General features: G+C 39.6%; 53 protein-coding genes (2 of these 53 cut by a window edge). 27 read left to right on the top strand and 26 right to left on the bottom strand.

Features of this window, described 5'->3' with window-relative positions:
• From OM33_RS15045 to OM33_RS15055, 3 genes are all read right to left on the bottom strand, one after another.
• A protein-coding gene (locus OM33_RS15045) for an aminotransferase class V-fold PLP-dependent enzyme (RefSeq protein WP_052141075.1) crosses the window boundary here: on the bottom strand, positions 1-11 show its start. The gene continues 1,468 nt to the left of window position 1, outside the view; only the first 11 of its 1,479 coding nucleotides appear in the window; it begins with the start codon at positions 9-11; its stop codon lies off the left edge, out of view.
• 110 nt (positions 12-121) lie between these two features.
• Positions 122-589, bottom strand: a complete 468-nt coding sequence (locus OM33_RS15050) for a hypothetical protein (RefSeq protein ID WP_040134719.1) — start codon at positions 587-589, stop codon at positions 122-124.
• Positions 590-637: 48 nt separating this feature from the next.
• Positions 638-1,315 (bottom strand): hypothetical protein, encoded by a 678-nt coding sequence (locus OM33_RS15055; RefSeq protein WP_199922589.1) that lies wholly within the window; start codon positions 1,313-1,315, stop codon positions 638-640.
• Between the two features lie 191 nt (positions 1,316-1,506).
• On the opposite strand from OM33_RS15055, the gene OM33_RS22110 reads away from it, so the two are divergent.
• Complete coding sequence (locus OM33_RS22110) at positions 1,507-3,642, top strand: ATP-binding protein (protein WP_052141076.1); 2,136 nt, start codon at positions 1,507-1,509, stop codon at positions 3,640-3,642.
• A gap of 60 nt (positions 3,643-3,702) precedes the next feature.
• Here OM33_RS22110 and OM33_RS15065 read toward each other — a convergent pair whose 3' ends face one another.
• The 7 genes from OM33_RS15065 to OM33_RS15095 form a co-directional block, all read right to left on the bottom strand.
• Positions 3,703-4,119: a GFA family protein gene (locus OM33_RS15065; RefSeq protein WP_040134723.1), complete on the bottom strand. Its 417-nt coding sequence runs from the start codon at positions 4,117-4,119 to the stop codon at positions 3,703-3,705.
• A gap of 66 nt (positions 4,120-4,185) precedes the next feature.
• Positions 4,186-5,490 carry an MFS transporter gene (locus OM33_RS15070; RefSeq protein WP_040134725.1) on the bottom strand — a complete coding sequence of 435 codons (1,305 nt, stop codon included), beginning with the start codon at positions 5,488-5,490 and terminating at the stop codon, positions 4,186-4,188.
• A 102-nt stretch (positions 5,491-5,592) separates the two neighbouring features.
• Positions 5,593-6,009 (bottom strand): VOC family protein, encoded by a 417-nt coding sequence (locus OM33_RS15075; RefSeq protein ID WP_040134727.1) that lies wholly within the window; start codon positions 6,007-6,009, stop codon positions 5,593-5,595.
• Positions 6,010-6,138: 129 nt separating this feature from the next.
• Positions 6,139-6,948, bottom strand: coding sequence for an arylamine N-acetyltransferase family protein (locus OM33_RS15080; protein WP_040134728.1), 810 nt, complete (start codon positions 6,946-6,948; stop codon positions 6,139-6,141).
• A 10-nt stretch (positions 6,949-6,958) separates the two neighbouring features.
• Entirely contained in the window at positions 6,959-7,462 is a 504-nt protein-coding gene (locus OM33_RS15085) for a flavodoxin family protein (protein WP_040134729.1), read from the bottom strand.
• Between the two features lie 132 nt (positions 7,463-7,594).
• Positions 7,595-10,075 carry an ABC transporter permease gene (locus tag OM33_RS15090; RefSeq protein ID WP_040134731.1) on the bottom strand — a complete coding sequence of 827 codons (2,481 nt, stop codon included), beginning with the start codon at positions 10,073-10,075 and terminating at the stop codon, positions 7,595-7,597.
• Positions 10,066-10,755, bottom strand: a complete 690-nt coding sequence (locus tag OM33_RS15095; RefSeq protein WP_040134733.1) for an ABC transporter ATP-binding protein — start codon at positions 10,753-10,755, stop codon at positions 10,066-10,068. The genes OM33_RS15090 and OM33_RS15095 overlap by 10 nt, the downstream gene beginning before the upstream one ends.
• A 154-nt stretch (positions 10,756-10,909) precedes the next feature.
• On the opposite strand from OM33_RS15095, the gene OM33_RS15100 reads away from it, so the two are divergent.
• Complete coding sequence (locus tag OM33_RS15100; RefSeq protein WP_040134735.1) at positions 10,910-11,611, top strand: hypothetical protein; 702 nt, start codon at positions 10,910-10,912, stop codon at positions 11,609-11,611.
• 3 nt (positions 11,612-11,614) lie between these two features.
• Here OM33_RS15100 and OM33_RS15105 read toward each other — a convergent pair whose 3' ends face one another.
• Positions 11,615-12,580 carry an AraC family transcriptional regulator gene (locus tag OM33_RS15105; RefSeq protein ID WP_199922590.1) on the bottom strand — a complete coding sequence of 322 codons (966 nt, stop codon included), beginning with the start codon at positions 12,578-12,580 and terminating at the stop codon, positions 11,615-11,617.
• A 99-nt stretch (positions 12,581-12,679) separates the two neighbouring features.
• On the opposite strand from OM33_RS15105, the gene OM33_RS15110 reads away from it, so the two are divergent.
• Both OM33_RS15110 and OM33_RS15115 read left to right on the top strand, forming a co-directional pair.
• Positions 12,680-13,108 carry an SRPBCC family protein gene (locus OM33_RS15110; protein WP_040134737.1) on the top strand — a complete coding sequence of 143 codons (429 nt, stop codon included), beginning with the start codon at positions 12,680-12,682 and terminating at the stop codon, positions 13,106-13,108.
• The gene (locus OM33_RS15115; protein WP_040134739.1) at positions 13,095-13,904 is read left to right on the top strand and encodes a sterol desaturase family protein; all 810 of its coding nucleotides are present in this window, start codon (positions 13,095-13,097) and stop codon (positions 13,902-13,904) included. Before OM33_RS15110 ends, OM33_RS15115 begins: the two co-directional genes overlap by 14 nt.
• A 10-nt stretch (positions 13,905-13,914) precedes the next feature.
• On the opposite strand, the gene OM33_RS15120 is transcribed toward OM33_RS15115, so the two are convergent.
• From OM33_RS15120 to OM33_RS15135, 4 genes are all read right to left on the bottom strand, one after another.
• On the bottom strand, positions 13,915-14,604 hold the full coding sequence (locus OM33_RS15120) for a substrate-binding periplasmic protein (protein WP_052141077.1): 690 nt from the start codon (positions 14,602-14,604) through the stop codon (positions 13,915-13,917).
• A gap of 255 nt (positions 14,605-14,859) precedes the next feature.
• On the bottom strand, positions 14,860-16,209 hold the full coding sequence (locus tag OM33_RS15125) for a class II 3-deoxy-7-phosphoheptulonate synthase (RefSeq protein ID WP_199922591.1): 1,350 nt from the start codon (positions 16,207-16,209) through the stop codon (positions 14,860-14,862).
• Between the two features lie 76 nt (positions 16,210-16,285).
• A complete protein-coding gene (locus tag OM33_RS15130; RefSeq protein WP_040134745.1) occupies positions 16,286-17,065 on the bottom strand; it encodes an ATP-binding cassette domain-containing protein in 780 nt (259 codons plus the stop codon).
• Complete coding sequence (locus OM33_RS15135; protein ID WP_234402765.1) at positions 17,065-18,030, bottom strand: FecCD family ABC transporter permease; 966 nt, start codon at positions 18,028-18,030, stop codon at positions 17,065-17,067. Before OM33_RS15135 ends, OM33_RS15130 begins: the two co-directional genes overlap by 1 nt.
• 210 nt (positions 18,031-18,240) lie before the next feature.
• Here OM33_RS15135 and OM33_RS15140 point away from each other — a divergent pair, with 210 nt between their 5' ends.
• Complete coding sequence (locus OM33_RS15140) at positions 18,241-19,104, top strand: DNA replication terminus site-binding protein (protein WP_040134749.1); 864 nt, start codon at positions 18,241-18,243, stop codon at positions 19,102-19,104.
• A gap of 6 nt (positions 19,105-19,110) precedes the next feature.
• On the opposite strand, the gene OM33_RS15145 is transcribed toward OM33_RS15140, so the two are convergent.
• Positions 19,111-20,328: a hypothetical protein gene (locus tag OM33_RS15145; protein WP_040134751.1), complete on the bottom strand. Its 1,218-nt coding sequence runs from the start codon at positions 20,326-20,328 to the stop codon at positions 19,111-19,113.
• 856 nt (positions 20,329-21,184) lie between these two features.
• Between OM33_RS15145 and OM33_RS15150 the strand changes: the two genes are divergently transcribed.
• The 4 genes from OM33_RS15150 (at position 21,185) to OM33_RS15165 (ending at position 27,763) form a co-directional block, all read left to right on the top strand.
• Complete coding sequence (locus tag OM33_RS15150) at positions 21,185-22,420, top strand: AAA family ATPase (protein ID WP_040134752.1); 1,236 nt, start codon at positions 21,185-21,187, stop codon at positions 22,418-22,420.
• Positions 22,421-22,433: 13 nt separating this feature from the next.
• Positions 22,434-23,402, top strand: a complete 969-nt coding sequence (locus OM33_RS15155) for a ParB N-terminal domain-containing protein (RefSeq protein ID WP_040134753.1) — start codon at positions 22,434-22,436, stop codon at positions 23,400-23,402.
• 183 nt (positions 23,403-23,585) lie between these two features.
• Positions 23,586-26,717: a DEAD/DEAH box helicase gene (locus OM33_RS15160; RefSeq protein WP_040134754.1), complete on the top strand. Its 3,132-nt coding sequence runs from the start codon at positions 23,586-23,588 to the stop codon at positions 26,715-26,717.
• Positions 26,718-26,947: 230 nt separating this feature from the next.
• Positions 26,948-27,763: a WYL domain-containing transcriptional regulator gene (locus tag OM33_RS15165; RefSeq protein WP_040134756.1), complete on the top strand. Its 816-nt coding sequence runs from the start codon at positions 26,948-26,950 to the stop codon at positions 27,761-27,763.
• Positions 27,764-27,773: 10 nt separating this feature from the next.
• On the opposite strand, the gene OM33_RS15170 is transcribed toward OM33_RS15165, so the two are convergent.
• A complete protein-coding gene (locus tag OM33_RS15170; RefSeq protein WP_040134758.1) occupies positions 27,774-28,016 on the bottom strand; it encodes a hypothetical protein in 243 nt (80 codons plus the stop codon).
• 263 nt (positions 28,017-28,279) lie between these two features.
• Here OM33_RS15170 and rmuC point away from each other — a divergent pair, with 263 nt between their 5' ends.
• A complete protein-coding gene (gene rmuC / locus OM33_RS15175) occupies positions 28,280-29,638 on the top strand; it encodes a DNA recombination protein RmuC (protein WP_040134760.1) in 1,359 nt (452 codons plus the stop codon).
• 145 nt (positions 29,639-29,783) lie between these two features.
• Here rmuC and OM33_RS15180 read toward each other — a convergent pair whose 3' ends face one another.
• Positions 29,784-31,928, bottom strand: a complete 2,145-nt coding sequence (locus tag OM33_RS15180; protein WP_040134762.1) for a G8 domain-containing protein — start codon at positions 31,926-31,928, stop codon at positions 29,784-29,786.
• A gap of 450 nt (positions 31,929-32,378) precedes the next feature.
• Positions 32,379-33,140 carry a DUF4097 family beta strand repeat-containing protein gene (locus tag OM33_RS15185; RefSeq protein WP_040134763.1) on the bottom strand — a complete coding sequence of 254 codons (762 nt, stop codon included), beginning with the start codon at positions 33,138-33,140 and terminating at the stop codon, positions 32,379-32,381.
• A gap of 416 nt (positions 33,141-33,556) precedes the next feature.
• Here OM33_RS15185 and maoP point away from each other — a divergent pair, with 416 nt between their 5' ends.
• Positions 33,557-33,895: a DUF413 domain-containing protein gene (gene maoP, locus OM33_RS15190; RefSeq protein ID WP_052141078.1), complete on the top strand. Its 339-nt coding sequence runs from the start codon at positions 33,557-33,559 to the stop codon at positions 33,893-33,895.
• The gene (locus tag OM33_RS22585; protein WP_199922592.1) at positions 33,882-34,028 is read left to right on the top strand and encodes a hypothetical protein; all 147 of its coding nucleotides are present in this window, start codon (positions 33,882-33,884) and stop codon (positions 34,026-34,028) included. Before maoP ends, OM33_RS22585 begins: the two co-directional genes overlap by 14 nt.
• A 152-nt stretch (positions 34,029-34,180) precedes the next feature.
• Here the strand turns inward: OM33_RS22585 and OM33_RS15195 are convergent, their stop codons facing one another.
• Positions 34,181-34,582, bottom strand: coding sequence for an MAPEG family protein (locus OM33_RS15195; protein WP_040134765.1), 402 nt, complete (start codon positions 34,580-34,582; stop codon positions 34,181-34,183).
• Positions 34,583-34,897: 315 nt separating this feature from the next.
• Here OM33_RS15195 and OM33_RS15200 point away from each other — a divergent pair, with 315 nt between their 5' ends.
• Complete coding sequence (locus OM33_RS15200) at positions 34,898-36,058, top strand: capsular polysaccharide export protein, LipB/KpsS family (RefSeq protein WP_040134767.1); 1,161 nt, start codon at positions 34,898-34,900, stop codon at positions 36,056-36,058.
• Between the two features lie 85 nt (positions 36,059-36,143).
• Here OM33_RS15200 and OM33_RS15205 read toward each other — a convergent pair whose 3' ends face one another.
• Both OM33_RS15205 and OM33_RS15210 read right to left on the bottom strand, forming a co-directional pair.
• Positions 36,144-37,280, bottom strand: a complete 1,137-nt coding sequence (locus tag OM33_RS15205; protein WP_040134769.1) for a porin — start codon at positions 37,278-37,280, stop codon at positions 36,144-36,146.
• Positions 37,281-37,291: 11 nt separating this feature from the next.
• On the bottom strand, positions 37,292-37,732 hold the full coding sequence (locus OM33_RS15210) for a type 2 periplasmic-binding domain-containing protein (protein WP_052141079.1): 441 nt from the start codon (positions 37,730-37,732) through the stop codon (positions 37,292-37,294).
• A gap of 412 nt (positions 37,733-38,144) precedes the next feature.
• Here OM33_RS15210 and OM33_RS15215 point away from each other — a divergent pair, with 412 nt between their 5' ends.
• Genes OM33_RS15215 through OM33_RS15245 form a run of 7 tightly spaced genes read left to right on the top strand, consistent with a single transcriptional unit; the run spans position 38,145 to position 43,538 of the window.
• A complete protein-coding gene (locus tag OM33_RS15215) occupies positions 38,145-38,939 on the top strand; it encodes a DUF3450 family protein (protein ID WP_040134771.1) in 795 nt (264 codons plus the stop codon).
• On the top strand, positions 38,939-40,201 hold the full coding sequence (locus OM33_RS15220; protein ID WP_040134773.1) for a MotA/TolQ/ExbB proton channel family protein: 1,263 nt from the start codon (positions 38,939-38,941) through the stop codon (positions 40,199-40,201). The genes OM33_RS15215 and OM33_RS15220 overlap by 1 nt, the downstream gene beginning before the upstream one ends.
• A 3-nt stretch (positions 40,202-40,204) precedes the next feature.
• Positions 40,205-40,609, top strand: a complete 405-nt coding sequence (locus OM33_RS15225) for a MotA/TolQ/ExbB proton channel family protein (protein ID WP_040134774.1) — start codon at positions 40,205-40,207, stop codon at positions 40,607-40,609.
• The gene (locus tag OM33_RS15230; protein ID WP_040134776.1) at positions 40,597-41,004 is read left to right on the top strand and encodes an ExbD/TolR family protein; all 408 of its coding nucleotides are present in this window, start codon (positions 40,597-40,599) and stop codon (positions 41,002-41,004) included. The genes OM33_RS15225 and OM33_RS15230 overlap by 13 nt, the downstream gene beginning before the upstream one ends.
• A 5-nt stretch (positions 41,005-41,009) precedes the next feature.
• Entirely contained in the window at positions 41,010-41,690 is a 681-nt protein-coding gene (locus OM33_RS15235) for a hypothetical protein (protein ID WP_234402766.1), read from the top strand.
• Positions 41,691-41,693: 3 nt separating this feature from the next.
• Positions 41,694-43,076: a tetratricopeptide repeat protein gene (locus tag OM33_RS15240; protein ID WP_052141081.1), complete on the top strand. Its 1,383-nt coding sequence runs from the start codon at positions 41,694-41,696 to the stop codon at positions 43,074-43,076.
• A gap of 9 nt (positions 43,077-43,085) precedes the next feature.
• Positions 43,086-43,538: a DUF2799 domain-containing protein gene (locus OM33_RS15245; RefSeq protein WP_052141082.1), complete on the top strand. Its 453-nt coding sequence runs from the start codon at positions 43,086-43,088 to the stop codon at positions 43,536-43,538.
• 126 nt (positions 43,539-43,664) lie between these two features.
• On the opposite strand, the gene OM33_RS15250 is transcribed toward OM33_RS15245, so the two are convergent.
• Positions 43,665-44,558: a LysR family transcriptional regulator gene (locus OM33_RS15250; RefSeq protein ID WP_040134778.1), complete on the bottom strand. Its 894-nt coding sequence runs from the start codon at positions 44,556-44,558 to the stop codon at positions 43,665-43,667.
• Positions 44,559-44,963: 405 nt separating this feature from the next.
• On the opposite strand from OM33_RS15250, the gene hutH reads away from it, so the two are divergent.
• The 5 genes from hutH (at position 44,964) to OM33_RS15275 (ending at position 50,656) form a co-directional block, all read left to right on the top strand.
• Positions 44,964-46,463 (top strand): histidine ammonia-lyase, encoded by a 1,500-nt coding sequence (gene hutH / locus OM33_RS15255; protein ID WP_040134779.1) that lies wholly within the window; start codon positions 44,964-44,966, stop codon positions 46,461-46,463.
• A gap of 11 nt (positions 46,464-46,474) precedes the next feature.
• Entirely contained in the window at positions 46,475-48,484 is a 2,010-nt protein-coding gene (locus OM33_RS15260; protein WP_040134781.1) for a urocanate hydratase, read from the top strand.
• A 132-nt stretch (positions 48,485-48,616) separates the two neighbouring features.
• Entirely contained in the window at positions 48,617-49,264 is a 648-nt protein-coding gene (locus OM33_RS15265) for a peroxiredoxin-like family protein (protein ID WP_040134783.1), read from the top strand.
• A 213-nt stretch (positions 49,265-49,477) separates the two neighbouring features.
• Positions 49,478-50,389 (top strand): histone deacetylase family protein, encoded by a 912-nt coding sequence (locus OM33_RS15270; RefSeq protein WP_040134785.1) that lies wholly within the window; start codon positions 49,478-49,480, stop codon positions 50,387-50,389.
• Between the two features lie 48 nt (positions 50,390-50,437).
• Positions 50,438-50,656 (top strand): TIGR02450 family Trp-rich protein, encoded by a 219-nt coding sequence (locus tag OM33_RS15275; protein WP_040136817.1) that lies wholly within the window; start codon positions 50,438-50,440, stop codon positions 50,654-50,656.
• Positions 50,657-50,717: 61 nt separating this feature from the next.
• On the opposite strand, the gene OM33_RS15280 is transcribed toward OM33_RS15275, so the two are convergent.
• Together OM33_RS15280 and OM33_RS15285 are read right to left on the bottom strand one after the other, a co-directional pair.
• Positions 50,718-51,755: an OmpA family protein gene (locus OM33_RS15280; RefSeq protein WP_052141083.1), complete on the bottom strand. Its 1,038-nt coding sequence runs from the start codon at positions 51,753-51,755 to the stop codon at positions 50,718-50,720.
• Positions 51,756-51,897: 142 nt separating this feature from the next.
• Positions 51,898-54,060 (bottom strand): exonuclease domain-containing protein, encoded by a 2,163-nt coding sequence (locus tag OM33_RS15285; RefSeq protein WP_040134786.1) that lies wholly within the window; start codon positions 54,058-54,060, stop codon positions 51,898-51,900.
• Positions 54,061-54,215: 155 nt separating this feature from the next.
• Here OM33_RS15285 and OM33_RS15290 point away from each other — a divergent pair, with 155 nt between their 5' ends.
• On the top strand, positions 54,216-55,697 hold the full coding sequence (locus OM33_RS15290) for an FG-GAP repeat domain-containing protein (RefSeq protein WP_052141084.1): 1,482 nt from the start codon (positions 54,216-54,218) through the stop codon (positions 55,695-55,697).
• A gap of 65 nt (positions 55,698-55,762) precedes the next feature.
• Complete coding sequence (locus OM33_RS15295) at positions 55,763-56,485, top strand: substrate-binding periplasmic protein (protein WP_040134788.1); 723 nt, start codon at positions 55,763-55,765, stop codon at positions 56,483-56,485.
• Positions 56,486-56,845: 360 nt separating this feature from the next.
• On the opposite strand, the gene OM33_RS15300 is transcribed toward OM33_RS15295, so the two are convergent.
• Positions 56,846-57,671, bottom strand: partial view of a NupC/NupG family nucleoside CNT transporter gene (locus tag OM33_RS15300; RefSeq protein ID WP_040134790.1) — the 3' portion only. 404 nt of this gene lie beyond the right edge of the window; 826 of the gene's 1,230 nt are visible here — the last part of the coding sequence; its start codon lies beyond the right edge, outside the window; it ends in the stop codon at positions 56,846-56,848.

The following is a 57,671-nucleotide window of genomic DNA, read 5'->3' on the forward strand; positions in this document are numbered from 1 at the left end:
TGTTTTAGCATAGTAAAGCCCTAAGTTTTGCTATTTCAGCAAAGCGCTATACGAAAAGGTATCAATTCAACATCGAGCGAAAAGGCCAATAAGCTATTGGCCATTGACTGAAGCGTCACAGTTAAATATCGAAACCTTTAATCTCGATATTTAATGTTTTGCCATCTTCACCACTGAAAACGATATCGGCTTTACAATTTTCAGAGTTTAAATAGCGTGATTTAACCTTTGAACGGTATTTTGTAGAGTAGTAGCCCATCTCAAAGCTACAGCTGCTCCAATACGAAGAATTTTTCTTTTTCACTGACAATTCGAAGTCACGGGTAAACTCAACATTTGTGCAGTTATTGCCACAGCCTTTTTTTACTTCTTCTTTTAGGCCATTGTATTTAAAGCGCTTAGAATCATTGTTACCAACAGATTTTTCTCTGTCGTCAAAGTGGTTACGTGCAATGTTTACAACGATGCGCTCACCTGCACTGTTTTTTACTTTAAAGTGTTGATCAAACGCTAAATTTGCATCTCCTGCGCTTACATTACCTGCAGCTAACACTGCAAATGCAGCACTTGCGATTGCTTTTAGTTTCATAATATTTCCTCTGTTTAGTTAGAGTTACAACGTGTTAAGCCAAACCGGCTAAAACGCTGATTGGTTGATGGTAGCTAAAACTTGATTGGCTTCTTGGCGGATTGCTTGGTGTTCTATTTGCTCTGAAACACGCACTAATAATTGGCGTACATCACTGCTTTTATCGAGCTCTTTTAGACGAGTAAAAGCATGATAAGCAACCGTATAGTCAGGATGATGCAAATAATGAGTTAGCAGATACGCATTTTCATGGGTCAAACTGCCCTCAATAAAATCCAAAACATATAACTGAACATCAACAGCCATTGTGTGCGCATTTTCGAGCACGTGCTGTAACGCATCATTTGGCAAATCAACTCTATCGATATTTTTAAGCGTATTTAGCAGTTGCGTGATTTCTTGTTCGGTTTGCGCTTGATTGAGCGCAATATGTAAGTGCGTTGCAGCATCATCAAGTTGCGATTCAACCAAAGCAATTTGCGTTTCAAATGTGTCGGTATGTGTATCAGGCGCGTCTGTTTCTTCATCCAATTGGGTTGGACAAATCACGTTTGTTTCATGTTGTTTTGCCACTGCTGCATCAAATAGCACAGCTTGATTAACAACGTGTGCTGAATACGGTGATGTTTTTTCTAAGGCTGCAGATAGCTCATGGGCAAGTGCTCGATTTGCCAAATACAAGTGTAAACATACCCCACCTAAACATATCAAAACTAACACTGTCACTAGACGACTCATCACTGATTGCTCACTCACTAAAACCAATGATGAAAAGTTTGCAGCGCAATTGTGGAGAAAAAATGGAAGAATAATGCAGAAATGTATTTTTTATTTTGTTAGGTTAAAAAATATAAATGCTTGTAACATCCTAATAATTACTTTGCGCAAGCAATCACTCCTTCACCAAGGCTTTATTTATGAACTATTTTTTCAATGTATCTATGAGCGTTTTACTATTCGCTTGTGTTTCCTTCTCAGTACATGCAGATACAACAAAAACACCTCAAGACATTGAAAAAGAGCTCGCGACGGTTAACAACACATCAGAGGCGAGACTGCCTCTTTTAGTTGAAATGGTTAAGCAATGCTGGCGAAAATGCCCAGATAAAGCAGAGTTTTACGGTAATCAAGCACTGTTAGCATTTGAAAGTGAGCCTAATTTTCAACTCGAAGCTGAAATGCTGGTATTTATGCAGCGTATCTATATTGATCGTGGCGATCACGAAACGACAAAATCACTATTAAAGCGAGGCATTGAGGCAGCGACCAAAGCTAAAGACGATACTAACTTATCGTATATTTTGTTTAATCAGGCCATCTATTATTACATCAATGACAAGTTGATTTTAGCACTCGAGACCTATCGTCAATTAGAGCAAACTTATAAACGCACCGAAGACCTACAAGCGCTAGGTAACCTTTATAATAACATTGGTAATGTTTACAAAAAGCTGGGCAATTTAGGCAGTGCATTAGAGCATTACCAATTAGCATTACCGCTTGTAAAAACCCATAGTAAGCAATCCGATTATGCTAATACCTTGATGAATATTGGTGAGGTATATCATCTTTTAGAAGATTACCAACAAGCACTCGATAATACCCTTTCGGGTATGGCACAACTCAAAAAAGAAAGCACACCGCTGCATCAAGTCGAGGGGAATATTCGTTTAGGTCGTATCTACTTAGCGTTGCAACAACCTGATGTCGCATCAACGCATTTTGATAACGCGCTTTCAATCGCCATAAAGCACACATACCAAACGCGTATTCTAACCATTTATTTTGACAAAATTTTGCTGGCACTTGAAACAGGACAGGTCGATGACGCGCAGCAGGCATTAACGGCATCAACTGAATGGCTTTCAGACTCTTTGCCCCAAGTTTACGCATCTGCACATAATTTTTATGCTGCAAAAATCGCGGTATACAACCAAAACTGGCAAGAGGCAGAATTACTGCTACAACCAATTATTGATGCTGGCGATTTTGACCAACGCTTTTACAGTTCAATTGATGCCATTAATGTCATTCTGCAGGTCAAAGAAAAGCTTGGAAAGCTCGAAGAAGCTAACAAACTGGTTAAAACCATTCTTGAACAATATCAAGCAAATGAAGAAGCAAATAGACAAAGCCAAACTCAGCAATTAGCTGAATTATACAAAACAAGTGTAAAAGAACGTGAAATCGCTGAGCTTAAAGAAAAATCAGCCCGCCAAGAGCTGCAAGTATTGATTGAAAAACAAGAAAAGAAACAACTAATTTATATTCAATTATGTGTGGCTGGCGCATTCTTATTACTATTGGTTTTAGGTTATCAACGCCGCAAAGCGCTTAAAAAAGAAGCGCATCTTACAGCGCAGTTAATGGAAGACAAAAAACAATTTTTTGCTGATATTTCCCATGAGCTGCGCACACCTTTAACTGTTTTCAAACTTAAGTTGAATAAATTACAAAGCGGTATGACAACCAACCCTGAGCGTGAATATCAACGACTACATAATCGCCTAGATCAGTTTACTTGTTTGGTGAATGATATTTCGCTTTTAGCACAATCCGACCAAGGCGAGTTGGCTCTGAGCTTTACGGAAGAACCTTTAGCACCCTTACTTGAGGGCTTTGCTGAAGAACTCGCGCTAATTGCCGGTGACCACCAGCTCGAGCATCACATTGAATTCGCCCTACCTGAAAATACATTTATAACCATTGATAAGTTACGCTTTGGGCAAGTGATGCACAATCTATTTAGTAATAGCTGTCGATATACTGATGCACCAGGCAGCATACATTTAAATGCACAGGTGAGTAACAATAAGCTGATTATTAGTATTGAAGACAGTGCACCAGGGCTTAGCCAAGAGGCGTTGACGCAATTATTTGAACGCTTATACCGCGTCGATAAGTCACGCAGTAAAGCACTTGGCGGCAGTGGTTTGGGCTTATCAATTTGCCGTGATCTGGTAAAACATCACCATGGCGAGATTACCGCATCCAACAGTAAGCTTGGTGGCGTAAAAATCATGATATCTCTGCCATTAATGCAAACCACTTAGTTGTTTTAAAAGATAAAGCTAAATATGGTAATTGAACATTGTGCATAAGAGCTGACACCTTTACTTTTTTGTTTGCAAGAATCCGGTGACCTTATCAGCCTTTAAGCCCGTTTTATGCCATTTAGCTTGCTCTTCACAAAAAATATTTGCGTCTACCTCTTTACTTGGTTCTTGATCAAGGCTGCCCGCAGGCACAATCAAAAACTTTTTATTTTGGGTTAAAAATGGCAGCCCTGAGCCACACTCGCTGCAAAATACTCGAGAAAAAGCACGTGTAGGATGGTCAAATCGTTTTGTCAGTTGCTGACCTTTTGTCCAGACAAGGTTGCTTGGAAGTGTAAATAAGTTAGCGGCATGCGCACTGCCTGACAGTTTACGGCACTGCTCACAGTGACAGAAAAAGAATTTTTTAAAGTCATCTTTTACAGTAAAGCCAACAGCGCCACAGCAGCAACCACCTGTTAATTGTTCACTCATTATTTCTCCTATAAGCGCTTTGGAATAGGCACCTAAGTTCTACGCTAAACAATTGAGTCACTTTGTTCAATCCCCTATTTTAGAAACATTGTTAAGCGTAAAGCTCAACAAAAAAGCCAGAAAACTAAACAGAGTGAAACAAGCCATTACAGCCACCAGCGAATACTGAGCAATAACACCTGAAATTAAACCAATAACCAGTAATACGACCCCAATGAAGCTATTACTAACCGAGACATAATCTGTGCGCTGATTGCCTTTTGCCATATCCACGAGGTAGGTTTTGCGTCCTTGTCGGACCCCTTCGTGTACGATCAATAGTGTAAAAAAGAGCATTAAGTAATACACACTGTTACTTTCATTTAGCCAGATAAAAATCGCAGCAAGTCCACAAATCATACTATTTATTAAGGCTGTGAAGGTCATAAGGCGTTTACTGTTTTTATCAGCAAGTTTGCCCCAAATTCGACCACTGATAAAACTCGCTACCCCACCTAGAACAACCAAACTAGCAAGTGAAACAAGGTTAGAAGTTTGATTTGCTTGCGCCTGCAATACGAAATAAGGTGCAGCAAGACCTGAGCTAATCATTAAGCTTCTAACTATCACAAAACGCAAAAACTGCGGATCATCGGTTATCAGCTGCAAATTACGTTTAACAATTGCCTTTGTGTCGGTTTGCTCCTTTTTGCTTTCAGCAAACTCTTTGATGAAACCAAAGCTAAGTGCACTTAATAAGAAGCAACACGCTCCCAATGACAGTAGTATATCTACTCCGCCAAATTTGCTATCACGAAAATATAAAAAAGCACCAAGCGCAATACTGACCGCACCCGCCATACTTGCTGCGGTTCCTGACAAAGTACCACGTTTACTCTTATCAATGGTTTTGCCTAGCACATCTTTGTTGGCGATAGATGAAATCGCGCGGAATAAACTAAATAGTACTGTTAAAGAGACAATGGCGATACCAGCACTGCTACCAGTAAAATTAAGCGCAACATACAACAAAGCAAAAACAACCAAACTTTGTAGCAATGCGCCATAAATTAAAAAGTGTTTACGAGTAGTAAAACCACGAATATACGCGCCAAGAATAATTTGCGGCAACATAGCACCAGATTCGCGTATTGGAACTAAGAGCGAAGTAAGAAAAACAGGCGCACCAGTAGTGGCCATCATCCACGGTAAAACCACTTTTGCACTCGTAAGTGCATCAGCAATTTTGCTAAACATTGAGGCCATTAAAAGCAGCAGATAATTGCCCCGCTGCACATTGCAGGCGCTATCACTTAGTTCACTGCATTCAAGGTGTTTATTTGTGTTGAGTCGAGCATGAAGTTTGTCAGTAAGTTTTGAAGTATTAGGCATAAATCCTTTTTAAGTAGCACGATTTTTGAATCAGAGACAAATTACACTACGCTGTATTTACAGTAAGCGATCAGGCGGCAAAATAAGTGTAAAGCCCCTTTACTACCTATTTGCCATTGGATGATCTGGATTTAGCTGCAACAGATCCCAACGATTACCATATAAATCTTCAAATACTGCTACGGTACCATATGGCTGCTCTTTCGGTTCACGAATAAAGTGAATACCAATTGCTTTCATATGTTCATAGTCACGCCAAAAGTCATCGGTATTTAAAAATAAAAACACCCTACCACCTGCTTGATTACCAATAAATGGCGCTTGCTCTGGTTTAGATGCTTTAGCAAGTAACAAGGCCACACCATGTGAATTTGGCGGAGCCACGACCACCCAGCGTTTATCTTGCTCAGCCTGATAACTGTCTTCTAACAGCTCAAATTTTAATTTATTAACATAAAAATCAATTGCTTCATCATAATCTTTAACGACAAGCGCAACGTGTACAATATTCTGTTTCATAGAAATCCTAAACGATTTTGAAAACTAATATTCTAGATATTAAATACGCTGACTAACAATTTAATCGTTAAAACAACAAAAGCGGCCTAAGCCGCTTTTGAAATATTACAACGCTAAAACCACATGGTTCTATCGCTCTCGATTTATAAATGTGTAAAGTGTTTCAGCATCAGAAAACGCTATATCAAGTAAGCAGTGTTCAACTAATAATGAATGCAATTGCTGTACTGACGTAATGGGATAAACTATTTGTTCCTTTTCAGCATCATCAAAAAAAGTGACTTCGCGATTGCGTATCAGCACCCGTTCGTTTTCCATAACCCGTGATACCACCAGGTTATTAACAAATGCTGCGCCTGCGAATTGTGAGCTATAAAAGTGGCCTATATTGCAATCCATTTCAGTAAATTCAGCTAAATCAAAACGGTACAAGGTAATAGGCTGCGTATTTGCAGACGTATACTCAAGCCGATAGTGGTTATTATCCATTTCTATAACCGTATAGCGCCCGTTGATAGTATCAATATCGCCATTTTTTAGCGGTACAATAAAGCGTGGGTTCATTGCACCAAACCCGACATCAATGAGGTATTGTTCACCTTCAAACGTTAATAAAGTCACTCGGTGTAAACGACCATTATCTTCTTTTCCGTCAAGTAAAACTCGCGCAATTAAGGGTTTTACAGAGAAACCTAAATATTTTAATACCAGATACATCACTTTGTTATGTTCAAAACAGTATCCGCCAGTTCTGTTAAAAACTACGCGCTCAAATAAGGCTTCTGCATCAAGTGATAAGTTAGCATTTAAAATCACATTGCAGCTGCTAAATGGTAAGGTGGCAATATGCTGCGCTTTAATATGGCTGATAAGTGACAGCCCAGTTAGCGTTGTATTGATGTTTAACTGGGTTAAATATTTTTCGACTAGTTGTTCCATCACTTACCTCCTATTTGTTTAAAGCTTCATTAAATTGCGACAACGCGTTACTTTCAATATTAAATCCTTCTCGGCAATTCGCATGTAAATGTGCCGAATACTGAATATCAAAATAGTTAAACACTTTTTCAAAAAAGCCATTAAAAATAGGGCATAGCTCATCACTTGCCGAGGTTGCCAGTACAAATGCCGGCTTATGTGCAAGAGAACGTGCTTTAGGTTTAAGTCTCTTTACATCGGTGAGTTCAGTAATGCGGTCAATCAAAGCTTTTATTGTTGCTGTTGGTGCGTGCCAATAAACTGGTGAAGCAAAAATAAGCTTATCTGCAGCCAATATTTTCTCAACTAACGGGTAAAAATCATCTGTTGGGTAATTATTTTGATAGTTGTAAGGGGTAATTGTTAGGGCATCAATATCAATCACCTCTAAACTATGATGTTTTGCAACTTCCTCAATTAATTGCGCGGTATTACCTTGCTTATTTGCACTTGAAAATAAAACTAACTTTGTCATGTTTGGCAGTCCTTTTTAAAATTTCCATGCACTTTAAAAGCTCAACCATGGTTGAGGTAAAGGATTATTTTAAAAAAATTTAAAGGCACTCTATTTATCTAAGAGTGCCTAATGAACTCTTACAAACACATGTTACTCAGCAAGCAGTGAGCGAATTGAGCTATTTAAGTGCTTTCTACTGACAAAAACACCGATCCCAGTGATAACCATTAAGATACAAATTAACGTGATGCCGAGCCAAGTAAAATTAGGTACATAGTTAAGTGAAAATTGCGACTTATAAATAAGTTGTCCCGCTAAATAAGTGCCGATAATCGCACCTGCCGCCGTGATAAATGCGGTGACTAACCACTCAATTATGTTTAACTGCAAACAGGTTTTTCGGGTAAAGCCAAAGCTTAAAATAATGCTATTTTTCTTCTGCTCTTTTGGCTCAACGGCTTTAATAGAAGCAATAATCACCACCAAGGCTAAGAGTGCAATCATAACAGCAAAACCTGTAATAACTTGCGTTACCATTACCAGCGTTTTATCAAAACGTGCGGTAATTTCTTTTAAACTCACCATGCGTAACGTAGGAAACTGCTGCCACAGCGGGGCAAGTAACTGCCATTGGTTTTCAGCAAGTTCAATGCTGGCCATAGTGTAATGCGGGGCATCAATAAACTGGGTTGCCAAAGGTGGCATTTGTACCCAAAAGGTAATAGAGCCTGCTCCTGGTTTAAATGCATGACTTGCTGTGATCGTAAAGGGATACGCTTGCTGATTAATATAAAATGTCAGTGTATCACCAAGCTTAAGCCCTAAATCTGTCATCACTTCTTGCTCAATGGATACTTGTTGCCAGTTCTTCGTATTAGCTTGCCACCATTCGCCACTTTCTAAGTGATTATTACTAGGTATTGCTTCACTCCAGTGAAGGCGAATAGCACGGCTAAACGTTGCTAAACTATCACTGGGTTTATCGGTAAATTCATCGAGCGATAATCCATTTATATGGGTGAGTTTTGCATTTAGATAGGGCTTAACTTGGCGTACTTTAATGCCTTCTTTAGCTGCCCAGCCTTCAATAAAACTCATTTGCTTGTTACTGGCCTGTGAGATAAATACATTGCCGTCGTGCTGGCGTTGATACATCGACATTGTTTGACCAAGGTCGCGTAATAACATCAGGGTAAAGAGTAATAAAAATGCACACAGGCCAACGCCTAATATTTGGGTACTTTTACTTACCAGGCGTTGTTTCATCATAAATAACGAAAAGGGTATTAAGCCCGAAAACTGAGAGGTGGCTTTTTCACCCAAAGTTAAACCTGACCAACTCATTAATAACATTATACAAACGGTAGAAAGCACTGCTATTAGCATCATGGTGGTCAGTAATACATTATCCGAATAGATATAAGCCACACTAAACAGTACTAAAGCACTTGCTACTTTACTGAGCCCTGTATTTACGTCATTACTATGTCCTATAAACTGCTCTGCCACACTATTTTTAAACAGTGCAAACCACACGGGCGCTTGAAATATAGCAAAGATAATCATCACAGCAGACGCTGATTTAAATGCTGGTAGAAATTGCCACTGCCAAGTTAAGTTACTGAATGTGTCATTTAAAAACTGAACTAAACAATAATGACCAACCATCGCCAATATCATCACAACAGGCAATAATACACCAACACCTATACACCATTTAAACAGCGAAATCTGAATACAGCTTGCTTTACTTGCGCCTAAACTCATACAAAGCGCACTAAAGTAACGCTCTTTTCGGGTTTGCACTTGCGCTAACTGTTCTATCGCGATTGCCGCCATAAAAAATAAGATAATCGAGGCAAGGCCCATAAAATTTTCAGTACGTTGCCAAAAACGTGCCAGCGGATGCTTGCCTTGTTTGTGAAAGATCTGAGCCGCGGGTAAGTGTGTTTTATGCCATGTCATTAAAGCATTGCGTTGCTGGGTATTCGCAGCGATTAAATAGCGATACTGTACTAAGTCATCAGCAAAATTAAGCGCGGTTAAATCGTGTTGATTTATCATCGCTCGCATTGCAACAGAATGACCTTCCATTAATCGATCAGGTTCGTGAAGCAACACACGCTCGACCCTAAAAGTATGACTGCCAATTGTCAGCAATTCACCTGGTGAAATCGTCAGACTGGCAAGCAAACGCGCATCAAGCCAAATAGTGCCCGGCTCTGGGCCATTTTCGCTAACTTCACCCTCTGTTTGTAATGATGGTGAGCTGATAAGCTCACCTTGCAGTGGATAATCATTGCCAACCGCTTTTAGTTGAGCTTGTTGATAATGACCATTGTGGGTAAGCGTGGTTGTAATTTGTTGCGTGACGACAACATTTTCTGAAAGTGTATTGATGTCACTAAACTGATCGTGATTGAGCGCTTGTTTTTGTGTTATCACTACATCAGCGCCTAATAAGCCATTTAGATTTTGTTCTAAATAGTTTTGAATGCTATTACTTGTCAGCGTTAAGGTAATAATAAACAACAACAATAAACTGTAGACCCAACGCAATAAACGCTGGTGGTTACTCTTGTAGTCTTGCCAATAAAATTGCCAAGCCAATTTTAAGTTTGTTAGTAACATGCCACAGCCTCCTGCTGTTCTAAAGAGACTTTCGATAATGTGCCGTTTGCTAAATGATACACATGCTCTGCATACCCTGCTAACTCGAGACTGTGGGTTACTATTATTAAGCTTGCATTGTTTTCTTTGCAGCAATTAACTAGGTGTGTCGCAACCTCTTGTGCGCTTTTAGGATCTAAGTTGCCCGTTGGTTCATCGGCAAAAATAAATTTTGGTTCAAATACTAATGCTCGCGCAATTGCAACACGTTGTTGTTCACCACCACTTAACTGACTGGGTTTGTGATCTTTGCGATGACTTAACCCAACTTTTTCAAGCCAATGGGCAGCTTTTCTCATTGCTTGTTTATCGCCTCGTAACTTTAATGGCAAAGCAACATTGTTAAGTGCGGTGAGCTCGGGCAGTAAATGAAATTGCTGAAAGATAAACCCCACCTGCTCTCTGATGGCATCTAATGAGATGCGCTTATCATTCTCAACATACTTCACAGCACCACTAGAGGGGATTTCGAGTCCAGATGCCAACATCAACAAGCTTGACTTACCAGCTCCAGAGGGACCTGTGATAGCGTAAGATCTTCCTTGTTGAATCGTCATATTTAACGATTCAAAAAGCGTGATTTTTTCATCATTTGTTTTAAATGACTGACTTAAATTTTTTAGCTCAATGTAGTTATTCATAATTTGGCTCACAAAAATAGAATGTGAGACCAGCTTAAAGGGGCAGATGTGAAATAGATGTGAAGACGATTTAAAACATAAAAATCCTCTTCACAAAGCTTTCACATGGTGTTTGCTAGCGTATCTGTAAAATCACAAAACTTTGAGACTTGTTATGTTTAGAAAACTACTAATTGCGGTTATTACCTTATCCACTATAAAAGTAAATGCCACGGCACATTCAACAACCGAACGCACTAATTACCAAGTATTAATAAATGACGCGATTACCCAATTTGAACAAACACCGAGAGAACAGTGGTCATATCAAGTAGCGCGCTATGAAAATGAAGAAGGCGATATCACCACCAGCCTCGAGCAATTTAATGCCAATAGCAAAACATGGCATTTGCTGAAAACCAATGAAAAAATACCGAGCGAAGCACAGCAAAAAGCGTTTTTACAAAAGAAAGAAAAGCAAAAAGAAGGCGTTAATATCTCAATACAATTACGCGAATTAATCAACCAAGAGTCGCTTAGTTTTCAAAATGAAGATAACGATTATCTTTATTTAAATTTTGATGTGAATTTAAAAAAGTTAGGTAAAAAAGCAAGTAACCAACTCGTCGGGAAGCTTTCATATAATAAAGGAAGCAAATACATAGAGTTAATTGAAATTGCAAATACAGCCACATTCTCACCGATGTTTAGCGCCAAAATTACCGACTTCAATATTCAACTGGCATTTATTAAACGCGACATAAGCATTTTGCCTAAGCACAACACAATGACGATGAAAGGCACATTTGCCTTTTTTACCAAAATAGACGAACGTTCAAAAGACACTTTTTCTCATTATCAGCAATTACACCCTTAATCTTTAGCGCAACGACTGCTGATGTCTAAGTGGCGTAATACCACGCCACTTTTTAAAGGCATGAGTAAATGAAGATTGTTCTTGAAAGCCTAACTCAAGCGCTGTTTCAGCAATACTATATTGAGTTAGTAAAAAATCGACTCGCGACTGACGCTCTAAGGTTAATAACTCTATAAATGAGGTGCCTTGTTGCTTCAATTTACGCTGAAGTGTTCTTGGACTAATAAAAAGTGCCGCCGCGATCCGAGTTTGATCACATTGGCGTAAACTCGCTTTCGCTTTTAGCAACAAGGTTACTTGCTCTTTAATATTGCTGTGCGCATTGCGTGCTTGTAGCTCGCTCTCTGTTACTTCAATTAATGCCCTAAACATCGCTTTATTTTCGCTTGTAAAGGGGATTGACAGTAACGCTTTTGAAAAAATAATACTGTTCGTTGTTGCGCGGATGATCACGTTACAGCGAAACCAATCACGCAGGATCGTTAACTCATCAGGCGTTAGATCAAATGCAAAAGTGATTTCGTCAGGTTTATATGTTTCACCTAAAATTTTTCGCACCGTTGCAATCCATGCCGTAGTATTTCTCAGCACCATTTGTTTACTGTTGGTGCTTTTGGGAACCCAATCAAGCTTTACTTGATTTTCTAGAGGGTGAACATGTGTTTCGCCAATATCGGCCACCAGTGAGTCAAAGCGGATCAGAGCATCAATCGCTTGTGAGAGGTTTTCACAACTTTCAACAAGATACCCGAGTACCCCATAATCTTTTGCCTGAATACGCTTGCCTAACTCAAAACCAAATAAGCTTAGCGCACTCAACTCAGCACCTAAATTAAGTAAGTTAATGTAGTCTTCCATTGCTATACGCCCGGCATTTTCAACATAACTGGCTGCTGGTGGCGTAGTAATGTCGAGCTCATTTAGATAACTCGAAACACTTTGTAAATATGCAATCGAAACTGAGGCCATATCATTGTCGCAAAATAACAAAAATCATGTCGTATTACCGCAAGATAAAGATGCAAAGTCAAATTAAGCTGCTAAAAGTCGTAAATAAACAGCAATGTTATGATTTCAGTTAATTATCAAAAAACAATAAAGGCAACGCCAGATCAAATTTTTACTAAGTTGATTGATCATCCCAATTTAGATCAATTGTTTAATGCCAAGTTTGAAGTGGTGAAAGAGCAAAACCTTAATGAACCTAAAGGTGGTAAAGGCTGTATCAGGCAAGTATCTATTCTTGGCGTGTCGTTTTTGGAAGAAATTGTTACCGCAAACAATCACGAAATTCGCTATCGCGTATTAAATAATTTTCCGGTAAAGAATCATTTAGGGGTTATATCTTTTCTGGCCCAAAATGACGCCACAACAGTCAATTATACTATTGAATGCCAATCCCCTTGGTATTTACCGCGTTTTCTCTTACGCAAATTACTTTCTAACGACATTCGCAATTGCTTAAATAAATTAGGAGCTATGTATGATCCCCGTTGAGCTAATTCTATTGGGGTTGAGCCCAATTTTTATTATTTGTGTGGCTTTAGAGTTTATCAAGGCACGTAAACATTACGATATAAAAGACAGCATTAACAACACCGCACTTGCGCTTTTGCACCAAGGATCTGATGCAATAATTTTGCTGTTACTCATGCCTATGTTTAACTGGCTTCATCAATTTGCATTGTTTGATATAAAGCTCACAGCAATATCTTTGCTTATAGGCTTTGTTTTACAAGATTTTCTCTATTATTGGTTTCACCGAGCATCACATAATATTCATTGGTTTTGGCTTGCTCATGTGGTGCACCATAGTTCGACACATATGAACTTTACAACCGCTTTTAGGCAAAGTGTATTGTATCCGATTGTGGGTATGTGGCTATTTTGGTTACCAATGATCTTAATTGGCTTCTCGCCAAGTTTAGTGTTTGCCATTGTGGCAATTAATTTAGCTTATCAGTTTTTTGTGCACACTCAGGTCATCGGCAATTTAGGCTGGTTTGAAAACATATTTAATACGCCAACACATCATTGTATTCATCACGCAACAAATAAGCCCTACATCGATAAAAATTATGCGGGCGTGTTAATAATTTGGGATAAGTTATTTGGCACTTTTGCGCCAGAAGATAAATCCATTACCATCAAATATGGCATTATTGGCGAACTGCCAAAAGATAACCCTGTGAGCACCAACTTTAAGCAGATCTCAGTTATGAAGCAAAAGCTCAAAGAATCAAACTCTCTAAAAGAGAAATTAAGCGTGCTATTTGGCTATCCTAGCCATTAACAAAGAAAAGTTAATCTTTGCCATACAGGCGGGTGTATTTATCAACTATTTTGCTGATCACACCTTGCTCATAAAGCGCATCAATCGCAGCATTTAAACGGGGTAATAGATGCTGCTTTTGTTTATTTAAACGAATGCGCAGAAGCCCCTGAGTGTGTAGTTTTTGAAATTGCAGATCCACATCATATTTTTTTGCCCAGTAACTTGCTGTTAGGTCGCCAATTAAAATGCGTGATACGCGGGCTTTTTTGAGCGCCAATACCAGCTCTCGCTCTGAGCGGAAATCTACGCGATTAAAGGTATTATCATCGTAATAGTAATAACCTAGCACCGTGCCAATATTAAAATGATCTAAATGGGCGGTTTTGCTCGAATCGGTTAACCCAACAAAGTATTCTTTTACCGTAAATAATGGCTTGGATAACACAAATTCTGGCCCCACATATTGATTGGGAAACCATTCAGCACATACTGCATCAAAATCTAGCTCTCCGTCTATCAGCGCTTGGTTCGTGCGCTTAGGCGGCATTTTAATTTCAACGCCAGGAATGTTTGCTTGTTTTAAAATTAAAGGAATAAGCTCGCCAAGAATGCCTGGCGTTGCCTTATCTTGCATGTAATAAGGGATCCAGTTACTTGAACCTGAAGAGTTATACCGTAAGCTGTTTTGATCTGCTGTAAGGGGTGAGCTTAGTAACATCAAAAGCAACAAAAAAGCCCGTATCAAATTACCTCCAAAATAAACATAAGAATCGAGTTTGTTTAAAAATAACTACCTGTATTTTAGTTCAAATTCATCATTCTGTTATATAAAACATTTGATGAAAACTGAGCAAATTTACGAACTTTATAGCGTATTCGATCATTCTTGTCTTTTATCGAAATGTTTATTTAGCCACAAAAAAAGGCCCATACAGAGGCCTTTTTAACTTCAAAACAAGCATTAATTTAATGCTTATTTACGAGCATCTTTTAGCAAATCAGCCACAAGGAAGCCAAGCTCAAGTACTTGGTCAGCATTGAGGCGTGGATCGCATTGTGTACGATAACGTTGCGCTAAATCTTCTTCACATAAGCCATATGCGCCACCAGTACATTCTGTAACGTGTTGGCCTGTCATTTCAAGGTGAATACCACCAGGATATGATCCTTCAGCTTTATGAACAGCAAAGAACTGGCTGATTTCACGCATGATGTTATCAAAACTACGCGTTTTATAGCCATTGCTCGCTTTTTCAGTATTGCCGTGCATTGGATCTGAGCTCCAAATTACCTTACGACCTTCTTGCTGTACTTTACGAACAAGTGCAGGCAGTTTCTCAGGTAATACATCAGCACCCATACGCGTAATTAACGTTAGGCGACCCGGAATATTATCTGGGTTAACCGCGTCAATTAAACGGATCAGGTCATCAGGATCCATACCAGGACCTACTTTCACACCAATAGGGTTCTTAATACCACGGAAGAATTCAATATGTGCATGGTCAAGTTGACGTGTACGTTCACCAATCCATACAAAATGCGCAGAACAGTCATACCAGTCACCTGATAAATGGTCGCGACGTGTTAGTGCTTCTTCGTAGCCAAGTAATAATGCTTCATGTGACGTGAATAGTTCAGTTTCACGAATATTGGCAGAATTAGTTGAAGTAATACCGCACACTTCCATAAATTGCAGTGCATCTTGAATACGATCAGCTAATTCTTGGTATTTGTTTTTAAGTGGGTTAGCAGCAACAAAACTCATATTCCAGCGGTTTACTTGATGTAAATCTGCTAGACCGCCTTGTGCAAAAGCACGCAGCAAGTTAAGCGTTGATGCACTGTGGTGATACGCTTGCATTAAACGCTGCGGATCCGGAATACGCGCTTCTTCAGTAAATTCAAAGCTGTTTACGATGTCACCACGGTAAGATGGTAAACTTACACCATCAATGGTTTCTAAATCTGCCGAACGTGGCTTAGCATATTGACCAGCCATACGTGCAATTTTAACAACAGGGCACTTACCACCATAAGTAAGTACAACGGCCATTTGCATTAACGTTTTAAACGTATCGCGAATGCTTGCAGCATTAAACTCAGAAAAGCTCTCTGCGCAGTCACCACCTTGTAGTAAGAAAGCTTTACCTTCACATACATTTTCAAGATATTTAAATAAGCTACGAGTCTCTTCTGCAAACACCAGTGGTGGTGCAGAGTTAAGTTGTGCTTCTACGTTTGATAATTGTTCAGCGTCTCTGTAATTCGGCTGTTGTAGAATAGGGAAGTCTCTCCAACTATTCGGGCTCCAAGGTTTCACTACATTTTTCCTCATTCCAATATAACCTCAGTTCCGAATTTACAGGGCTAGGATTAAATTTCAAGTGATAATTTGTCTAGTTCCATGATATTTGGTAATAAGCATTATTTTCATAACTTATTTGCGTTGAATTGAGGCCAAAACAATCGACAAGATGCGCAATTTTAATATCCCTTCCTGCTTTAAATTCGCCTATTAGCGAACCATTTTTCATTAATAAACAAGGGTTTTGTGATTTAAGAGCAAAATTAACCTCATGATGAGAAGATAAAACACAAATTTGCTCACTAATTTTCTGTAAATAATCCACCAACCACAAAGTATGTTTTATATCTAAACCGGTAAAGGGTTCGTCCAATAATAAGAGTTGTGTTTCAGGACGTATTGATTCATCGCACGATAGTAAGGCTGCACATAAATAACAGCGCTGCCTTTCTCCACCAGATAAAAATTGCAGTGGCTTATCAAGCAAAACCGCAACTTCTAAACCCTTAACAACTTCATGATTGCAAAGCTCCTCTTTTAGATAGCTAGGTGAACTATCAAAAAAGATCGCTAACATTTCATAACCCGTTATTGAAAAATGGGCTTGATGTTGTTGCGTTAAATACGCACGGCGGCGCGCTAATTGTTGTAAAGAAAGAGAAGAATAAGCTTCATTTGCAATGGTTAATGCATCATAAGTTTCATCATAAAGGCCTGCCAAACAATCAAGTAAGGTTGATTTACCCGCACCATTAGCGCCCAGTAAATGATAGAATCCCGGGCGTAATTGCAGCCTGTCAATATTAATAATAAAACCGCTGTAAGGTATAAAATTAAGCTGACGAATCTTTAGGTAGTCGTTTGTCACCATTACATTTGCCCTCGATGTGCAAAGTGTTTAAACAAAACCCAAATAAACAGTGGCCCACCGAGTGTTGCACTAACAAGCGCAAGCGGTAAGTTAGTGCTCATCAACGCTCGCGACAAAAATTCAATAAAGACCATTACAACCGCCCCCACTAAACATAGTTTGGGGAGTAAATATTTATTATCATTACCAAATATCATGCGACAAGCATGGGGGACTAAGAGACCTAAAAATGCCACTATACCGCCTAAAGAGACTGCAATCGCCGTTAATAATGCCCCTACCGATAAACACTCGAAACGTAAACGTTTTACATTTACGCCATGAAGCCTTGCAGTGCGATCACCTAGATAAACAAAGTTAAGCAAACGACTACGGCGTTTCAAAAACCACACAATCGCTAAGGTAGCTATCAGCATACTACAGGCACTTTTCACAGTAACATGTTCGAAACTTCCTAACATCCATACACTAAACACACGTAATTGGTCATTGTTTGAGTAGTAGATGAACCAACTAGCAATCGCCGAAGTGATCGTAGTAATGCAAATACCCGCTAAAATTATCGCTAAACTGGCGTAGCTACCTAATTTTTTAGCTATAAAAAAAATTAAACTTATCGCAAGTGCTGCACCACACAGTGCAAATAAAAACATATAGAAAACGCTAAAATCAAACGTCGCAGAAATTAACCCCGCAGCAGCTAAAATAACCGATAGCGATGCAATACCCGAAATACCAAGCAAGCTTGGCTCAGCAAGGGGGTTTGCCAGTAACAATTGAAAGAGATGACCCGCTATCGCTAAGCAAATGCCCACGGTGATTGCGGTGATAATTTTCGGCATGCGCAAATCAAATAAGATCATTTTATCTATTTCATTTAGATGCCAAGGAAGTATGTTTTTACCGCCATTAAGCCCAACAAAAAGACTTAATAAAACAACCAGTAATCCCACACCATATGTCATTATGGCCTGTTTGTTCATTTAACATGAAAACTAATTTGTAATAGTGCGTTTATAACAGAAAATGGCGCATAAAGCTTGTTCTTGACTGTTGCAATCAATACCATCTAACAGATAAGAAAGATAATACAGAGCTATTGGTCACTGTTTTATTAAGAAATAGTGTATTGATACACGATTTACATCATTTAACTGGGCTTCTGAGGAGTTTTAATGAATAAACGCTTTTTATTGCGCAGTCACTTTGATACCTGTAGCCAATTAGTTGCTGAACTACAAAATGCGTTAAAAAGTGCTGATCTGCAATTTTGCCATTACTATCAACTGCCAAAAATAAAAGAAGAAGAACACCATAACCCGGCCAAAAGCATTGAAGTAACACCATTTTCAGATAATGAAGCACTCTCACTTTGTTGCGACGCATATCAAGATTGGTTTAAACAGCCACATATAAGTGGAAAATTATTAACCCGTCATCCAGCGATAGTCGGCATTAAAGGTGTTGATCAACACATCGAATCTTTGATCTTAGCGATTAATACCGAAAAGCAAGCCTTTAAGCAGATCGTTTTATCAGAAAAAACAAAAGATGCCCGTTTTGAACTGGTGCACAGTGCGATTCCAAACTTAATCACCTTAGCTTTCTATCGACAGCTCTATTACGAAAAGCGGCCTACGTATTCATTGCGTTTTACCTGGATGCATAAACATTCGATACAACATTTAAATGTGAAACAAGCACTGGATTTTCTACATAAAAATCAAAGCCAAAAGCCACTAATAACAGAAGATAAAGCAGCTTGGAATGTCATGGTTGAAAAGGAAAAGCAGCGCATTATTAATTTGAGTAAGGATCACAAACTGCGTATTCGTCGTCCAATAAGGGTGTCGCCGCAAGTAAATGTGCGCTTTAGCGCAACAGATCGCTACCATGTGAGCGCCGCCCTACCCTTTATTTTATTTAACGCTGAACAAACAGAAAAAGTCGGACAACTAAAGAATTACGCGAAAAAAGCAGACGCTAGGCAGAAAAAAAGCCGCTATTTAATTGAGCGACTTTTTTTAGAAACACCCTAAAAAGCTTTAATCTTCAACGATTTGAACAATATCTTCTTCGTTATCGATAACAATAGCGTCATCAGCTAACCGTTTACCGCTTTGGATCTCTAAGCGTTTCTTTTGTTTGTTTAAGCTTAGCATTTCTTCACAGAAATCATCCGTTGGGAACATTTCGTAAACGTAATCGATAATTTTACCAGATTTATCTTCCTTCACATTATCGATGGTGTAATCAGAAATTACACCTTTACTGATCAAATCTTTCATCGTTGTCGTCATATCACGACGCAGTGCTTTTAGTTTGTTTTCGGTAATTTCTTCATCACCCGTAATAGAGCCGTATTTTTCCATAATTGAAAGTAAACGGAAGTGATGGGTTTTACCAGGCGCAGCATATCGCCATAAGTGATATAAACGAAGCATCATCCAACGTGACAAACCACGTTTTAATTCTTGTGCACGGTTGAAGTAATATCCTTTATATTCAAGGTTATCAATCATGTTGTGAACAAAAGCATTTAAACAAGCAACACACTTTATGTTGCCGCCCTGCCCTTTCTTACCGCTAAAATGTAATGATGATAAAAAGTTCATATTTGACTCATAAAATGAGTCATCTACATCGGTATTTTTCGTGTCTTTAGCAGAATACTTGAAGCTTAGTTTAGAGCCTTGTAGTGCTTCTAACGCTTCTTTGATCTGAGGATAAGGCATTGACTGCCCTACGCTCTTCAGCTCTTGTGCCAGTTCATTCATTGAAAATACTACCGCGTACTGAATGCCCGACTTAAAATTGATCTTTACAATTTTACCTTTCGACGCCAAGCGGATCAGTGCGCGTTCAACCTTCTCTTCACGATCAGAGGGCCAAACTAAGAACTCTTTTTCTTCACCTTGTTGCTTAGTGCTAACAACAGCAGGCGTAATTTTCAACTCACCTTCATATTGAATGCCATCAATACGCTCTGAAATACGGCGGGTAACAATGGTTCGGCCTGGTGCTTCTTCTACAGGTAGCTTTTTATGGCCCGATCGCACAAAACGACCCCAAAGATCATAATGATTAAACGTATTTGAGTAAGCACGTAAATCGTGGCGAGCATTTTCAACAGGAACACGAACATCTTTATTGTCGGTAAATAATGCCAAATTCTCATTATCAACAGCGCTTTCAACGCCGTGGATCTGTCCACGTAAGGTATCTGGCAGATTCTCAACCGAGATATTTACTTTGTTAGACATTCAAGTTCCCATCTAAATTATTATTATCTGCTAATATCATCACAGATCATTACTAAAGTTAATTAAATTAGTTAGTATAATTTTGATCTGACCTTTATTTTTTTGCTCAGATCAAATTTTTACCAACTAAAATGAAGTAAAATAACATTTCGCTTGTTAATGCGTTCAAAAAACGTACATGCAAATCAAGTTTTGACGTACTGAGATCACTTTTTTACTAACAAAACGTTTTCAGAACGATATTTTACCAACTCAAAGGCCGATTTATTAGTATAAATCTGGTTTTTTTTACCAAAATAGCCCTTCAGTTAGTAAAAAACGGTTCTGAGCCAGTAAAAATAGGTGTTTAACAAAGCGATTGTGGATAACTTAAGATCGAATTAGTAGGGATCTGATCTCAACCAAGTTAGGATCCGATCTTAATTAACGTGATCTTTGTAATTGATTAAAATTGTATTCAATTTCAATCAATTATCTTGGTTAAAACCTGATCTCAACGCCCTTTTTTGTGAATTGTGCTGTGCATAAACTGTACATTAACGGTGAATATAAAAAACACTCAGTAAAAGGCTGATCTCACTGTAGATATAAAACGGATCTTTACCAAGTAAAAACACGATCCAGAAAAAAATATAAAATTGTTTTTTTACAACAAGTTATATTAACAATTCACAGCCCTAATCTTAAATACCTTAGTATTTAACCACCTTTAAACTTATCTTTTATACCTTAGTAAATAAGTAAGGCAATAAAACGCTATTTTTTTCTTTCAATTAAATAGATGTCGTCATAGAATAGTGAAAACAGCAAATTTAATGGACATTTGCATAATACACGTAAGTGTTAAGGTTTAGCTATGACAATCACACAAAATGCGTTAAGTACCTATAAGCTTCTTAAAGCAACAGCAAAGGTAGCTGAGGAATCCCTAGAAGGACGTATTCAGCATTACCGTGCACATATAAAGTCAGATGAAAAAGAATTAAGAACGTACACACAAAAAGCAGCAGCTGATTTGCTTGGTTGTAATAACCGTACTCTTAAGCGCCGTCATGACCAAGGAGACTTTGATCACCTCGATATTAAAAAAGGTGCAAATGGTCATTATGCCTATACACTAAGCAATATTTATCAGATGGCTGATATTATGGGCATTCCTGCAGACAATCGTACTGCAGACGATAAGCTACAAGTCATTGTGGTAAATTCACTTAAAGGTGGATGTGGTAAAACAACAAGCCTTGTTAATATAGCGGCAGCACTGGCAACAACAAATATTAAACGTTATCGCATTGGTATTATTGATCTTGATCCGCAAGGCTCATCGACTAGCTTTTTCCCTCCAGCTGAACCTGATCCCATTACTGTTGGTGATTTAATGCGTGATTGCATCGACCTAGAAGACGGCGAAACATGGGAAGAAGTTGTTTCAAGTGCATTTGTCACAACTCATATTCCAAATATTCGTTTTTTACCTTCAGGAATGGATGATTTTTACTTTGAACACGAAACTGCAACTCAGTTAAAAGAAGGAAAAGGTTACGAAGTATCTCAGCACTATCATAAATTGCTCGATAAAGTCATAAAACCAGTAGAAGATCAATTTGATATTATTTTGATCGATACAGCGCCTTCTCTCAATTTCATGTTTTACAATGCATTAATGGCATCAACCTCAATGCTGATCCCTGTGCACCCAGAAGCGGTTGATTTTGATGCAAATAATAAATATTTAAAACGATTAGGTGAGATCTATCATACCGTTGCTGCACTCGGTCATAATGGCTGGGACTTTATGCAATTCTTAGTAACGAACTATGTAAAAGGCAATCACTCACAACGCGATATTGTTAAAGATGTGCGCAGTGCTTTTGGTCGTCAAGTAATGAGCTACCCAATCAACCATAGCTCAGCAATTACTGCTAGTTCTTCATCTTTTAATACAATATTCGATCAAAAAACATCTGACAGTTTAGCCAGTCGCGAATCACTGATTAAATCACAAGAAAATATCAAAGATGTGGTCGATGAACTGGAAATGTTGATCCGCTCAAATTGGTCATCAACCCAATGTCAGTTAGAAACAGCTTAATTTAGGTTTTACAATGGCAAAAAAACGTAAAAATGATACTCGAATCGATCCCTTTGCAACGGCAGTGGAATCGAGCAGTTTAGATGCTTTATTAGAAAACGCACAAGCGGGTGATCAGATCACCATGCCTGCACCTTCCGATCCTAATCGTGAAATTAAGTTGTACTGCAAACTAATTAAGAATCAAGAAATTGCACACAGCACAAACGTGTATGGTAAAAACCGCCGTGTACAAGCACTGCTAAATGAAAAGTCTGTGTCAGATATAATCACCAGCATAAAAAGCGATGGTCGTAACCAACACCCGGCGCTTTGCTGGCAGCAAGGCGATCAAGAGGTGGTGCTTGCGGGTTCTCGTCGTCGTAAAGCGTGTATGATCTCGGGCAGTGATTACCTTGTGTTAAGTTCACCTGATTTCACCGAAGAAGATGCAAAAATTTTAGCGGTTTCATCTGATCAATATATTGCGCCTAGTTTATGGGAGCTCGGTCAAGCGTATGCGCAAACCAAGCAAGATCTGATTGAGCAAGGTCGCAAAGGATCGTACCGCGAGTTAGCTGAAATTGAAGGGGTGTCGCACACTGCGATTGCTGATGCATTAAAGGCATATGAAAAATTACCGCAAGAAGTTTTATCACTGTACCCAACAGCAAATCATGTTGGCCGCGAAGTGGCAAAGAAGCTAATTGAAGCGCGTGAAAAAGACGTGGAACAATTTGCTGCAAAAGTGGCTGAGGTAAAACAGCGTTTAGCGGAACTTACCCTCGATACTGATGATAAAACGGCTCTGGCAATTACCCGTGAACTCACTTATTCAGAACCAACGAATAGCAAAGCTCGTGAGATGATTGATATGGGTAACAGTTACATTAGCGCGCAAAAACATGGCAAAAGTGGTGACGTTGTTATCAAAATTGATAATCGTGTCCTCACCGATAAACGCATGGAGCAGTTAACTAAGCTGCTAGCTAACTTTAACTAATTAAACACAGTTAAACTTTCTTACTAAGCGCATTTACAGGCCAGTAAATGCGCTTTTTACTATCATTTTTTAATCACAAGCTAATCAATATCATAAATTCGTCATAAATCACCAGAATTCGCTTTGCTGGCCGAGTAAATCACCATATACTGGCAGAATTATTGATTTTTTATAGCCCCCGATATGTCACAGCGCTTGTCAAAAAACGATCTACTTGCATTGTTTGATGAAATTAAAAACGAGGAACAGGCTAGTTTTCCACTGACTGAGTCGTTCTTAAAACGTTTTTTTAAGCCTGCTGTGTTCGTAAAAGCAAAAGATTATTTAAGCAATGAACTGGTGCTATGGCGTGAAGCCAGTGATGGTTTTAAATCAATCAATGGTGAAGTTGCTAATCAACAAGGCGAAACCTTTTACCCGCAAGCAACGATTAAACAACGCAATGGCCAACCACAAGTAACCACTTCATGTTCCTGCCGTTTAGGGCAAAAATGTGAACACATTGCTGCGGTCTTTTTATCGCTCAAAACAGAGCATTCAGGCGAGTTTGGTAAAAATTACTTGTTGCATGACTGGTTTACCCGCTTAGAAGCATTGAAGTCGAAATCAGAAAACCAAGCCGACAATGTGTTGTTGTTTAGTTTAGAAAAAAACGGTGATGACATCGTGTTATTGCCAAAAATAGCTCCACGCAGTGACAATAATTATGGGTTGGGTCGTGCATTAACGGCTAAACAGTTGTCTTCACAAGTTACCCCAAAAGATCTCGACGAAAAAGACTTCCGCTTGTTTAGTTGGATCCGCTCACAAAATACTTTAGGCAAACTCACCTTAACCGGAGAGTGGGGTGCATTGGCACTGGCAAAACTTGTTGAAACCAAACGCTGTTATTGGGGAGATGAGCGCACACCGCTTAGTCTTATTCATAAAGAGCCCCTGGCGATTGACTGGCAAGAAAATGAGCTCGGTGCCGAACTTAAACTCAGCATAAATGATCATCACAATTGGGTATTAGTACCAACCACACCTCCCTATTTTATTGATTTAGAAACAAAACAAGTGGGTGAAATTGATACTAGCCTCGCCAGCGATGAAATGAGTTTGCTTTTAACCATGCCTGCGGTTGAAAAAAGTAGCTATGCGCAAGCACAAGATAAACTTAATGGGCTCTATGGCTTTGGTTTTGTCCCTCACCTCGTAGACAGTGAAGGGCAATCTACGACCCCACAACCGTGTTTACGTTTTGAGCTAGTCGACGAACTGCCTACTTTAGCATTGAGCTTTAATTATAAAACCGCTGTACACAATAGTGCCTTCGAAAACACATGTATCAATCAGCTTAATAACTATGGTTTAGAGCTTATTTCAATCGAAGACACTATTCGTTATTTTCGTTTTCCGCCAGCTAATGAAAACCAAGTACAGTGGCACTGGTTTATCAATGAAGTCTGTAATGAGCTTAAAAGTCATTTATGGAAAGTGAGTGAACCAACCAAGCAATTGGAAATGCCATCTGAAGCGAAATTAGTGGCGCATTTATCACGTGTTGCCAATAATAAATTGCAATTAGATATTAACTTTTCAGTGGATCAACTGGTATTAGATTTTAACTTATTACGTGAGAAAGCGGCGTTAATAAACAACAAAGCTAATAAAGGCTATTACATCAATTACCACCAAGATCGTTGGCTTGTAGTCAGTCGTGATGATGCGCTTAATTTAAAACATGTTATTGATCAATACTATGGTGAAAAACGCTGGCCAAAACGCTTTACCTTGCCGCTGTCTGCACTAACTTTGCTACGCATGTGTGAAAGCACGCTATTTTCTATTGAAGATAAGCAATTGGCCGAGTTGTTTTACTTAAAACACAGTGAAAACAGTTTAACGGCTAACTTACCAACGGGCCTCAATGCCACGCTACGTGATTATCAGCTTAAAGGTTTGGCTTGGTTACAATTTTTAGAGAAACACGGTCTAGGTGGCATTTTGGCTGATGATATGGGCTTAGGTAAGACAATCCAGGTACTAAGCTTTTTGATAAGCCAAAAAGAAGCGAAACGCAACGCTGGACCAAGCTTAATTATTTGCCCAACTAGTTTAGTTAATAACTGGCTGATAGAAGCTAATAAATTTACCCCTGACTTAAAATTGGTCGCGGTACAAGGGGCAAACCGCAAAAAGTTGTTGGCTAAAGCATCAACGGCTGATGTTGTTATAACATCATTCCCGCTTTTACTGCGCGATCACGAGCATTATATGCAAATGCACTTCGGTAATATTATTTTGGATGAAGCGCAAACTATTAAAAATTATCAATCTAAAGTGTCGCGTTTTGCTAAAGCACTGAAAGGTGATTTCCATTTATGCTTAAGTGGCACGCCGGTGGAAAATAACCTCTCAGAGCTAAAATCACTGTTTGATTTTGCCATGCCAGGATTACTTGGCAGTACGGCTTACTTTAAAAACCATTTCCAGCAACCAATTGAAAAAGAAAATAATGCGTACCGCGCTGAGCAATTGAACGATATTATTGCGGGTTATGTCTTAAGGCGTACCAAAGCGGAAGTGGCAAAAGAGTTGCCGGCGAAATCTGAAATGGTCAAAGTGATTGAGCTTTGTGATACGCAAAAGACCTTGTATCAAAAAGTCAGCGAACAAATTGAATCGAAAGTTAAGTCTATTTTTGAAGCCGGCGAACAGCAGGCCAGTAAGTTACTGTTTTTAGAGTCACTGTTAAAACTCAGACAAATTTGTTGCGATCCGCGCTTAATTAATAAGTCGAGCGCCCCAGAAGAAGCAATCAATAGTGCCAAGCTAAACTACCTCGCAGAGACCCTGCCTGAAATGCTTAAAGAAGGGCGTAAAGTAATTATCTTTAGCCAATTTACCAGCATGTTGTCACTGATTGAGCAAAAATTAAATGAAATAGGCATAGACTACAGCTTATTAACAGGGCAAACCCGTCACCGTCAAAAAGCCATTGATAAGTTTCAACAAGGTGATGTCAGTGTGTTTTTAATTAGCTTAAAAGCTGGCGGAACAGGGCTTAATTTAACAGCTGCTGACACCGTTATTCATTATGATCCGTGGTGGAATCCTGCTGTGGAGCGTCAGGCGACTGATAGAGCCTATCGTATTGGGCAAGATAAACCGGTGTTTGTTTATAAACTGATTTGTCAAAATAGTATTGAAGAGAAAGTGCAGCGCATGCAGCAAGAAAAGGCCGCTTTAGCTGAGCGCTTTTTTGATAGTAATAGCCATGGTTTCTCTGATTTTAGTGAGCAAGATCTGTTGCAATTAATAGGATCGTAAACTTTTTTAAAATAAATTTGAACTTAACTGAAAACGGCTAGTCTATTAAAACAGATAACATGATGAATTGCTGTTGTTGTCTAAATCCATCCCTGGATTAGTAGATTTCCCGTTGATTACTAAGTTAGTAATTTTTTGGCCAGATACATTACACAATGTGTCTGGCTTTTTTCTTTCTAGCACGTCAAAATAACTTTAAATAATAAAAATTGCATTTGTAAGGCATTTTCATGCGTTGGGAAGATATAAAACGCTATCAGGTAATTGAAGCATTGTTACTGTGGGAAGGTAAATTGAATGCCCGTCAATTAATGGATTATTTTGAAACAAGTCGGCCCACGGCGCAAAAGTATATATCAGAGTACAAGTTGCTCAATCCTACGGGGTTTGAATTTATTAGCCAGCAGCGTGCACATATTGCCAAGCCAAATTTCACGCCGCAATTTATCGACTTTGCGTTTTCAACCTACCATGCGCTCTTTAATTTACAATCAAGCCAAGCGGTTACTTCACTAGTTGAAACCTTACCGCAAGTACATCGTAATATTAGCCCACAACTTGTAAGGCCAATTTTACAAGCAATCCGCTACCAATTACGTTTAGATATTGGTTATATTTCGTTGTCTAGCCCTGAGTTTGAAGACCGTATAATCCAACCACACAGTTTGGTTTTTGATGGAACGCGATATCATGTACGCGCATTTTGTGAGAAAAACCAAGATTATCGCGATTTTGTATTATCGCGCTTTTCAGGGGAGTATGCTTTTGAAGGGGATGCTTCTCATGATCAATCACAGGATATCCGTTGGCAAACAGAAGTTGAATTAGTGGTGTGCCCTGATCACCGTTTAAATGATCTACAAAAACAGGTTATTGCGCATGACTACCAAATGAAAGATCAAAAATTGGTGCTTAAAACCCGCGCTGCGTTATTAAAATACTTACTTCAGCATTTGCGATTAGATATTTACCAGGCTGCCGCTGAGCAGCAGCAAATAGTGATAGAGCCTGAGTGCCGAAAACAGCTATCACCCTATATTAGTTAATGCTTGGTTTCTAAAATGCCATCAGTGTTAAATATGGGATCATTAATATACCAACAAAAGTAAGTGCACCCATGGTCTGGCTTTGCAGTAATGCGAAAAGCTGCTGATTTCGGACTGTTCTCGCCTCGGAACACTGTTTTACTAACTCGGAAATTTGATACTCTTTTACTGCACTTTTTATCAATTGTTGTTCAAGCTTAAGTAGTTTTTTATAGCCGTTTTGTGCTTTTAAAAAATTATCTAATGTATTCATATTTAAGCCTTTTTATTTAAAGCAAAGCGTGATTTAAGGTTATTAAAGCTAACTTTAATGAAAAAATAAATAGCACGTTTTTTGACCTGTTAAAGATGTTTACAGATCACATTTTTACTAGCTAATAAATCACATTTTTACTTACTCATTCCTGAATAAGGTGTTAAGAAGTTTTACATGTGGCTTGCTAAATAATTGAATAATGTGCGGGTTAAATCGCAAAAAAGGTATACTAAAACTGTTGTCTCGTTTAGGAAAAACTCATGCAAGCTTTGTTAAACCAACCTGAAATAGTGATTACGGCATTTTTATGTCTGTTCGTTGTGTTTTTAGTGACTATTTTGGTAATAGCTGGTCGTCATAAAAATAAAATAGCTTTGCTCGAAGCTCAGCATTTACAAGAAAAATCAGGGCTGGAAGAAAAAGTAGCAACGCTTGTAGAAACCTCAGATCAAAATTTTACTAACTGGCAGCAAGAGCAAGAACGCGCCAATCAATTGCGTATTAAGTACAGTGCGTTGCAAACGCGCCTTACTGAAAGGGAACACAGCTATCAACAGCAATTAGCCAGCCTACAGGATGCGAAGTCAGAACTTAAAAAAGAATTTTCGTTACTCGCCAACCAAATATTTGAAGAAAAAGGCCAAGCATTTAAGTCGCTGAATCAAGAGAGCGTGTCAAATTTACTCAAGCCTATGCAAGAGGAACTCAGAGGTTTTAAACAAAAAGTAGAAACCATTCATACCGAAGAGTTAAAACAACGCTCAGAGCTGAAAGCGGAGTTAATGCACTTGCAAAAACTTAATCAAGCCATTACTTCTCAAGCTGAACAATTAACAACAGCACTACAAGGACAAAAGAAAACCCAAGGTAACTGGGGGGAGTTAATGCTTGAAAACGTATTAGAAAGTGCTGGGCTGCGTGTAGGTGACGATTATCAACGTGAATTTCATGTAAAAACCCTTGATGGTAATTATCGCCCTGATGTGGTGGTGTTTTTACCGCAAAACCGCCATTTAGTGATTGATGCGAAAACGTCTTTAAATGCCTACACTCAGTATGTAAATGCAGATAATGAATTTGTTGCTGAGCAAGCGCTAAAACAGCACGTAAGTGCGGTAAATGCCCGTATTGAGGAGCTTGCGAGTAAAGGTTACGATAAACTTCCTGGCTTGAACTCTCCTGAGGTGGTGATTTTATTTATGCCTATCGAATCGGCCTATGTTGAAGCATTAAAATACCAACCGGACTTATATCAACGTGCAATTGAAAAAAATATTTTGGTAGCAACGCCTACAACCTTATTAACCAGCATGAATATTGTGCGTCAATTATGGCGATTTGAAGAGCAAAGCAAGCACAGTGCAGAGCTCGCACAGCGCGCAGAACGTTTTTATACTAAGTTAAACGGCTTTTTAACCAGCATGCAGGGCGTTGGTAAAACCTTAGATAAAGCAAAAGAGGGCTACGACCGCGCATTTGCTCAACTTTATTCGGGCAAGGGTAATTTAATTAAACAAGCTGCTGAATTTAAAGAGCTCGGTGTTGCAGTACAAAAAGAGTTACCAAAAGAACTGATTGAAAAGGCAGAGCTTGAACTTAACTTTGAACAAGATGAATAAGACTTAAAAGCATACGATAAAAAGTGTAAATCCCCTTTACAGTTTTATTTTAAATTAAGTGTTTGCTAAGTTTTGAAACGTTAAAAAAGTAAGCTAGTGAACGTTATCGCGCGCACTAGCTTAATTAAGTCTTAATAGCTGCACATTATTGTGAGTTACTTACCACCACATATTCTGGTAATTCGGTTGCATCTGGTTGTTCATGTATCATAAAACTTTGATAACTCAGGTTATTAAAAAAGAGTGCCGTGGAGTCATTTTCAGGCTCTATAAACAACATATCAGTGCGATTATTGTGAAGCTGCATATTGTTGATCTCCCAGCGACTATTTACCGGTAGTGCTGTTCCCATACCGAAACCTGTTATTTCGACGTTCTCAATACGTCCTGGACCATGGGTTGAATCATTTGAAATATCTAGGCCCACACCTGATTTCGCCGTTCCCTCATTGAAACTAAATTCGCTCGCTTCTTTCCCAACACCATAAATATTTGCATCAAACAGGCTCAATCGTTCGTTGTAATTAAGTAACACACCGTCACGACTTCCCCATACAGTAAGGTCATTCACACTAGGTGTTAATGTATCGATATACGCTTGCGGCGGTGAATGATGAAAGTCACTTTGTTCATCGCGGCCAAGATAATTTTTTGCATGAATATAGCGAATTCTAAATCCGATGGTTGCACCATAAGACTCATTACCTCGACTTTCAGCCATTGGTGCCCACCAAACCGGAACCGATTCTCTGTTTGGAATTAAGTGGCCATTCGCTAGTTGAGATACCGGAATTGAAACGCGAGTTGCAATATCAGCAGCTGGATTAATAATGCCATCACTCCAATAAATAAAGCCATGAGCAGATGCACCCGCGGAGACATTGTTAATTAGTCTCACTCGTGGACCTGTTAACCAAAAGCCATCACCATCATGGCCATAGTCCATTCTGGCAGCTCGCAGATCAGGGTCAATGGCATTTTGATCATCCAAAGTAAATGATGAATTAACACTGCGGATAGCAATATTTCCTTCCAAGCTACCAATTTCGTCGCCAGCTTCAGTATAAAATCCAGCGCCTTGTAGGTCATAAGCGACATTATCAATAAAGTTAACGTGTGAAGAGTGATTTACAAATCCCCAACCTGGCCCTTTAAATACTACGGACCCTTTAACTAGCGCTGCCATGCTTTCTGCGTGCGTGCCAATTTGATGAAAGTGAACGGCATAGCGACCTCGCACATTTGAACCGCCTAGCGCTATGACTGTTGCTGATGCAGGCGCATCATCTCCGTTGCTTTCTGGATCATCGAACACAAATTCAACGTCATCGAGTGGGCGAGTTTTATCTGTACGGCCAAGCTCGGTAAATTGAGCAAAATTTATATCAACCTGTGAGCTCATAAACATAATATGGCCACGATGCGCTATTTCGGTATTTTCTGAACGAAATTCAACGTTTCTTGTAACATTGGCGACATACACGTTTAGTTCAGGTGTTGGTGCGGTATGATCGTAGGCTAATGGTTGGTCGAGATACACCTGATCACCATTAACCTCACTAATTACTCTTATTTCATCGCTCGCGGGATCAAACATACGAGTGCCTGTAATAACTAATTGGTCGCCAACTTCCCAACCTGATGGGGTTGTGCGAAGGTTTATGGTTTGAGCACCTTGCTCGGCTTGTGGTGATATGATTGCCCTATGAGTTTTTTCTGCCCCGTAAATCGTTGTTGTTCCAGCTAAAATAGCACCTCGACTAAGCAATGATGAATCATTAACGGGACCTTCATCGATAAAAATAACTTCTGCTTTCGTTGATGCTTCAATGGGAGTATCTGCTGTGCCAATTTGCAGTGTACCGCTACACGAGCTGTAAAGGGTATCTACTAGCAGGCGCGTATCTTGATTGGGCGAAAAGGTAAGTGTGCCATCTATACGAACCAGTGATAGTCGTGTATCTAATTGTTGTGTAAGTGAAACGGTCAGTCCTTCAGGGATAACAACAATGGCATCCTGTTCAGGAACGTTGCCGCCCCAGGTTGCTGTATCAGACCAATCTCCGGAATCTGTAGCCGTATGAGTTGCAAGAGAGTGACTTGCAAACTCAGGCGCAGCAGCGCAATGCCCTGCAGAATGATCTATATCAACCTGACTTTGCTCTGTAGCTGTGCTGGTAGTTGGTATTTCAACTGCATCTGGTGCGGCTGAGCCGCCACATGCAGTAATACTTAGCATTATAAATAAACTTAAAAATGGGCTTAACCTAGGTATCTTTGAACTATGCATAAATACGCTCCTTTCTTGAGTATTTGATTATTGTTATGGTGACAAAAACGACTGGTTAACTGTTTTCAAAATAAGTATATGCGATGACAAAGAGAGAGAAGCTTACAGTTTATGCTGCTTAACCATACAAAACTGTATGGTATTGTTATACCTGAAATACTGTTTTAATGATGAGCGTATACACAGCTAGATAAGTGTGAAGTTAAAGTAAAAGAATGCCGCGGATCTTTGATAATCAGTATCCCATTTTCAACACAGGGGAATATTTTTTTAATCAATAGATGATTGGATTTTATGGCAATTACTAGGTCTAATTTAGATTAAACCTAGCAATTTTGATGGGTGTTTTATTAATTAAAACTGGAGCGTGTTGACCTTTTCTGCCGATTTCTACAGCAGCTTGTTTGGTATTTAGACCACAAAGATCAACACGCTCTAATTGAAGTGAAATTAGTTAATCTTTACCTCACCTTTTACATTATCAATATTTACGTCACCTGAGCCATCATCTTCAACAATTAGTCCACCAGCGCCATTCACTTTAATATCACCCGAACCGTCATCTAATCTCACAGTACCAGTCACATTTTTAACCACAACATCACCTGAACCATCGTCAATTGTGACTGCTCCTTGGGTATTTTCTACTGTGGTATCGCCTGAGCTATCTTCAATTTCAACATCACCTTGAATATTAGTTACGTAGATTGAACCCGAACTGTCGTCAACATACACAGATTTACCACCATCAATTGTTAAGTCGCCAGAGCTGTCATCCACTTTGATAGTGTTTTTTAAACCTGAAATAGCAATATCACCAGAGCTGTCATCGAGAGTTAATGCAAGTTCACTCGGCATACTAATTACCAAGTCAATGCTGTGGCCTTGGTTAATGTGAATATGAAAACCGTCTTGAATATCGTGCACAGCAATTAGTTTTGCTGTATCACCCTGCTGCGTTAATGACAGCTCATAATTTAAATCATCACTGGTATAAATATCTGCTTTTACAACTATTTTGCTACTGGTATTTGAACCAACAATTTTTAGCGAGCCAGCGCCTGTTTCCGCGACTAGTTTAGATAACTGGCTAGCATCTAATTCCAGTTCACGCTCGATATGTGTGTCTGCGGTACTCGAACTGCCACCAATATGTACTACGCAGCCTGAAAGTAGTGTTGCCATTGCTATTGCTGAAAGTGTTTTGTACATATTATTCCCTTTTTCCTTAGCGTTATGTTTACGTTAAATTTTTCCGATGAAACTATTAATTCATCAATGTTTTTAGTTATGTAATGGCATTATTTGCAATCAGTGAGCCAATTATTAACTAATTGAAAAATATACATTTATTTTTTAATTAATTAATGGTGAATAATCGATAGACTAAAAGTTAGTTATTTATGCCAAAGCGTGTAAGGTAAATTGACCAACTTTGTGCTCATTTAGACGGTTGATCGCTAGTTGTTTATATTTGGCTACGCATACGCTTTTTTTTAACTGATGGACTCATACCTTTTGTATTGAATGTTTTTTAAAACTGTCATTTATCTTTCATCTTTGTTGGCTAATTTTATTGCCCGTAATAATTCACAACTACTGTGTATGAAAAGCGAGAGAAAACTGTTATGACAAATGCAATCCGTGCTGGTCGTCGAAAGTTTTATGATGATGAACATTTTTCAGGTGGTATAGAGCGTTCAGGCTTTTTTACTATTTCTGAAGCCGATTTCTTAGTGGAATATGGTGATACATTAAATGGCTTAAGTTCAGGAAGTATGCAACCTGAAACCTTAGTTGAGTCGGAGTTTGTTGCTTGCATGCAATCAGGAATAATGTCCAACAGTTACGAGGTAAAGCTATGGCGCAAATATTTAAAAGCCATCCATAGTGTTACTCATCGCGCAAGTGCCAGTAGTTCTCGCACAGAACAAAAGTATTCATTAGAGAGTTATGATGAAGCATAGTTTACAACAAGATAGTTATCTGGAAAAAAGTAAAACCGGTAAAAAGGCAAAGCGTGAAAAGCCTAAAAGTAAGTTTGAAGGCAAAAATAAGCGCAAAAAATTTGATGACTATGATTGGGATGAACGCGATTAACTAACGTATTAATCGATACCAGTGGGCAGTAACGCATTCTGTACTGCCCGATAACTTGTTTTAGGTTCAACTTATTGCTGAGCTGGTAAATTCTGGTTTAGTACAGCAAGCCTGTTTAGTTTGATAACTCACCCTAGTTACTATCGCACTAATTATGCTATTTCAATCAGTAAAATAACCCACATTGACAGCACTGAAATCACAGCTCCCCAAAACGTTAACATTCGGTGAAGTACATTATTATATGTTAGGTGAACAATCGCTTGGGCAACTCTAAATCCAACAAATACCCAAGCAAGTAGTAAGGCTAATTCATTATTAGTTTTGAGTATGACAAAGAGCGTAGAAACAACATAAAATAACACCGGCACCTCAAACATATTGTTAAAGCAACGTGTTGATTTAGTTAATTGTTCAGGTACTTCTTGCCCACCCATGGTTCGGTAGTATTTAATTTTTACACTGCCGTTTTTAACGCTTTTTACACGGGTAACCACCGCGACAATCCCAACAATAAACGTTAACACTACCATGGCAAACATTGCATAGATCATACTGAGCCTTTTATTTTTTTAATAATTTAATGCTGATCTAATAGATCATTTATCTTGCTTAATGTGTTTTAACATAAGGCGCTTAGGTAAATACATGCTTTTTTTATTTTAAATAAAGAGCTACAAATTTTAGTCGTCTGAATAATTGGTTAGCTATAAATCTTAGAATGATAGTTTAATGATTATATAGCTGACGTTTTGCGTATTCGTTTCGTGAAATAACGCCGATGTGTGTATTTCAATTATCTGATAGCTTAATCATTTCGTCATACTTCTTTCATACACTGCGCTAAAACATCGGATTTCTTATTGTTTATGCGTATTTTATTTATTTCTCGCAATAGCAGCCATGCGAAATATTATCGAACCTTAGTATCTAACTTAAATCTTGATGCACAGCTTCATGTTACTGGTTTACCAAGGTGGGGTGCGATAAAGCAATTGGGCCAATTGTCACAATTTAAGCATAATGAAATACTTGAAAATCATTTACTGAGAAAAAAAGCACGTCATCCAAAACTCTTCGCTTCTAACTTTGTATGTAATGTATTTAAAGCATATTTAGCGGTATTTGAGTCGCTGCGATTTTTAAAATTCATTGATCTCTTAAAAGCTGAACAACCGGATAAAGTGGTGGTTTGGAATGGTAAAAAGCTGCCAAATCAAACCGTGGTTTCAGCTGCCGAATGTTTGTCTATTCCGGTAATGTTCTTTGAAAATGGCTTAGTACCCAACACAACATGTTTAGACCCCAAAGGGGTTAATTATCTATCTAGTTTGCCAAGAACTCCTGACTTTTATATGCAGCGCGAATTAACGGGGGCGAGCTTAGCGGCTATCGAACAAGCTAAAAGTCATAAAAATCGCGTAGCCGATACACCCACAGAAAGCCTGCCTGAAAATTATATTTTTGTGCCCTTTCAAGTGCCTAACGATACTCAAGTGGTTGTTCACTCGCCCTGGATAAAGAGTATGGAAATGCTTTTTGAAGAGGTGATGAAAGCAGTTGATGCTTTGCAAAACCCGAATCTAAAAGTGGTATTTAAAGAGCACCCTAATTGGCCGCATAAGTTTACCCAGTTACATCAAGCGCACCCTAAAGCGGTATTTGCGAATAGTGTGAAAGCGAGCGACTTAATTAAAAATGCACAAGCAACGATTACCATTAATTCGACTGTTGGTCTCGAAACTCTACAGCTTGGCGGTAAGCTTATTACCTTAGGCAATGCGTGTTATGCACTGCCAGAAATGGTGTTGTCAGCAAGCTCGCCTGTCGAATTAAAGGAACAAATAGAAAAAATAGCTGCTTGGCAGCCAAACACAGTCTTAATTGAACGTTTTCTGGATTATGTAAACGGGGTTTACGCCATACCACAAGCGTGGCGTCGGGTTGACCAGCGCCATATTGAGTCGGTTGAAAAAAGGTTGTTAGAGCAAGATGAGTTTTCAGTAGAACTAAATCATCAAACAGCTTAATTTAAATGTGAAGCATCGCAAAAGAAGTTGCTAAAGTGAAATATGAATAAAATAAAAGGGCAAATAAATGCCCTTTTATTATTGTTTAGAAAACAAAGTCTATGCCCATACTAATTGTTCTGGAATCACCATGATAGGCCCAGCCAGTTGGTTCATGTCCTTGATCGACAAAGGTGTCGTACTGGATTTTAAACGCAACGTTAGAATAGAAGTCATACCTTAAACCATAGCTCAACATATAATGTTCTTCTAAATCCTCTGTAGGGACATTTGCCCGTTCATGATCGGCTTTTGAATAGGATATATAAGGTTGAAATTCATCAATGTTATAAACGACAGAGATTAAGTAAGTTGGGAACTCTGTTCCTACAGCATCATCGTATTCCACATAGTTCATATCAAAAAGAATGGTGAAATCACTTATATTCACTTGTCCGCCAAAGCCTATAAACTGCTGTGAGAATGGTGTGTATGGACTGATGCTGCCATCTTGTTGAATGGTTTCTCTATCTCTGTCATTTTGGAAGTAAACAAAACGCAAATCAAAAAAATCACCCGACATATTCCAATTAAAACCAGCAATGTCTGTCCAGTACTCATTTACTGTCCGTGCATTACCACCATAGAGCTTATCGTAATACAGCATTTCGACATTATCGTCTGAATATTCGTTACCATAAAAAGCGGTTATGGTGTTTGAGTAGTCACCGAGCTCAAAGCTATACATGGCATGTGCACCATCAAATTGAGTGACTTGCCACCAATATAGGTTTGAAGGAGGACGCATCCAAGGATAGGCATACCCCACCTCAGCATATTCTGAGAAGTAGTACATCGGAATGTTGCGTCGTCCAGCCATAAAAGTCCAGTCTTCGTTAGCTTGATAAGTAACGTAATACCAATCAAACTCTGGATTAAAGTCATCCACGCCTTTTGCTACTAGCTGTGCCGTTACCGACAGCTTATTGTTAAATTTGTAGATACCTTGCACCGCTATAATTGATTCAGCTTTAAATGTGAGGTCATTTGTATACTGACCTACATCGTAAAAATCGGCGGTAAGAATCTCATCTCGGGTTTGTCCAGGGTTCAGTGGATCATCCACTGTACCAAGGGTTTTACCTGCGATAATTGAACCATATCCACTTATATTTAGTTCTGCACTTGCTGATTGTGAAAAGATAACCAGTAATGCCGACGCGACCAGTGAAAGCTTTTTCATATTATCTCTCCTCAAAATGTAGCTACGACTTTTACATCGTCAGTTACAGCGCTTGCATCTAAATAGCCGATTGCATCTGGATTTGATGAGATGCTTGATATAACGGCGGCATTTGAGTCCATTTCCTGAGGGGGCGTTCCTTTACCTGTAAATAAAATCTTTGACCAATAAGCCTTTACTTGGCTGCTCGATTTACCCAAAACTTTTGAATTAAATTCTTCAGTAGCGGGATCACTGTAGTTAGCACTAATTAAAATCGCGGAACGACCATTAGTATAACTTTTTGTTTTTCCTAAAAAGATTTTTTTGATTGTACCTTGATCAAAGGATGAATCATTGGTTGGATGAACAACAACCGCAACATCAGCGATCGCATGAGACATATTCATTAATGCCATTGTGGATACTACACAAACAACTTTCCACGTTTTCTTTGGAGAAGGTAATAACATAGTTAATCCTTATTATTGCTGCGCTAAGCGTTATACATAGTGCATAACGATATTGAAAAAGTAGTCCTGCTTGTGCCTATTATCAAGAAATACAGGCTAATTTTGAGTGAAATATGCCTGCTGAGACGTGCTTCTTTAGTATTTATGGCTTAGGTAGCTTTGCACCAGATTAATACAAAAAATCGATGAGAGATGTGTTTGAGCTGTAAATGGGGTTTACGGATTTCCCTTTTCTCTAGCTGGAGTTTTTGGCTTTCCATGTTTTAGGTATTAGGATTTTCTTTTTAAATTCAACCGCTAGATGAATTTATTTAATGTTCAATGCCGCTTGTCACAAATTTGTTGCTTCTTTGTTGTTCATTTGTAATTCTTTTTTAAAAAGGGCAGGAAATAATTACAACAAGGATAAGCAATGAAACATTTTTTTGTGTTAGCTTTGACAGCGCTGTCATCTATGTTTGTTTATGCGCAATCATCGGATGCAGAATTAATGCAACAATGGCTGGATCTTGAAAGTCAAAAGGGCAAACTTCAACTCAGCTGGCAAGCTAATGAACAAGCACTAAAAAATCAATTATCACTTTTAAAGCAAGAGAAACAAGCGCTTAATGCATTACTCAAAACGGCAAATGCAGCGCGTAGCGAAGTAGACACAAAGCGTTTAGCCTTAACTGAGCAACAACTTGCTTTTGAAAAAAATCAACAAACAGTCGATGCAGCTTTAAAAAATGCGCACCTTTTCGTTAAACGTATTACTCCCCTACTTCCGCCACCGTTACAAAACGATTGGCAAACTAAAACAACCCAAATTGAACAAACAGAGCTGCCAAATAGCGAAAAATTAGAACGCTTACTGAGCATGTATAAAGCGGCTGATGAATTTAATCAACGAATTGCAATTCACAACACCAATATGCATTTACCGTCAAATGAGGGGGACTCCGAGCGTTTGGTGAATCAAATTTACTTAGGCCTTTCACAAGCTTGGTATATCAGTGATGATGGTGAATTTTACGGTATAGGTCGCGTTGAGCAGTCTGGCTGGCAATGGCATCATGGTGCAGCTGCAAAACAGCTTATAGGTTCAAACAGCGAAGGGTTTTCAACTGATTTGCTAGCTATCAAAGCAATGCTTGAGAAACCAACTAATGCATCATTTATAAAAGCGCCATTGGCAATTGCAAGTATTGATAAGGAGCGTCTGTGATGGTTCGTTTAGTAAGCTTACTGCTGTTGCTATTAAGTACAACGGCCTTTAGTGAGACAAATGTTAACCAACAACTGCTTGAGCGAATTGCTAAATCAAAGCAACAGTTGATGTCCATTGAGAAGCAAATTAATCAACAATCGCTTTCTTATCAAAAACAAATAAACCAAGCCCTTAACGATGTTAAAGCGCTTCGTGAAAAAGCATCTGCAATACAGCGTGTGGCCGATGAGCAAATTTTAAGTGTTGAACAACTTTCACAGCGCGTTGAAAAATGGCGCGCGCAAGACAATTATCAAAAGCTATTATTGCAAAGCTACTTCGAACAAAATAGTACCCCAATTGGCCAGTTTACCAACGCGAATGGCGAAGTGGTAATCAGTGAAAACGTGTTTAATACCTTACAAAACCAGCTCGTCGATGCACTTGTACCGCGCTGGCAACCATCAAAAGTCGTAGATGAATCTGGTGAGATAGCACATTTTAATGTTCTTGAAATGGGCCCAATTTCGCTTGCTTACAACCAAGAACGAGCGCTAGGCGGCCTTGTTGAACAGCATATCAATCAAGCAATCCCGAGTTTAGTCAAGGGGGTTTACAGTGATAGTGAGGTTGCTCAATTAGCGCAGCTTAACCAAACAGGACTTGGCACGGTAATGTTTGACCCAACCCTTGGTAATGCGTCAAAACTGCAAAATAAACAACAAGGCATTATTGAACACATTAAAAAAGGCGGCGTTTGGGCCTTACCTATTTTATTTTTTGGCGCGTTATCATTTGTCGTGGCAATGATTAAAGCGATACAGCTGTTAAAGCTGCCAAGCATTAAATCAGATCTTACAGCACGTTTATCAAGTACTGACGAACTGCGTGGTGCGGAACACCAACTGGTTGAAATTGCCAAAAATTACCCTGTATCCAATCAACGTGACGACCAACTAGTGGCGTTTTTAATGAAGTACCGTTATCAAGTTGAGAATTACCTAGGTGTTGTAGCCACTTCGGCAGCGATTGCGCCTTTACTTGGTCTACTGGGAACGGTATCGGGCATGATCAACACCTTTATGATGATGAACACCTTTGGCACAGGTGATGCGGCAACGGTATCAGGCGGTATCTCAGAGGCATTGGTAACCACAGAGTTAGGTTTAATTGTTGCGATTCCGTCACTGATTTTAAGTGCATTACTCAGTCGAAAAGCAAAAAGCCATAATGCGAAACTTGAAGCCAATGCGATTCAGCTCAGCAAATATGAGTTTTAAACCATGGACTTTTCGATTTATTTAAAACTTTTTAGTAACGCTGTGGTGTGGGCGCTTTTGGCAGTTGCCATCTTTAGTTATGGCAAGCTGTTGTCGCTGTTGTTCTTTATTAAGCCCTGTCAAGCATGGTTAATGCGCTGTAATTATTGGATTGCAGCACTAAAAACCTTACTTGCTGCTCTACCCTTGCTGGGACTACTTGGCACCATTAGTGGACTATTGAGTACCTTCAACTTTATGTCATTGAATAATGGGCTCGATATGCAAGAAATGGTAAGTGGTGGTATTGCAAGTGCAATGTACACAACACAACTAGGGCTGGTATTTGTTGTGCCAGGCTTGCTGCTTCATACCTTATTGAAAAGCAAAGTAGCAACTTGGCAGGTGGAGGCTGTATGCGTTCGTTAATAGAGCAAAAAATAGAAGACAGTAAAAGCCAAGAGATAGACTTAGCACCATTATTAGATGTGGTGTTTATTCTGCTTATCTTTTTTATTGTCACCACAGTGTTTGTTAAAGAAACTGGTGTGGAAGTTGATAAACCCAGCGCCGTTTCTAGCCAACAATTACAAAAGTCGGTGCTTATGCTCGCCATTACTGACGCAGGGCAAGTGATGTATGCCGGTACAAATATCGGGGTGGCAGGCGTCAGAGCCACGTTAATTCAAGCGAGTAGGACTAAACCGCGGCCATTAGTCATTCAAGCGGATAAACGCGTGCCAACAGAATTACTGGTTAAAGTGATTGATCAGGCAAAGCTTGCTGGGGTTGAAAACATCAGTTTAGCTACACAGGTGAAATGATGACGATGGTAAGTCAGCCTCAACTAACCACACAATCACTACTTTGCACAATAGCCCCATGGAGTATTAGCTTATTTTTGGTCGTTGGGCTTGTTAGTCTATTGCATTGGTTAAAACAAACACCGGAGCTTCCCGAGGCGACGCTCGCAGTGCGAAAATTGGATGTTGCATTGCCTGCGCCGCCGCCCCCGCCACCTCCGCCAATGAAAAGCACTTCGCAAAGTAGTGAAGCATCTCAAACCAGTTTAAACATTGCGGGCTTAGGTGATGGACCACAGGTAAATTACGCAGACAAACCGAAAATGACATTGCCTAAAGTGCAGTCGTTGGCACTGCCAGAATTCACTATGGACGCCAAAATGATACAGCAGCGTCTAGCGCTTGATATGCCGCTGATGGCAGTAGAGAAACTTGATCAGGTACCACAGGTTGTGAAGCAAAAGTACTTTCCTCCGCCGTTATCGATACGGCGCAAAGGCATTAAGCGAGTTTCAACAGAAGTTGAGTTGATAATCGATCAAACGGGTAAGCCCTACATTAAGCGCATCACCGACCCTGTTTATCCAGAGATGGTCGAAGTGATCCGTAACTGGGTTGAACATGCGCGTTTTAGTATTCCAAAAAAAGATGGCCAACCTGTGCAAGCAATATATTTATATGGTATCCATTTTAATTACGGCAGATAAACAATGAATAAACTAACTCCCTTATTTTTTGCTTCGTGCGCTTTTATTGCTGTAAACAGCTTGCCTAGTCACGCAAGTAATTTAACCAGCAAATTTAAAATTGAAGTAGAACAACCAACATTTGTACTGCCACAATTTTCAGGACCTTACAGCGAAAAAGAAGCCAATATTGCGCCTGAAGAACTTGAAACAGCCGAGCGTCTGCGCGGGTTATTAGAAAGCGGTGACAAGCAAGCAGTATTAAAAGAGCTGGAAGCGTTTTACGATATCGAACTGAGTGTTGCCATGCTGATGTTAAAAGCACAGCTTTATTTCGCCTTAGAAGATTATGAAAAGGCAGAAAAAACATACCTTGCTTCACTTGCAAGAAGTCCTCATTTAGTTAGAGCACACAGTGATTTAGGGCAGCTTTACTTAATCAAAGATGATCAACACAAGGCGCGAGAATATTTTGCCAAAGCCATAGCGCTGGGAGCCAATGATGCGGTGGTGTATGGTCAACTGGCATATTTAAACTTAACGCTGCACGGCCCTTATTCAGCGATAAATGCCTATCAACAAGCTTTGGCAATAGAGCCTGAACAAGCACAGTGGCAGCAAGGGTTATTTGTTGCGCTCACGCAGGCAAAAATGTACCAAGCAGCGGCAGCCTTATTAAGTGAGCTTATTGCAAAGTCGCCGAATGACAGCAAATTATGGCTTAATCAGGCGATTTTATCGCTTGAACAAAACGACTCTCGCGCAGCACTGGCATCGCTAGAAATGGCCATTTTACTTGGTGATAAGCGTGAAACTAACTTAAAAACAGCAGCACAGTTGCATTTACAACAAGACAGTTTTGAGCGCGCAGTCGAGCTTATTAACACCCATTTATCGCAATACGACTTGGATTTAACGAGTTTAAATACTTACCTGACTTGGTTATCACAACGTGGTCTTTGGCAGCAAAGTAAAACCATTTTGGCATCACTTGAAAACAAGCTTTCAACCTTTGATGGGCAAACCAAAAGCGTTATTTATTTGCATAAAGCCTTACTGAATAGTGAAACAGCAAGCCTAAATGCAGCTGACAGCGCATTTAAATTGGCGTTGGATGCCAACCCAAATCATGGACAGGCATTAGTTGCCTATGCCGATTTTTTAATTGATAGAAAATTATTCACCCAAGCAGAAACCCTCTATTTGCGTGCAGAAGCGCTAAGCGACTGGCAAAAACAAGCAATGTTAAGTCGCGCTCAGTTGTATGTAGATATTCAAAAATACGATGCGGCACTGACCGTTTTAAAAAGTGTGACAAGCCGTTTCCCTGAAACACGTGGTATTTCAGAGCAAATAGCCTTGCTTGAAAATATTATTGTGACAAAAAAACAACAAGCAGAAATTTAAGGAAGAACAATGAAAACTAAAATGTGTTTATTTATCGCAGCTATTTCTTTAGCAGGCTGTCAGTCAACATCATCAGACGATGAGTTTGTATGCAGTACTCAAACTGATTGGCAACAGTTAGGTTTAACGACTGCGCAAAAAGGAAAAAGTGTGCGTGCTTTTGATCGTTACAAAGCACAGTGTGGCGAAGCGTTACCGCCAAATGCGCAAGATCTCTACCTTGATGGCTTTACTGCGGGTATTAAAGAGTATTGTACTTATGAAAATGGCTTTGAATTAGCGCAAAAAGACATTGAAAATCCAAATGTGTGTCCATTTGAAATCCGCGCAGAATTTGATAAAGGCTATAAAATTGGTTACCTCGATCGCCGTGAAAAGAAAGAAAATGCCGACTATGCTGAGCGCGAGTTGGAAAGAAGAGCACTACAAAACCGAAACGGACAGTCTTCTACAGGGCAATAGCACCTCAGCTGTAAAATTTGGTATTGCAACTTTATTAGATTGCAATACTCCCTCTCATCAAGCTTGTTGCGATAACTCAATGACTTGATTGCCGCTATTAAAGTCTGGATCAAAGGTTAAACGCTACTAGCGATGGCAGCGTTTAATCTCTTCAACAAGCGCTTTGGCAAGCGGCGATACTGAGCTCATTTTCTTAGTGATTAGCATTACGGGGATTTGATAGTGGTATTTCTCGGGGTGAATTGCTTTAAACAGTCCTTTATCAACCCAGTAATTAGCGTAGTGCTCTGGTAAATAGCCTATAAAGGCGCCTGATAAAATCAAATGTGCGATACCTTCATCATGATAGGCGGTTGCACTATTTTGATAATTAAGGCCATCATTACGTACTTCTTTATCCCGCATATAGTTTGAGGTAATCACCTCGGCTTGTTTCAATAACTTATTGCGCTCATTCGGTTTACAATCAAAAAGGGCATGCCCTTTGGCGCAATATAGATAATTGGTTTCGTTATGCAGTGGGAAGTAATCTAAACCACGCAAATGATGGCGACTTACGCCAAGCCCCACCAGAGAGCGACCATTTACTACAGAAGTTTCTACTTCCCGTGCTTCACACACATTGATATCAAATTGAATGTTATCGCTTTTTTGTTTTAGCTCGCGAATAACATCACTAATGCCACAGCGCGGATCGCTCACCATGGTATCAATTACCGAAATCGTCACGCGGCCTGATAGCTCATTTTTAGAGCCTGCAACTGTGGTGGCAAACGCTTCGCACTGTTGTAATAGCTCAAGGCTTGCTTGATAGGTAATACGGCCAGGCTCGGTGAGTTCAAAACCGCTGCGCCCGCGTTTACATAGTTTGATGCCAAGTCTCACTTCTAAATCTGATAAATGTGAGCTAATGGTCGAACGGCCAATGTTCAGTCGAGATTCTGCGGCAGAGAGCCCGCCACATTCCACAATTGCAACAAATATGCGCAATAGGCGCAGATCGACGTCATGAATTTGCATCTTTTTTAGCCTTGGTTTTTAGTTCGATAAAATCGGAATAAGCATCGATAATTATGCATTTATAAAACTTGGGTCGCAAGCTAACATTACTGCATTGATTAATCATCACAGTTAGATGACTAGGGTCTGTTGACCTTTCAAGTTCGTTTTTTCAGCAGTTTGATTGGGTTTTATACAAGGCAGAGGCTGCGTGGCATAGTTATTCTATGTGAGTCAGCCGATAACACAGTAGAAAAGCCAATCAAGCGCTGCCGAACGGTTCTTTTGAGCGCACTTTTCTCATTGTTGCTCGATATTCGCTTAGATTACTAGGCCACACATCGAGCGCCGCGATAAAAGCACGCTCAAAGAGAACAAAAATAGAACAGCAAAGATCAACAGACCCTAAAACGTTAGGAGACAACAATGACGTTTAAATACGGCGTAGATCGCCTGAATATTGATATTGTAAATGGCATTGCCGATGGCAGTGTTAAAGCAGAGCTTAGCCAAGAAGCGATTGATAAAATTAATACCAGCCGTCAACGCGTTGACAAAATGGCCGCATCAGACAAAGCGGTTTATGGCATTAACACAGGCTTTGGTCCACTGTGTGATACGCAAATCACGCCAGAAGAAACAAACCTATTACAAAAAAACCTGCTGATCACCCACGCTGTTGGTGTTGGTAATCCAATTGCTAAATCAATTTCTAAATTAATGCTGATCACTAAAGTACATGCTTTAAGCCAAGGTTTCTCGGGTATTCGCCTCGAAACTGTTGAGCGTATGCTGAAGTTTATTGAGCTTGATTTAATTCCAGTCGTACCAGAGCAAGGCTCGGTCGGTGCATCAGGCGATTTAGCACCATTATCGCATTTATTCTTACCACTTTTAGGTGAAGGTGAGTTTTGGGTAGGTGATGACATAGTACCAGCGGCGAAAGCCCTTGCTGACAATGGGTTAGAGCCAATGGATCTTCATGCTAAAGAAGGTTTAGCGCTAATTAACGGTACTCAGTTTATTTTATCTCATGGTATTACTGGTCTAACTAAGATGCGTTACCTGCTTGATCTTGCCGATGTTGCAGGTGCAATGAGCATTGAAGGTATGCAAGGTAGCCAATCACCATTTAGAGAAGAGTTACATGCAATTCGTGCCTTTGCTGGCAATGTTGAAGTCGCAACGCGCATGCGTCGTCTATTTAAAGATTCGCAAAATATGGCAGATCACACAGACTGCGACCGTGTACAAGACCCATATTCGCTGCGCTGTATTCCGCAGGTGCATGGTGCGTCACGCAACGCTTACAACCACTTAAAAGAACTTGTTGAAATTGAAATGAACTCGGTCACTGATAACCCAATTGTGATCAGTGAAGAAGAAGCGATTTCGGGCGGTAGTTTCCACGGTCAACCGCTGGCAATGGCACTTGATTATGCATCAATTGCAGCTGCTGAACTGGGTAACATTTCAGACCGTCGTTGTTATTTATTGCTTGAAGGTTTACACGGCTTACCACGTCTACTGACTACCTCAGGCGGCCTAAACTCAGGCATGATGATCCCACAATACACCACAGCGGCACTTGTAACCGAAAACAAATCACTGTGCTTCCCTCCGTCAGCGGACAGTGTGCCAACGTCAATGGGTCAGGAAGATCACGTGTCTATGGGCAGTATTTCGGGCCGTAAACTTAACCAAATTCTTGGTAATCTTGAGAAAATCTTCGCAATTGAGCTAATGTACGCAGCGCAAGCCGTTGATTTCAGACGCCCAAATACTTGTTCAGATATTATTGAACAAAATCATGCGCTCATTCGTACTAAGGTTGCGAAATTAGAAGAAGACAGACTATTAAAGCCTGATATTGATGCCATGGTTGAGTTTGTAAAATCTCAGGCATTTACTGTTACGCTTAATTAAGGATAACTGACATGAACGTACAAGAATTTCAACACAGCATAAAACAGGGTATCCCAAGCGAGCTGCCTGCACCTAAAGCATATCCTGCAGGCGCTAACCGCGCACCAAAGCGTAAAGATATTTTATCGGTAGAAGAAAAACAGCTAGCGGTGCGCAATGCGCTACGTTATTTCCCGAAAGAGTGGCATGCGGAGCTTGCTGAAGAATTTGCACAAGAGCTTAAAGACTTTGGCCGTATTTATATGTACCGCTTTAAGCCAAACTATGAGCTAAAAGCACGTTCAATCTCTGATTATCCTGCAAAATGCGAACAAGCTGCGGCGATCATGTTAATGATCGACAATAACCTTGATCCAGCAGTGGCACAGCACCCAGAAGAGCTAATTACTTACGGTGGTAATGGTGCGGTATTCCAAAACTGGGCGCAGTACTTACTTGCGATGAAGTACTTAAGCGAAATGGAAGAAGACCAAACGCTGCATATGTACTCAGGTCATCCTATGGGTTTATTCCCATCATCGAAAGATGCACCACGTGTAGTGGTAACCAACGGTATGATGATCCCGAATTATTCAAAGCCGGATGACTGGGAAAAATTCAATGCGCTAGGTGTAACGCAATACGGCCAAATGACAGCAGGCTCATTTATGTACATTGGTCCACAAGGTATTGTTCACGGTACAACCATTACGGTTATGAACGCATTCCGTAAAGTACTTAACAAAGGCGAATCACCAAAAGGCAAGATCTTCTTAACAGCAGGTCTTGGCGGTATGAGTGGTGCACAGCCAAAAGCAGGTAACATTGCTAACTGTATTACAGTATGTGCTGAGGTGAACCCGAAAGCGGCAATTAAGCGTCATCAGCAAGGTTGGGTTGATGAACTGGTTGATAATATGCCAGACCTTATTGCCCGTGTGCGTAAAGCGCAAGAAAACGAAGAAGTAGTGTCGATTGCGTTTATTGGTAATGTTGTTGATGTATGGGAAAGCTTCTTAGCTGAAGATATTTTCATTCACTTAGGTTCAGACCAAACGTCACTTCATAACCCTTGGTCAGGCGGTTACTACCCGGTTGATATCAGCTATGAAGAATCAAACCGTTTAATTCGTGAAGAGCCAGAAGTATTTAAAGAAAAAGTACAAGCAACGCTTAAACGCCATGCTGATGCGGTAAACAAGCACACAGCAAAAGGCACTTACTTCTTCGACTACGGTAATGCGTTCTTACTTGAATCATCGCGTGCGGGCGGTGATGTTATGGCTGAAAACGGTATTGATTTCAAATACCCGTCATACGTGCAAGATATTCTTGGCCCGATGTGTTTTGACTATGGTTTTGGTCCGTTCCGCTGGGTGTGTACTTCGGGTAACCCAGAAGATTTAGACAAAACCGATGCAATTGCGGCAAAAGTGCTTGAAGAAATTATGGCGAACTCGCCGGAAGAAATTCAACAGCAGATGCAAGACAACATCACTTGGATCAAAGATGCGAAAGAGAACAAGCTAGTGGTTGGTTCACAAGCACGTATTCTTTATGCTGACTCGGAAGGTCGTATTAAGATTGCAAATGCCTTTAACGATGCCATTGCGCGCGGTGAAATTGGTCCAGTGGTACTTGGTCGTGATCACCACGATGTATCTGGTACCGATTCACCATTCCGTGAAACGTCAAACATTTATGACGGCAGCCGTTTTACTGCAGATATGGCTATTCACAACGTAATTGGTGATGGCTTCCGCGGCGCAACTTGGGTGTCTATCCACAATGGTGGTGGTGTAGGTTGGGGTGAAGTAATGAATGGTGGTTTCGGTATGCTACTTGACGGTAGTGACGATGCTGAGCGTCGCCTTAAGTCTATGCTACTGTTTGATGTAAACAACGGTATTGCCCGTCGCAGCTGGGCGCGTAACGAAGAAGCTAATTTTGCAATCAAACGCGAAATGGAGCGAACTCCTAAACTTAAAGTAACGCTTTCACAAAATGTCGAAGACGATATTTTAAATAAACTCGCGTTTTAACGAATGTTTATTTAAGTAAAGTAGAAATTAAAAGCGAGGCACATGCCTCGCTTTTTTGTATGTACTACCAATTGCTTTTTACGGGGTTGTTATCTATACAAAACAATAATCGTAGTTTTATAAACAATCCATATGTCTTCATTATCAAAAAAACTCGCGTCATATAAAAGTGATTTTAATACAAGAACGCCAGTCGAAATATTAGAAACCATAAATCGAAGCATTTCATTATTTCAAGAGCACTCAGCATTAAAGTCGGTGCTGAAAGTAGGCCAAAAATTTCCACCATTTGAACTAGCCGATTTAAATGGTCGTTTGTTTGATAGCCGGGTATTAATCAAAGAAAAACCCTTAATCGTGACGTTTGTGCGCGGCGGGTGGTGCCCTTATTGTGTGTTAGAAACACAAATGTGGCAGCAGTATTTTGAAAAAAGTAAAAGCAGCTTAAATATAATTGCAATAACACCAGAAAAGCCCGAGTTCGCAAAATCCATGTTGTCTGATAACAGCCAAAATTTTCCACTACTATTTGATTCCGGGCTTTGTTTTGCAGAGCAGTTAGGGTTGGTTTGGAAAACGGATGATGCTATGAAAGCGCAATTGTTAAAATGGGACATCAATTTAACTGAACGACATTGTACGCAAACTTTTAACCTGCCAGTTCCGGCTACTTTTGTTATTGATCAACAGGGAATTATTCAGTTTCGTTTTATTGAAGAAGACTACTCAACACGTGCTGAGCCCGATGACGTACTCGCCGTTTACAATCGCTTTATCTAAAGCAAATTAGTTAATATAAAAATCGATTTTTACCTGTGTTCTTTTTCTGAGAGTTTTGTCGTTGATTATTGAGATTTATTAATCAATTAACGCGTTTAATTTGCGCATATTGTTGGCTATTTATTCTGGTGAACAGGTATGAATAATAGCGTATAGGCAAAGACGTAAACTGTTGTTTAAGTTACAATGAGGGCATAGAAATAGACGAAATGCATAATGATTAATCCAAAACTTCCACTTGTTTATCATCCCAATTATTCATTTAGTTTTGACGACAAACATCGTTTTGTAATGAGCAAATTTGCACGCCTTTATCAACATTTAGATGCTAATGGCTATATTAATACAGACAATTTACATCAGCCGCCGGTGGGAGATTTCAGGCCAATGGAGTTGGTGCATTGTGAGAATTATGTTCATGACCTTTTTCACAACCAGCTTGATGGTAAAGCAATGCGACGCATCGGTTTACCATGGTCTGAACAATTAATGGCGCGTACTTTTACCGCACCGTTGGGCACACATTTGACTGCAGAACTTGCGCTTGAACATGGTATTGCGTGTCATTTAGCGGGGGGGACGCATCACGCCCATTATGACTTTGGCTCAGGTTATTGCATGGTCAATGATTTGGCTTACACGGCTACTCGGCTTATAAATGATGGTAAAGCCAGAAATGTACTGATCTTTGATTGCGACGTGCATCAAGGCGATGGTACAGCAGCGATGCTTGAACATAACCCTTATGTCTTTACATGCTCAATTCATTGTGAAAAGAACTTTCCTTTTCGTAAGCAACACAGTGATTTAGATATTGGCTTAGAAGTAGGGTTAACTGATCGAGATTATCTAAAAATCGTATCAACTACTTTAAATGACCTAATTGAACAACTTAATCCATCGCTAGTGCTTTATGACGCAGGTGTTGATATTTGGCAGCAAGATACGCTAGGCAAACTCAATATTAGTTGGCAAGGGCTCGCAGATCGTGATTATGCCGTGCTTGAAATATGTCAACAAAAAGGCGTGCCTGTAGCCACCGTAATCGGTGGTGGTTACGATAAAGATCATCAGCGATTAGCAGAGCGCCATGCTCTTGTAGTTGAGCAAGCAGCCCGCTTTTAAACCACTGTGTAATTAGGTGGATATTATTAACAAGGTTTTATGATTTTTATGCAACATACTCTTTCACCTAATAAGTTACTGAACAGTAAATGGACAGCTGTTTCACCGCAAAAGAAAGAAAAGCACTTTATGGTCACAAGTGTGGAATTTGACGAAGAGGGCAGTGTGATTGAATGTATCATTGAAGCCCTTATGACCAAGCGAGAACAAAGCATAAACTGGCGTAGTTTGAAAGATCCCAAAGTGTGGAAAATGGGGTGGCAATAACATTCCTTAGAGAAAAAAAGCCTGTAACTGAATTACAGGCTTTTTGGAAAATGAAGGCTAGTTATTTTGTTTTTTTAACTTGCTCAACTAACTTAACTACAACTACTGCGCGACGGTTTACTTTATGCGCTTCTTCTGTGTTGTCTTGATTTACTAGTTCAGACTCGCCTTTACCAGCAACCAGAATATTTGCAGCATTCACACCATGGCTGTCGACTAAAATTGCCTTTACAGCTTCTGCACGTTTAACAGAAAGTGTTTGGTTATAAGTTTCATTGCCAAGGCTTGATGTGTGACCGCTGATTTTAGCTGTTACATCGTCATTTTTAAGGTATTTGGCAAATGCTTCAATATCAGCGAAATAGTGTGGCGCGACATCAAATTGATCATGTTCGAAAAGCACTTCTAAACGCTCTACCACTTGACGTTCTTCAATTACCGTACAACCTTTGCTATCAACAACTTCATTGCTTGGTGTATTTAAACAGTCATCTTGACCGTCAGCCACACCATCTTGATCTGCATCTAATGGTGCAGGAGCGGCAGCTAATTGTTGCGTTGGCTTAGTGTCAGCAAAAGTATAAGAAACACCAAGCTTAAGTGCAGAGTCAGTGTAATCATTACTTTCAAGTGACTTAAGTAAAAGCGCTTCAGTATTTACAGTCCAGTTATCGGCCACTTCAAGGTAACCACCAAAACCAACATTCGCTGCAGTAAACGAGTCATACACATCGATTTGTTTAACACCACCAACAAGGTAAAAACCTGATTTGCCTAAGTGATAAAGTGCATCAACACCAACACGGTGACCAGATTTTTCGTTATCTGTTGATTCAATTGCAAGGTTGAGCTTAGCTAGTTCAAGGCGTGCTGCAAAGCTTTCGTTAATGCGGTAACCAAAATCAACACCAAACCCTAGAGACTCACCCATTCTTTGTTGAGTGGTTTCTTCAGGGTGCCAATGAGCAAAATAATAATCAGCAAACCCAGAGATATAAAAACCTAAATCCTTCTCTGATTGTTGAGCGTTCACAGTTGTCGCAGCACTTGCAAGTGCAATAGCGGGGATTAATTTTGCTACTTTCCCTTTGAAAATCATGCTTTATTCCTAATACTAAAGTGTGGAAAGCGCGCATTTTAACAGTCAATGAAGACATTGCAACACTCTAATACATATGAAATTTTTTCTATTTGATTCAAAACGAAATTATGAACTACCTTTTTCAAAAACCAGTTTGCGATTACTCTCCTAGCTTTATCCTTACATCATTGATATGTAATAATATTTTTGCAGCGGCAGTCGCATCATCCAGTGCACGGTGATGATTTTTTAGCTCGATATTAAGGTCTGCGCACAGCTTGCCTAGCGAGTAAGATTGGTGTCCTGGCAAATACTTACGTGCCTGTTGCACAGTACAAATTTTTGCACGCGTATATTTCTGATTTAATCGCGCAAATTCTTGGCGAATAAAGCCATAATCAAAGTTAACATTGTGGGCAACAAAAATTGCATTCTGACTAAATGTATTTAACTTTTCGGCAATATGTTCAAAAAGCGGTGCGTCTTTTACCATTTCATTGCTAATACCCGTGAGTTCAGTGATCATTTTGGGAATATGACGCTCAGGGTTAACGAGTGTTTGCCAGGTATCTGTAATAACGCCTTGTTCTATTCTAACCATGCCAATTTCAGTAATACGATGGTGCTCTTTTTTGCCACCCGTTGTTTCAATATCGACAACCACATAGCTTTGTTCGGTGTTAAAACGCCACTCAGTGCGCTGAATTTTCACTTTAAAACCAGCATTAATAAGATGCTTAATACTGATTAATTGATTGCGCCTTAGACTGTCTCCTGGAGCTTTAATTTCTTCAAAATAGAGTTCACCATTATTAATAATCATTAAATCTGGGTAACCATCGCTCAATTCTTTAAAGAGTTGCGCCATATTGAGCAGATGGTTATGCACTGCATTTATTGGCGCATGATGTAGGAAATGTGTCAGTACTTCACTAAGCTCAGGGTGCCAGTAAAATAACCCATTTGGTTCGCCGCTATGCTCAAGAATGGTCGTTGCAATGTAGTTTATAAAGCGCTCTTTATTATTCAACTGAGCCAACTTTTGCTTAATTTCACTTTCCAGTGAATGAAAGAAGCTATTTTCTTTGAGTACTTTTGGAAAATAAGAAAATTCATTTGCACGCTTTGACTCGGGATGTTGGTAAAGCTCATGCCAGAAGGTGAGGGCGAAAAGTGCTCGCCAGAGTTTATTCTCGGTAAAGTAACACTGTTTTTTTTGTTTTATATAGCGGTCTTTTACACCATTTTCAACGTGTCCGAGGTAGGCTTCATCGAGTGCTATTGGCGTGGGTGAGTCACGTAACACATCGGTTAACAAGCTGGTACGTTTTTGATTGAATTTTAGTGCATAAAAATCTTCAGCAAAGAGTAATAAGGTTTCACTCTCAGGGTCATCTAATATGTCAAGAAGCAGCGTTTCACAAAGCGCAATGCGACCTGATTTATAAAGTAAGCGAATATATTTTTCTTTGGCGGCAGGATGCTGAGACTCACTTAACAAACGTTCGCCAAGCTCAGTGTTATCTGCAATAAGAGCAATTGCTAGTTTATATAAACCATGGTGGTATTTTTGCGAAGCTAAATAGCCAATGGGTAATTCAGTTTCAAGTAATTTAAGGGCTAGTGTAGTTAAAGACGGTATGTCGGTTTTATCTGCTTGCTTTATATCGTTAAACAGAGTGGCATGTAGAAATGCACTTTTTGCTTCATCGATATCACTAAAATTTGCCTGTTGTTGCTGCACGCCTTGTGTTTGCATAACGCCCAAATCACGCAGAGAAAACTGATTTAAACGACCAGATAAATGGCCAAAGTATAAAAATAATAAATAGCTAAAAGTACTTTGTTTTGCGAAATAAATATGACTGGTTAGGACGGGGTGTTTTTTCACATTTTCATAGCTCAGTCCGCTATTTTGGTTGTTTAACACAAAGTTTAACCATTTACTCTTAGTAGCACTCTTTACCGGTTTATCTAACGCTAAACTGGCGCATAAATCGATGAGATCTTGTTTGTTTAGCTGTGAAAAAAAGTCAGACAATGTGTGCTTACTTATACGCGCAACAAATCCTGCTTTTCGAAGTATGTTAATTGCAGTGGCCGAATCGTTTATTTCATTATAGGTCAATGTGTCTTTGCGAATGAATGGTGACTTGCGATTAACAATGCGCACTAACATGCATTGTGCATCTTCATTCAATGTTTCAAAGTGGCTGATAAAGTCTAACTCAGCGGTTGCCAATAGATGGGCTGAAGTTGTTTTGATAAACGTCACAAACTCAACAAAGTGGGATAAATAGTACTTTTCTGGCAACTCTTTCATTGGATTGGGGTCTCAACAACTTGGTTGCAATATTTTGCGCTGCAAAAGTCGACTAATCAATTCTTTTGCACGTATTAACATTTTCTAACCAATTAGCTTTTACTGATCCACTAGGGATTTGTTAGCTTATGTTTATTCACATTCAAGGAAGTAACATGAAAATAATAACAGCATTAATCGTTACTCTTGGCTTGGCAAGTACGGCAAGTTTAGCCAAAAGCAAAAACAGCTTGTTTAATGAGGTTGCCATTGAAACCGAATTAACGTTATCACAGCCAGTTTATCCAATTGATTTATTGCCCAATCCGGGTAAAGAATTGATGTTGATAGGCACACTTGATGGTCAGCAATATATTGATATTTATGGTGCATCTGAATCTGCTTTATACAACCGTATTAAGCGGGTGAGCGTGCCAAATAGTATGTTGGGATTTGACGTGACACAGTGGCAAAACGCGCAACAGCAAGTCTATTTATTCTCTGCTGAAGCCATTTATCAATTACAGCTTGAAAAAGACCAATCTATCGAAAGAATTATCGATATTCAAACATACCTTAAGAAAGATAATGCTCAGCATTTATCTAAAATGAACTTTGTGCATAACGTTAATGTGGACCAAAAAGCTGACTTTTTAACCACAGATCTCAATGCGAGTTTTCTTTATTTATCTGATGACTCGGGTTACAACAAAGTCAATTTAGATCTTCCAGCAAGACTGGTCATTGAGGGGCACAGTGCGGAAATTGATCCCCCACGATTTGCTTTTTTCGATACCAATGAAGATCAAGTGTCTGAACTAATTGGCTTTCAGAATGGAGAGTTAAAGTTACTACCGAGCATTAATTCAGCTAATGCCCAAGCGATTAAGTTAAAAGATGACATAATGGTTGATGATTGGTGGCATACCAAAGATGCTGACGGGGAATCACTCGACCAAAGTAATTTGGTTTATCGTAAACTAGAGCGCATCGAAGATGTTAATCATGATGGAATTTTTGATTTGGTGGTGCGTTTTACGAAAAGTTCAGGGGCACTCGATAGACAAAATGATTATGAAATTTATTTAGGGGCAATCGAGTCAGGAAAAATTGTTTTTCAACAAGACACAACCTCGCTTATTCAAGACGAAGGCACACTCACCGATCTTACTTTTGTCGATATCAATGGTGACAAACAATTAGAAGTGCTAGTGTCAGGGTTTGATATTGGTGTGTCACAAATTATTGGTGCGCTTTTATCAGGCTCTATATCACAAGATGTGCATTTGTTTTATCAAAACGAGCAGGGGCGTTTTAGCCCTAAAAATAAAATAACGCGAGAAGTTGAGCTTAGTTTCAGCATTTCCAAGGGGCGAAGTGGATCGCCTGTAGTGTTATTTGCTGATGTAAACGGTGATGGTAAGAAAGATTGGGTCTTGTCGGATGAACAAAAAGCAGTGAATGTTTACTTAGCTAAAAACTATCGCGACTTTGAACGCCGGGCGACAAAGTTTAAAACTACTCTACCAATGATGGGCAGACGTGTTGTAAGTGCAGATTTAAACCAAGATGGTAAAGACGACTTAGTAATGAGTTATGGCAGACTTGATGAAGAAAAGATGCGTAACACCATTAAAATATTATTTGCACAAAGCTAAATAATTAGCGTATTAGTAGCCTATTCTGGACTACACTTATTTATTATTTCATCAAGGAAGTGTTTGTGCTTAAACGTATTTTTGCAGCTAGTTTACTCGTAATATCGTGCTCTTCCAATGCGGGGGCGATTAAGTTTGGCTTTAATCAACAGCATTATTCGCCCTACGTAATCCACGACGATAACTTTACTTCGCAGTCAGGCATTGTATTTGACATGAGCATGGCTATTGCAGAGGAAGCGGGTTTCGTTGCTAAGTTGATCTCATTGCCGCGTAAACGTATTGAAGGGTTTTTAGTTGAAGGCAAAATCGACGCCCAGTGTCACACTAATCCTTCCTGGTATCAGCATCCTGATTTAGTCTGGAGCGAAGCGCTTTACCGCGACTCAGATGTGGTGATAAGTAATCACAATTTTGCCAGTCTTAATGAGTTTTTTGATAGTAAAGGGTTTAAGTTGGGCACGGTACTTGGTTACAAATACCCTGAAATAGCCCCTTATTTTGCCTCTGGGAATATTAAACGTTTTAACAGTACAACATCTAAGGGCAGCTTCGCACGGTTTATACGAGGTGAATTAGATGGCTTTGTAACATCGCTTACTGAGGCAAACTATCTGGTTCAGCTAAAACGTTTTAACGTGCTGGAAATCAATAAAAATCAAATCTACTGTTCTTTTTCACCCAAATTGAAAGAAGAGAAACGAAAACGTTTGTTAAGCGCGGCTGAAACGTTAAAAATGAATGGTGAATTTGAGCGAATTTTAGCAAAGTATATTAAGCAGGAATAATGCTTGTTTAGAAAGATAAGACAAATAAAAAGGGCCCATAAAGGGCCCTTTGGTTTTCTCTAGTATCGTTCAAATTTTTTGCCAGTCTTAACCCCTTAAGACAAATAGGCAACCCTTTTCAGGGCTCCAGTACCGGAGTGTTAGTCAAGTACTTGGATTTGGTAAGTAACAGTGCTTAGCACTCTTACTAAATAAAGCGGCTATACAAGTAACTATACCCATGGGTATTAACTTAACCTACATCCCACATGCTGTAGCTGTTGATTTAGCACATTTATCAACGTATTCGATTTTATCGTGCCTGCAATAAAAGCGAAAAACTACTTCGTTAAGTCAACGTTACTTCTAGCCGAGTAACCGTTATGCAATAGACAGGAAAAAGCCTGCAATTGCTGCGCTCATCAAGTTAGCCATCGAACCGGCTAACACAGCGCGTAAGCCAAGTTGCGCAATATCTTTACGACGACTTGGTGCCATACCGCCAATGCCACCAAGCAAAATAGCGATAGAGCTTAAATTAGCAAATCCACACAACGCAAACGTAACTACTGCTTTAGTATGTTCGCTCAGCTGCGCTTGGTAATTCATAAAATCTAAATAAGCAACAAACTCGTTAACAACCAGCTTTTGCCCGATAAAACTACCAGCAAGTTGTGCTTCGCTCCACGGAATACCAAGCAACCATGCGATCGGAGCAAAGGCATAGCCTAAAATTTGTTGGATAGTTAAATCTGGGTTATCAAACCAGCCACCAATCCAGCCAACTAAACCATTTGAAAGAGCGATTAATGCAACGAATGCAAGTAGCATCGCACCTACGTTCATCGCTAATTGCATGCCGTTTAAGGCACCACCAGCGGCAGCATCAATCACGTTTACCGGCTTTTCATCTGAGCTATCTAACTCATTCAAATCTTGTTTAGGCGTTTCTGTTTCTGGCACCATCATTTTTGCCATTAGGAAACCACCTGGTGCAGCCATAAAGCTTGCTGCGATAAGGTATTTTAATTCAACACCTAAACTTACATAACCCGCTAATATAGAACCCGCTACAGTTGCTAAACCACCAACCATTACGGCAAATAGTTCAGAGCGAGTCATAGTTGCAATAAACGGTTTTACTACCAGTGGCGCTTCTGTTTGGCCAACGAAAATATTGGCAGTAGCTGAAAGCGACTCTGGTTTA

It is taken from the genome of Pseudoalteromonas piratica, from assembly GCF_000788395.1.
In the GTDB taxonomy this organism is placed as follows: Bacteria; Pseudomonadota; Gammaproteobacteria; order Enterobacterales; family Alteromonadaceae; genus Pseudoalteromonas; species Pseudoalteromonas piratica.

Coding starts and splice junctions, on each gene's coding strand:
- OM33_RS15105 (WP_199922590.1), bottom strand. CDS start 12,580: ATGGCCTCAGTTTCGATTGCATATTTACAAAGTGTTTCGAGTTATCTA.
- OM33_RS15115 (WP_040134739.1), top strand. CDS start 13,095: ATGATCCCCGTTGAGCTAATTCTATTGGGGTTGAGCCCAATTTTTATT.
- OM33_RS15185 (WP_040134763.1), bottom strand. CDS start 33,140: ATGTACAAAACACTTTCAGCAATAGCAATGGCAACACTACTTTCAGGC.
- maoP (WP_052141078.1), top strand. CDS start 33,557: ATGACAAATGCAATCCGTGCTGGTCGTCGAAAGTTTTATGATGATGAA.
- OM33_RS15050 (WP_040134719.1), bottom strand. CDS start 589: ATGAAACTAAAAGCAATCGCAAGTGCTGCATTTGCAGTGTTAGCTGCA.
- OM33_RS15210 (WP_052141079.1), bottom strand. CDS start 37,732: ATGTTATTACCTTCTCCAAAGAAAACGTGGAAAGTTGTTTGTGTAGTA.
- OM33_RS15130 (WP_040134745.1), bottom strand. CDS start 17,065: ATGGTGACAAACGACTACCTAAAGATTCGTCAGCTTAATTTTATACCT.
- OM33_RS15200 (WP_040134767.1), top strand. CDS start 34,898: ATGCGTATTTTATTTATTTCTCGCAATAGCAGCCATGCGAAATATTAT.
- OM33_RS15090 (WP_040134731.1), bottom strand. CDS start 10,075: ATGTTACTAACAAACTTAAAATTGGCTTGGCAATTTTATTGGCAAGAC.
- OM33_RS15230 (WP_040134776.1), top strand. CDS start 40,597: ATGCGTTCGTTAATAGAGCAAAAAATAGAAGACAGTAAAAGCCAAGAG.
- OM33_RS15085 (WP_040134729.1), bottom strand. CDS start 7,462: ATGACAAAGTTAGTTTTATTTTCAAGTGCAAATAAGCAAGGTAATACC.
- OM33_RS15170 (WP_040134758.1), bottom strand. CDS start 28,016: ATGAATACATTAGATAATTTTTTAAAAGCACAAAACGGCTATAAAAAA.
- OM33_RS15260 (WP_040134781.1), top strand. CDS start 46,475: ATGAACGTACAAGAATTTCAACACAGCATAAAACAGGGTATCCCAAGC.
- OM33_RS15195 (WP_040134765.1), bottom strand. CDS start 34,582: ATGATCTATGCAATGTTTGCCATGGTAGTGTTAACGTTTATTGTTGGG.
- OM33_RS15075 (WP_040134727.1), bottom strand. CDS start 6,009: ATGAAACAGAATATTGTACACGTTGCGCTTGTCGTTAAAGATTATGAT.
- OM33_RS15265 (WP_040134783.1), top strand. CDS start 48,617: ATGTCTTCATTATCAAAAAAACTCGCGTCATATAAAAGTGATTTTAAT.
- OM33_RS15240 (WP_052141081.1), top strand. CDS start 41,694: ATGAATAAACTAACTCCCTTATTTTTTGCTTCGTGCGCTTTTATTGCT.
- OM33_RS15110 (WP_040134737.1), top strand. CDS start 12,680: ATGATTTCAGTTAATTATCAAAAAACAATAAAGGCAACGCCAGATCAA.
- OM33_RS15245 (WP_052141082.1), top strand. CDS start 43,086: ATGAAAACTAAAATGTGTTTATTTATCGCAGCTATTTCTTTAGCAGGC.
- OM33_RS15165 (WP_040134756.1), top strand. CDS start 26,948: ATGCGTTGGGAAGATATAAAACGCTATCAGGTAATTGAAGCATTGTTA.
- OM33_RS22110 (WP_052141076.1), top strand. CDS start 1,507: ATGAACTATTTTTTCAATGTATCTATGAGCGTTTTACTATTCGCTTGT.
- OM33_RS15135 (WP_234402765.1), bottom strand. CDS start 18,030: ATGACATATGGTGTGGGATTACTGGTTGTTTTATTAAGTCTTTTTGTT.
- OM33_RS15215 (WP_040134771.1), top strand. CDS start 38,145: ATGAAACATTTTTTTGTGTTAGCTTTGACAGCGCTGTCATCTATGTTT.
- OM33_RS15250 (WP_040134778.1), bottom strand. CDS start 44,558: ATGCAAATTCATGACGTCGATCTGCGCCTATTGCGCATATTTGTTGCA.
- OM33_RS15225 (WP_040134774.1), top strand. CDS start 40,205: ATGGACTTTTCGATTTATTTAAAACTTTTTAGTAACGCTGTGGTGTGG.
- hutH (WP_040134779.1), top strand. CDS start 44,964: ATGACGTTTAAATACGGCGTAGATCGCCTGAATATTGATATTGTAAAT.
- OM33_RS15145 (WP_040134751.1), bottom strand. CDS start 20,328: ATGTCTAACAAAGTAAATATCTCGGTTGAGAATCTGCCAGATACCTTA.
- OM33_RS15160 (WP_040134754.1), top strand. CDS start 23,586: ATGTCACAGCGCTTGTCAAAAAACGATCTACTTGCATTGTTTGATGAA.
- OM33_RS15285 (WP_040134786.1), bottom strand. CDS start 54,060: ATGAAAGAGTTGCCAGAAAAGTACTATTTATCCCACTTTGTTGAGTTT.
- OM33_RS15140 (WP_040134749.1), top strand. CDS start 18,241: ATGAATAAACGCTTTTTATTGCGCAGTCACTTTGATACCTGTAGCCAA.
- OM33_RS15120 (WP_052141077.1), bottom strand. CDS start 14,604: ATGTTACTAAGCTCACCCCTTACAGCAGATCAAAACAGCTTACGGTAT.
- OM33_RS15070 (WP_040134725.1), bottom strand. CDS start 5,490: ATGCCTAATACTTCAAAACTTACTGACAAACTTCATGCTCGACTCAAC.
- OM33_RS15205 (WP_040134769.1), bottom strand. CDS start 37,280: ATGAAAAAGCTTTCACTGGTCGCGTCGGCATTACTGGTTATCTTTTCA.
- OM33_RS15095 (WP_040134733.1), bottom strand. CDS start 10,755: ATGAATAACTACATTGAGCTAAAAAATTTAAGTCAGTCATTTAAAACA.
- OM33_RS22585 (WP_199922592.1), top strand. CDS start 33,882: ATGATGAAGCATAGTTTACAACAAGATAGTTATCTGGAAAAAAGTAAA.
- OM33_RS15290 (WP_052141084.1), top strand. CDS start 54,216: ATGAAAATAATAACAGCATTAATCGTTACTCTTGGCTTGGCAAGTACG.
- OM33_RS15150 (WP_040134752.1), top strand. CDS start 21,185: ATGACAATCACACAAAATGCGTTAAGTACCTATAAGCTTCTTAAAGCA.
- OM33_RS15180 (WP_040134762.1), bottom strand. CDS start 31,928: ATGCATAGTTCAAAGATACCTAGGTTAAGCCCATTTTTAAGTTTATTT.
- OM33_RS15280 (WP_052141083.1), bottom strand. CDS start 51,755: ATGATTTTCAAAGGGAAAGTAGCAAAATTAATCCCCGCTATTGCACTT.
- OM33_RS15080 (WP_040134728.1), bottom strand. CDS start 6,948: ATGGAACAACTAGTCGAAAAATATTTAACCCAGTTAAACATCAATACA.
- OM33_RS15220 (WP_040134773.1), top strand. CDS start 38,939: ATGGTTCGTTTAGTAAGCTTACTGCTGTTGCTATTAAGTACAACGGCC.
- OM33_RS15100 (WP_040134735.1), top strand. CDS start 10,910: ATGTTTAGAAAACTACTAATTGCGGTTATTACCTTATCCACTATAAAA.
- OM33_RS15155 (WP_040134753.1), top strand. CDS start 22,434: ATGGCAAAAAAACGTAAAAATGATACTCGAATCGATCCCTTTGCAACG.
- OM33_RS15065 (WP_040134723.1), bottom strand. CDS start 4,119: ATGAGTGAACAATTAACAGGTGGTTGCTGCTGTGGCGCTGTTGGCTTT.
- OM33_RS15235 (WP_234402766.1), top strand. CDS start 41,010: ATGGTAAGTCAGCCTCAACTAACCACACAATCACTACTTTGCACAATA.
- OM33_RS15275 (WP_040136817.1), top strand. CDS start 50,438: ATGCAACATACTCTTTCACCTAATAAGTTACTGAACAGTAAATGGACA.
- rmuC (WP_040134760.1), top strand. CDS start 28,280: ATGCAAGCTTTGTTAAACCAACCTGAAATAGTGATTACGGCATTTTTA.